The organism is Nonomuraea sp. NPDC049152 (genome assembly GCF_040648355.1).
Lineage (GTDB): Bacteria > Actinomycetota > Actinomycetes > Streptosporangiales > Streptosporangiaceae > Nonomuraea.
The window spans coordinates 1-57,333 of sequence record NZ_JBEZDO010000034.1 but is presented as its reverse complement, the minus strand read 5'-3'; the positions used below and the strand labels follow the sequence as shown (position 1 = coordinate 57,333).

The window sequence follows — 57,333 nt, the reverse complement described above, 5'->3', positions numbered from 1 at the left end:
GCCCCCTCCACGCCGGTAGCTGACCGACACGGGAGCGAGCGCGGCGTGCGGCTTGAGCCCCTGCACCGCCCTGGCCAGCGGCACCCGCCGGTGCCGGTAGATCTCGCGCAGCTCGGCTCTCAGCGATCCGGCGAACTCCGCGAACGGCGCGCCAGGCGTCGGCTCGGAGAACACCGGCAGCTCGTTGACGAACGGGCCGATGTGACCCTCCTCGCCGGGGGTGCGGGTGGACAGATCGATCGCGGTGACGACGGCGGCGTTGCCGTACGAGCCGAGGACGGCGTGCAGCGCCGCCATCAGCACCTCGAACCTGGTGAGCCCCGCCACGCCGGGCACCTCGAGCGGGAACTTCAGCACGCGCCCCTCGCCCGCCCGCCGTGAGCGCAGCACCCCACCCGGCACGACCACCTCGGCGGGGGCGCGCCACCTGGGCGCCCAGAACGCGCGCGCCTCGTCGGCGGGGGCCTCCTCCTGAGGGGTGGAGGGCGGCAGCGGGGGCAGGACCTCGCCCCGGTAGGCGGCCAGCAGGTCGGCGACGAGCACCTCCTTGGACCGGCCGTCGAAGACCGCGTGATGCGCCACCACCCGCAGCGAGTCACCGGACAGCGTGAACCTGACGAGCGGGCCGCGGGCCAGGTCGAAGGCTCCCGTCCGCTCCTCGCGCGAGAGGAGCGGCGGCTCCTGCGCGGGCACCAGCCGCGGCACGCCGTCGCTCTCGGCGAAGGCCATGCCGAGCAACGGATGCCGTTCGACGAGGGCGGCGCACGCCTTGGCCAGCGCCCCCTCGTCGACGGGCGCTTCAAGCCTGATCACGAGCGGCATGTGGTACGCCGATCCCGCCCCGGCCAGCTCGTTGATCCAGATCCCGTGCTGGACGGGCGACACCTCAGTCATGCCTCAACCTCCGCTTGTCGACCTTGCCGCCGTGGTTGCGCGGCAGGGCGTCGAGGGTGACGAGCCGGGCGGGCAGCTCGTGCGGGGCCAGCCGCCCCTTCAGGAACATCCGCAGCTCGTCGTGGGCGACGGAGCCGACGACCGCCACGGCGACGGCCTTGCCGAGCGTGGGGTGCGGCACGCCGTACGCGGCCGCCTCGACCACGCCGGGGTGCTGGTGGACGACCTCCTCGACGTGGATCGTGGAGACCTTGTAGGCACCCGACTTGATGACGTCGCTCTCCCTGTCGACCAGGTAGAGGTAACCGTCGTCGTCCAGGTAGCCGAGGTCGCCCATGCGGACCCAGCCGGAACGGAACACCTCACCGCTGGCCTGCGGGTCCCCGTAGTAGGTGCGGGTGGCGGCGGGCGAGCGCATCCACACCTCGCCCGTGACGTTCGGCGGCAGCGGGTCTCCCTTGACCGTCGCGATCTTCACCGCGCCGCCGGAGGCGGGCCTGCCGACGCTCGCGGGCCGCTCGGGGTCGAAGATCATCACCGTCTGCGCGGGCGCGGCCTCGGTCGAGGTGTAGTAGTTGGTGATCGTCGAGTTGGGGAACGCGGCGCCGAGGTCGGTCGCGACCTGGGAGGGAAGCGGCGCGGCCGCCGAGCCGAGCAGCAGCACGCTCGACAGGTCGTGCGAGGTGTGGGCGCGGGCGGCGAGCAACTCGATCGCCATGGCGGGGACGAGGAAGACGGTCCCCGCGCGGTAGTGCTCGATCAGCGCGGCGAACCTGCCGGGGGTGAATCTGGGGAGCGTCACGACCCGCGGGTGGGCGTCGACGGCGTTGACGAGCATCCACTGTCCCGCGTTCGTGCCGATCGGGAAGGCGTGCGCCAGGTGCTCGCTGTGCATGAACGGCCTGCGCCTGCCGCCGCAGCCGTAGGCCAGGTTGGCGTGTGTGGCGGCGACGCCCTTCGGCCTGCCGGTGGTGCCCGAGGTGTAGAGGATCTGGGCCAGGTCGTGCGGTCGCGGAGGGTCGGGCGCGCCCTCCGCGGAGGGTAACGCGCCTGGACGCAGCACCGTGGTGGCACCGCAGTGCGCCAGCATCGCCTCGACGTCGGCGGCGGCCAGCCGCTCGGAGAGCGGCACCGCCACGGCCCCCGCCTTGACGACGCCGAAGAACGCCACCGCGTACTCCAGCCAGTCGCCGTTGCCGAACACCAGCCCCACGCGATCGCCTGGCCGCACTCCGAGCCCCGCGCCCACAGCGTTGGAACGGTGTTCCCACTCGCCGAAGGTCAGTGAGCCGACGCCGTGGACGGTCATCGCCACCCGGTCCGGATCGGCCGCGGCGCGCGCTCTCAGCAGGTCAGGAAGGGTCACGCTCACGACAGACCCCCGAAAATACTGAAAGGAAACTTTCCTTATCCTATGGACGGCGCCAGTCTGGCACGGTCACGAGAGGGTGACAAGCCCGCAAACCCCGTGTTTATCGGCACTTGCGACCACATCAAGATCCATGGTTGACTCCCAACAGTTAAGAACCTTTCCAGATTCGGGGGAAGGGATTACGTGAGGCTTTCGTACGCCCAGGAACGGCTCTGGTTCCTCCATCAGCTCGACCCCGGCGATCCCTCGTACAACACCGCGTACGCCTACCGGCTGCGCGGCGATCTCGACCTGGCCAGGCTCGAGGCGGCCTTCACCGCCGTCGCCGCCAGGCACGACGCGCTGCGCACCCGCTTCCCCGAGGTGGACGGGCGTCCCGTGGCGGTCGTCGAGCCGCCGGGCCGCGTCGCCTTCGAGGTCGTCGAGGGCGATCCGGAGAAGCTGGTGGCCGAGCGCACCAACGCGCCCTTCGACCTGGCCGCCAGGCCGCCCTTCACCGTGGCGGTCGTCCCTGTCGGTCCAGGCGATCACGTGCTGTGCGTGGTGCTGCACCACATCAACGGCGACGGCTGGTCGTTCAACGTGCTGCGCGCGGAGGTCGCGGCCCACTACGCGGGCCTGCCGCTGCCCGACGATCCTCCGCAGTTCGGCCCACACCTGCGCGACAGCGGCGACGGCGAGGACCTCGACTGGTGGGTGGAGCGGCTGGCGGGAGCGCCGGTGCTCGAGCTGCCGGCCGACAGGCCACGCCCTCGGCAGCGCGGGACGGCGGGCGGTGAGGTGCTCTTCCACCTGTCCCCCGAGCTCGTGGCGCGGGTGGGCGAGCTGGCCAGGGCCGCGCGGTGCACGCCGTACATGGTGCTGCTGACGGCCTACCAGGTGCTGCTCGCGCGGCACAGCGGGCAGGACGACTTCTGCGTGGGCACTCCCTCCGCCGGGCGGACCAGCACCGACCTGGAGGGGGTGATCGGCTATCTGTCCACGATGATGGTGCTCAGGTGCGACCTGTCGGGCGGGCCGAGCTTCTCCGAGCTGCTGCGCCGTACCAGGAAGTCGGTCCTGCAGGGGCTGGCCAGGCAGGAGGTGCCGTTCGAGCGGCTGGTGGGCGCGCTCGGACTCGAGCGCGACCTGAGCAGGACGCCGCTGTTCCAGACCATGTTCGCGCTGCACACGCAGGGCGAGATCGACGACCCGGTTCCCGGGCTGTCCGCCGAGCCGTTCCCCATGGGCTGGCGTCCCGCGCGATTCGACCTGTCCCTCGACCTGTACGACCTGCCGGACGGGCGCCTGCTCGGCGTGGCGATCCACAGCGAGGAACTGTTCGACCGCGCCACCGTCGAGCGCCTGATGGAGCGCTTCGCCGTGCTGCTCTCCTCGATCGTCGCCGACCCCGGCCTGCCGATCGCCGAGCTCGACCTGCTTCCCCAGGGCGAGCGCGACCTGCTCGCCGCGTGGAACGACACCGCCGAGGACCTGCCCCCCGTCACGCTGGTGGACCTGGTCACGGCACAGGCCGAACGGACGCCCCGCGCGGTCGCCGTCGTCTGCGGCGACACCTCGCTGACGTACGGCGAGCTGGTGGAGAAGGCGGGCCGCATGGCCGCGGCGCTGCGCGAGCGCGGCATCGGCAGGGGCTCGCTGGTCGCGGTACGGCTCTCGCGCGGCGCCGACATGCTGGTCGCGGTGCTCGGCGTGGCCATGTCGGGCGCCGCCTACCTGCCCGTCGACCCCGACTACCCGCAGGCCAGGGTCTCCTACGTGCTGGAGGACTCGGGCGCGGTCCTCGTGCTCACCGACCACGGCCTCCCCTTCGCCGCGTCGCCCGACATGTCGCGCCCCCGGCCAGGCGACACCGCCTACGTGCTCTACACCTCGGGCTCCACCGGCCGCCCCAAGGGCGTGGTCGTCCCGCACGGAGCGCTGACGAACTTCCTGCTCGCCATGCGCTCGATCGTCGGCTCCTCCCCCGCCGACGTCTGGCTCGCGCTCACCTCGCTGTCCTTCGACATCTCCGCGCTGGAGCTCTACCTGCCGCTGGTCACCGGCGGCACGGTGGTCGTCGCCGACTCCGAGACCGCCCGCGACGGCGCCGCCCTGTCCACGCTGATCACCGGCAGCGGCGTCACCCACGTCCAGGCCACGCCCTCGGGCTGGCGGGTGCTGCTCACCGGGGACCTGCCGCCGCTGACCGCACTGGCGGGCGGCGAGCCGCTGCCGCTCAGACTGGCGGCGGAGCTGCGGGCCCGGGTGGACAGGCTGATCAACATGTACGGCCCGACCGAGACGACGATCTGGTCCACCGCGTGGGAGGTGCCGCAGGACCCCGAGCGCGTGACGATCGGCCGGCCCATCGCCAACACCACCGTCCACGTGAACGCCCCGATCGGCGTCCCCGGCGAGCTGCTGATCGGCGGCGCCGGCCTGGCGACCGGCTACCTGGGCCGCCCCGACCTGACCGAGGAGCGGTTCGTACGGCACGCGGGCGAGCGCGTCTACCGCACGGGCGATCTGGTCCGCCGGCTCCCCGACGGCACGCTGGAGTTCCTCGGCAGGACCGATGACCAGGTGAAGCTGCGCGGCCACCGGATCGAGCTCGGCGAGATCGAGGCCGTGCTCGAAGCCCACCACGGCGTGACCCAGGCGGTCGCGGCCGTCCAGGACGACCTGCTCGTCGCCTTCGTCGTCGGCGACCCGGCGGGCGTCAGGGAACACGCCGCCGAGCAGCTGCCCGGCTACATGGTCCCCTCGTCGGTCCTCGCACTCGACGCCCTTCCGCTCACGCCCAACGGCAAGGTGGATCGCAAGGCGCTGCCGTCGGCGGGCGCCGTCGCGCCGCGGGTCTTCACCCCTCCACGCACGCCGAACGAGCACCTGGTCGCGGCCGTCTTCGCCGACGTGCTCGGCGTGCGGGGCGTCGGCGCCGACGACGACTTCTTCGCCCTCGGCGGCCACTCGCTGCTGGCGACCGTGGTCACCTCCCGCCTGCCGGGCAGGGTCCCGGTGCGCGAGCTGTTCCTGCGCCCGACCGTCGCCGCTCTGGCGGCGCTCCTCGACGCGCCCTCCGGCGACGAGGGCCCGCTGCCCAGGCCGCCCGGCGCGCCCGTGCCGCTGTCCCGCAACCAGGAACGGCTCTGGTTCCTGCACCGGCTCGACCCCGGCGACGCCGCCTACAACATGTGGATCGTGCGGCGGCTGCGCGGCCCGCTCGACGTCGCGGCGCTGGGCAGGGCGGTGGACGCGCTGGCGGCCAGGCACGAGAGCCTGCGCACGCGCTTCCCCGAGGAGGACGGCGTGCCGTACGCGCTCGTCCAGCCGCCAGGTCACGTCCCTGTGGAGATCGTCACGGGTGACGCCGAGCAGCTGGTGGCCGAGCGCACCAACGCGCCCTTCGACCTGGCCGGCGCGCCGCCGTTCAGGGTGACGCTCATCAGGGTCGGGGCCGAGGACCACGTGCTGTGCGTCGTCCTGCACCACATGCTCGGCGACGGCTGGTCGCTCAACGTCCTGCTCGACGACCTCGCCGCGCTCTACTCGGGCAGGACGCTGCCCGAACTGCCGCTGCAGTTCGGCGACGTGGCGCGCTGGCAGCTCACCCAGGACTCGATGGCCGCCTACTGGGACGACAGGCTCGACGGCAGCCAGCCGCTCGCGGTGCCCGCCGACCGTCCTCCGGCGGACGGGCCGCGAAAGGCGGCCTTCCACACGCTGACGATCCCCGTCGCGGACGTTCCCCGGGTGCGCGGCGCGACGATGTTCATGACGCTGATGGCCGCATACCAGGCCGTGCTCGCCGCCCACAGCGGGCAGCGAGACGTCTCCGTCGCGACCGTCACCTCCGGGCGCGACCGCGCCTCGCTCGACGGCGTCGTCGGCTACTTCGCCGACACCCTGGTGATCCGCGGCGACCTGACGGGCACGCCCACCTTCGGGGAGCTCGTCGAACGTATCCGCGACACGGTCATGGACGCCTTCGCCCACCAGGGGGCGCCGCTGGAGCGCGCGCCCTCGTTCGAGACCATGGCGATCCTGCACACCCAGGACGCGGGGCGGGTCCCCGCCGCCTTCGCGGGGCTGGAGGCGGAGCCGTTCCCGCACGGGTTCGCGCAGGTCAAGTTCGACCTCATGCTGGAGGCGTGGCAGGACCCCGACGAGCTGACGCTCGTCCTGTCCTACGACGCCGGGCTCTTCGGCGCCGCCACGATCGCGGCGATGGCGGCCAGGCTGGAACGCGTCCTCCTCCAGGACCCGGCGCTGCCTCCCCGGCTCCTCACCGCTGACGACCTGGCGCTCCTGCGGTCGTGGGGAACGGGTCCCGCTCTGGCCGGGGGGCCGTCCACGCCAGAGCTGCTGGCGCTCGCCGTACGCGACCATGCCGACCGTCCCGCGGTCGGCGACCTCACCTACGCCGAGCTCGACCTGCGGGTCACCGAGCTGGCCGGTCTCCTGCAGGCCAAGGGGGTACGGCCGGGCGACCTCGTGGGCGTCTGCCTCGGCCGCTCCACCGACGCCGTCGCCGCGTTGCTCGCGGTGTGGCGAGCGGGCGCCGCCTACCTGCCGCTCGATCCCGCTCATCCGGCGGCGCGCCTAGGCCACCTGCTCGCCGACAGCGGCGCGAGCCTCGTGCTCACCTCGATCGACCTGGCCGGCCGGCTCCCCGAGGGGACGCCGCTCGCCCACACCTGCGAGCCCGCCGCGCCCCTGACGCCCGTCGCGCCGTTCGAGACCGCCTACGTCCTCTACACCTCGGGCTCCACCGGCACGCCCAAGGGCGTCGTCGTCACTCACCGGAACCTGGCCGCCCGCGTCGCGTGGATGAGCCGCGAGTACGGCCTCGGCCCCGGCGACCGGATCCCGCAGTTCGCCTCGCTCGGGTTCGACACCCACGCGGAGGAGATCTATCCCGCGCTCGTCTCGGGCGCCCAGGTCGTCGCGCTGCCCGACGGCGCCGTCACCCTGCCCGACCACCTGGAGGGCGTGACCGTCCTCGACCTGCCCACGGCGTACTGGCACCACCTCGTCGACCAGATCGAGGCGATCTCCTGGCCCTCGACGCTGCGGCTGGTCATCCTCGGCGGGGAGCAGGCGCCCGCCCCGGCGGTCGCGCGCTGGCGGGCCCGCTTCGGCGACGGCGTGCGGCTGGTCAACACCTACGGCCCGACCGAGACGACGATCATCGCCACCGCGGCCGTGCTCGACGACACGCCGGGCCGGCCGCCCATCGGCCGCCCGATCGCGGGCACCACCGCCTACGTCGTGGACGCCGAGGGGCGGCTGGCGCCTCCCGGCGCGCCGGGAGAGCTGTGCGTCGGCGGTGCGGGCGTCGCCGACGGCTACCTCGGCCTGCCCGACCTGACCGCCGCCCGCTTCGTCACCTTCACCGGCGACCGCCTCGCCGGACCCGCGGACCCGGGTGAGCGCGTCTACCGGACGGGCGACAGGGTGCGGTGGCGCGGCGACGGCCTGCTGGAGTTCCTCGGCCGCCTCGACGACCAGGTGAAGATCAGGGGCCACCGGATCGAGCCAGGCGAGGTCGAGGCCCGCATCATGACGCACCCCGGCGTCGGCGCCGCCACGGTCGCGGCCGTGGGCGACACGCTCGCCGGGTATGTCACGGGCGAGGTCGACCCGCGCGAGCTGCACGACCATCTGGCGGCCACGCTGCCGCCGTACCTGATCCCCACCCGCTGGGTGCGCATGGACCGCCTGCCGCTCACGTCCAACGGCAAGGTCGACAGGGCCGCGCTGCCCGAGCCCGAGGCCGTCCACGCGGAGTACCGGCCGCCCTCCACCGACGCCGAGCACCTGGTCGCCGAGGTCTTCGCCGAGGTGCTCGGTGTGGAGAAGGCGGGAGTGCACGACGAGTTCTTCGCGCTCGGCGGCCACAGCCTGCTCGCCGTCCGCGTGGTGGCCAGGATCCGCGCCGCGATCGACCTCGACGTCCCGATCCGCACGCTCTTCGCGCGGCCGACGGTCGGAGCGCTGGCCCAGGCGGTCGAGGAGCTGCTGGTGGCCGAGCTCGACCAGATGTCCGACGAGGAGGCCGAACGCCTCGCCAGGGAGCTGACATGATCAAGGAAAGACTCGCCGAGCTGGTCGAGGAGGCCTCCGACGGCGCGCTCACCGCGCCGGAGGCGCTCTCGGCGACGGTGCCGCTGTCCGCGCTCGGACTGACGTCCGTGGGGCAGATGCGCCTCATCGACGCGATCGAGACGGAGTACGGCGTCGAGGTCGACCTGACCGATCAGGGTCTGGAGTTACTCGACGACCTGGACAGGCTGGCCACACACCTCTCGGCCCGATGAACGTCGCGTTCTCGGCGCCCGACGAGGGCGTCGCCCCGCTGACCTGGGGCCAGCGGGCCATCTGGGACGCGATACTCGCCACCGAGCCCGACGACCACTACTTCAACTTCGACAGGGTGGTGAAGGTCCCCGGCACCAGGACCGTGCCCGAGGTCCTGGCCGCCGTCAAGGCGCTCGTCGAGCGGCACGGGGCGTTCCGCACCAGGCTGGGCGAGCGGCGGGAGCCGTACCAGAGGCTGGAGCGGGAAGGGCGGCTGGACGTCACGTTCGGCGATCCACCGGCCGCCAGGTTCGACTACGAGCGGGAGTGGCCGCTGCGGGTCGGGCTCGTCACAGAAGGCGACAGGGTCACGCACGTCAAGCTGGTCTTCTGCCACCTGGCCGCCGACGGGGCGGGGGCCGAGGCGGCGGTGCGCGACCTGCGGATGCTACTGCTGGGTAGACCGCCGTCCGCGCCTGCCCCGCGCCCGCTCGACCTGGCGACGTGGCAGCGGAGCGAGGACGGCAGGCGCGTCGCCGCGACGGCGGCGGCGCACTGGGAGCGCGAGCACCGGCGCATCGCCGCCTCCATGTTCCCGACGCGGGTCCCCTCGGCCGAGCAGGACGCCGGGCCGCCCATCTGGCGCGCCCTGCTGCGCTCGCCCGCGCTCGACCTCGCGGCACGGTCCATCGCCGCCGCCCACGGCGCCTCCACCTCCACCGTGCTGCTCGCCGCCGTGGCCGAGCTGGCGGGCCGCCACACCGGGGAGGAGATCAGCTCGGTGCTGACGATCGTGAGCAACAGGTTCAGGCGCGACACGATGAACATGGTCAGCACGCTGTCCATGGAGGGTCTGTTCACGTTCGACACGGGCCGCCCGTTCGCGGACGCGCTGCGCGCCGCCGGTCCCACCGCGCTGCGGGCCTACCGCAGCGCCTACCACGACCCCGCCGACAGGGACAGGATCGTGGCGGCGGAGAGCGCCAGGCGCGGCGAGCCCGTCCACCCGCACTGCTGCTTCAACGACATGCGGTTCGCCGACCCCGGACCCGCCGCATGCGATCCCGACGAGATCGACAAGGCGCGCGCGGAGACCACGCTGACCTGGCCGCTGAGCCAGGACGAGCTCGACTGCCGCTTCTGCGTTCACGTCACCACCGAGGGCCTCTCCCTCACCGCCGACACCCGCTACCTGCCCAGGCCGATGATGGAGCGCTACCTGTTCGACCTCGAGGATCTACTCGTGGGAACGGCGACCGGATGACGGTCCGCGCCTACGCCCTCGCCACCTCGCTCGCCCAGGGCGAGACCCTTCGCTTCGTGCTCGACCGCCCCTCTCCCGTGGTCGTGACCGACGCCACGGACGACCGCGTCGTCCACACCGGCCACGCGGGCACGGACTGGTCGCTGGAGATCCCGCCCGCGTGGCCGAGCTCCCTCTACGTGGCCCGTTTCGGGCCCGCGCAGCCGTGGCCGCGCTCGCTTCCCGGCGGCGCGCCCTGCCCCGACAACGAGGTCCACTTCGTCGTACGGCAGGCAGAGCCCACCGCCTCGATCCTGGTCAGCGTGCCGTTCACCACCTGGCAGGCCTACAACAGGGCGGGCGAGCCCGACCAGAGCGTCTACTGGACCGAGTCGCCCACCCGCGCGGCCAAGGTGAGCTTCGACCGCCCCGGCGGCGGCCCGCCTCCCGAGCGGTGGGAGGAGGGCCTGATGCGCTGGCTGCGGCCATCGGGCTACGAGGTGGGCTACTGCTCCAACCTCGACCTGCACGACGGGCTCGACCTGCTGTCCAGGCACCGCCTGCTCGTGGTCAACGGCCACGACGAGTACTGGTCGGCCGAGATGCGCGACGCCGTCGAGGAGTTCGTCAGGCGCGGCGGCAACGTCGCCTTCTTCTCCGGCAACACCGCCTGGTGGCAGATGCGGCTGGAGGACGGCGGCCGCACGATGGTGTGCCATCGCGACCCCGTCTCCGACCCGGCGGCCGACCCGCTCCTGGCGACGGTCGAGTGGTCGGCGGCCTATCGCCCCGAGAACACGCTGACCGGCGTCAGCTTCCGCGCGGGCGCGGGGGCGTGGGGCGAGCACATGCCCCGCATGCTCGAGGAGTCGTACACCGCCCGGTTCGCCGGACACTGGGCCTTCGAGGGGACCGGGCTGACCGACGGCGACAAGTTCGGTCAGGGCTGCCTGGGCTACGAGACCGACGCGGCCGAGTTCGAGGAGGTCGGCGGCGTGCCGAGGGTGACGTGTCGCGACGGCACGCCGTCCTCCTTCGTCGTGCTGGCCACCGCGGACCTGAGGCACTGGAGCGCGTACGGCCAGGGCGGCGCCGCCACGATGGGCGCGTTCACCAGCGGCTGCGGCACCGTCTTCACCGTAGGCACCGTGAACTGGGGCAACACGCTGCACGACCCGGTGGTCGCGCGCATCACCCGCAACGTCCTCGACCGCCTGTCGCGGCCGCTGTCCCCGTCGTGGGAGGTGATCGGCCCTTCCGCCGACGTGCGGGCGCTCGCGGTCGTGGGCCGCACGCTGCACGCGGTGGACGGGGAAGGGGTGCTGCTGTCCCGGGAGCTGTGCGGGCAGAACCTGCCGTGGCGGCCGCTGCCAGGGCGGTCGGCGGTCGTCGGGCTCGCCGTCCCCCGGGAGGCGGCGGGCGGCGTGGGCGTCGGCCTGTACGGCGTGACGGCGTCGGGCGAGCTGCTGTACAGGGAGAGGGAGGCGTGGCGGACGGTTTGCCCGGCGCCGCGTGAGGCGGTGGGGCTGGCGGTCGCCGACTGCGCGTTCTACGTGGCGACGGTCGCCGGGGTGCTGTGGCGGCTGCCGTTCGGGTCGGCCACGTGGGAGGACGACGGATCGTCGGCGGGGGCGGTGTCGCTGGCGGGGATGAACGGCCGGCTGTACTCCCTGGACGCGTCGGGCGTCCTGCGCACGCGGATCCCCGGGGCCGCGTGGGAGGAGCACGCCGTCGCGGTGCCCGGCATGGCCCTCACGGCCCACGCGGGACTGCTGGTCACCGGCGGACCCGACGACCCCCTCCGCCGGCACCCCGCCCGCAACCCCGCCACCCGCTGACCACCGCCCTCACCCGCACCCCGGAGAGAACCCCGGAACCTCACGCCTGGAAAGAACCCCGGCCCCCGCGACTCCTAGCACACCCGAGAGAACCCCAGCCCCGTGGTCGCGTGGGCCGGGGTTCTCGAAGCGATCAGGTGAGGTCGGTCGGGCCGTACAAGGCGTGCGGGGCCCCCGTCGACATCGCCCAGTACCGGTCGCCGTACGACCAGTGCCACCACTCGGTCGGGTAGTTCACCAGCCCGACCTCCTCCAGCGCGGCCCCCAGGATCTCCCTGTGCCCGCGAGCCTCCGCCGAGATGTTGGAAGCCGCCGTGTAGCAGGTCCCCTCGCTCTGCTCGGGGTTGTCGTTGACCGCCGTCCCCATGTCGTACTCCTCCCCTTCGGGCGAGCACAACGTCAGGTCCACCGCCGCCCCCGCCGTGTGCGGGGCGACGGACACCGGCGACACGTACCGGCTGGCCGCGACATAGGCCTCATCGGCGGACATGTCAGGGAAGTCGAGGAGGAGTTGGTCCCGATACTCCTCGAAGTACGTCCGCTGCGTCGCGATCGGCCGGTACCCCTCGACGATCAGCAGCTCGAACCCCGAAGGCAAGGACGCCTTCTCCAGCCTGGCGAGCAGTCCTGCACGCAGATGCGCGTAGGCACCCTCCGCGTCCGCCAGGCGCGAGTCGATCCGCAACCTCCCCCGCACGTCCTCGAGCGGCTCGCCGCACTCCCGCACGGGAATGGTCGCCACCCGAGGGTCGGAGATCAACACGATGTCACGCATAGTCGAAAATTCTCACACAGTGTCAGAGAAGACCTGCTCCCGGGCCTGCTCCAGCGCGGCGACCAGCGCCCCGCGCAACACCGGGTTGCCGGCCACCGCCGTCGCCGCGATGCGCGGCTGGCTCGGGCACACCTTGGCCACGGCCTGCTCCACCCGTTCGGCCAGCGCCTCGCCGCCCGCCCTGCCGAGGTCGCCGCTCAGGACGATGAGCCCGGGGTCGAGGACCACGGCGACGGCGGCGACCCCGACGGCCAGCCGTCCCGCGACCTCCTTCAGGTAGGCGTCGTTGCCCTGCGCGGTCGCCGTCCGCACCTGGTCGGCGACGCTGACGCCGGCGATGCCGTACGTCTCCGCGATGGCTTCCAGCGCCTCCTTGCCGACCAGGCGCTGGAAGGAGCCGGACTGCGGATGGGAGACGTCGACGGGCAGCGGCTCGCCCGGCACGGGCAGCCAGCCGATCTCGCCCGCGCCGCCTGTGATGCCCCTGTGCAGCCGCCCGCCGAGCATGATGCCGAGCCCCTGCCCGATGCCCGCCCAGATCACCGCGAAGTCGTCGTGCCCGGCCGCGACGCCGTACCTGTGCTCGGCGAGCGCGACGAGGTTGACGTCGTTCTCGATGGTGACGGACGCGCCGAGCCTTTCGCGCAGGCTGGCCAGCACACCGACATGCCAGGACGGCAGGTCGTAGGAGAAGCGCACGTCACCGGTGCGCGGGTCGACGACGCCTCTGGTGCCGATGACGAAGGAGCGCAGCTGGGACAGGCCGATCATGGCCGAGTCGCAGGCCCGCTGGACGGCGTCGCGGACGGCTGTGACCGGGTCCCGGCCGTCGCAGGGGTCGACCCTGACCTCCACCACGATTTTACCTGTGATGTCGGCCACACCCACCGTGATGCTCTCGGGCAGCACTTCGAGACCGGCGACGTACGCGCTGGAGGGAACGACGGTGTAGAGGGCGGCGTGCGGTCCCCTACCTCCTGGGCGCTGTCCCGCGACCTCGACCAGCCCTCTCTCCTCCAGTCGGGACAACAGCTGACCTGCGGTTACCTTGGAGAGCCCGGTGCGTTCCCCCAGCTCAGCACGGGTAAGCGGCCCCTCGGACAGAAGGAGCTCCAGCGCCGTGCGGTCGTTCAATCTGCGCAACAACTGCGGGGTTCCCGGGTTCCGCGCCATGGACGGCCCCTCCTCTCGTCACGATCCGCTAACGCCCGTTTTTTTTAAGAAAGTTTCTTGTTAGTTTAGCAGCAGTCAACCGAGGCCAGCGATCAAGGCTTCGGTGATCTCTACGGCATCAAATGAGCGCAACCCCCGACGCGTTAGCCGGGAAGGGAGAACCCTAGTGAAGATCGCGAAGATCACGGCCGCCACGGCGACCACCGCCGCACTCGCGCTGGGCCTGGCAGCCTGTGGCTCGAGCGAGCCCGCACAGACCGCCGCGCCCGCCGCTTCCGGCTCCGCCGCCGCCTCCGAGGCCGGGCCCAAGTACGCGGGCAAGACCCTCAGCGTCTGGCGCCTTGGCGACAGCAACCCCGCGGCCGCCAAGTACATGGAAGAGCTGAACGCCGAGTTCAAGAAGCAGACCGGCGCCGATGTGAAGCTCGAGTGGATCCCGTGGCCGACGGTGAACGACAAGTTCGCCGCCGCCGCCACCGGCACGGGCGGCCCGGACGTCACCGAGATCGGCAACGACCAGGTGCCGCTGTGGCAGAGCCAGGATGCCCTGACCCCGGTGACCGACATCGCGCAGGCGGGCGACCAGTCGGCGATCCCGAAGAACCTGTTCGGCCTCGAGACCATCGACAACGAGGTCTACGGCGTGCCGTGGGGCGCGGGCGCGCGTGCGGTCCTCTACCGCGCCGACTGGTTCAAGGAGCTCAAGATCGAGGTTCCCAAGTCCTGGGACGAGCTCGTGACCGCGGCCAAGAAGATCCAGAAGGAGAAGGGCGCGGACGTCGACGGCTTCGCCTTCAACGGCGGCTCCGACGCCAACCACCTGCTCGGCGCGTTCGCCTGGTCCGAGGGCGGCGAGTACGCCGTCAAGGAGGGCGACAAGTGGGTCGGCAAGCTGACCGACCCGGCCTTCGCCAAGGGCTTCGAGACCTACACCGGCCTGGTGAAGGACGGCCTGTCAGGCAAGGCCCGCCTCACCCAGAACACGGTGGACATCCGCAAGCGGTTCGCCAACGACAAGGTCGGCATGTACCTGACCGCCGGTTGGGACCTGCCCGGCATCGAAGAGGACAGCAAGGGCAAGCTGAAGGGCGACAAGCTCGCCTTCTTCCCGCTGCCGGCCAAGACCGGCGGTGAGGCCCCCTCGTTCTTCGGCGGCAACGATATCGCGCTCTGGGGCAGCACGCAGCAGGCTGACCTGGGCAAGGAGTACATCAAGCTGGCCACGAGCAAGACCTGGGCGGACCGTTACGCCAAGGAGGGCGGCCTGCTGCCGATCTACCCCGACTCGCTGGCCGCACTGAACGAGGACCCGGCCCAGGGTCCGTTCGCCCGCGCGTTCGCCAAGGCCAAGGCCTTCCCCGCCGACCCGAACTGGACCGAGGCCAACGAGACCAAGGCCGTGCTCCAGAACGCGGCCAGGGCGGTCATCGAGGGCAAGAAGGACGCCGCGACGGCCCTCGGTGACGCCAACAAGGAACTCGAAGAGATCCTGAACCAGTAGTAATGACGAACACGTCTACGATCGCCCGGGGCGGGGGGAACTCCCCCGCCCCGGGGCGGCGCCGCAAGAGCTCCGCCCGCCCCGACCGGGCCAGCGGGCTCCCCACATGGGCGGTCCCGTACGTCCTGCTCGTGCCCGGACTGCTGGTGATCGCTGGACTCCTGCTCTACCCCATGGTCCAGCTGACCGTCATGGCCTTCCAGAAGGTCGGCCTGGCCCAGGTCAGGGGCACCAGGCCGGCGGAGTGGGTCGGCTGGGACAACTTCCAGAGAGTCCTCGACAACGAGATCTTCTGGTCGGCGCTCCGCAACACGGTCATCTTCGCGGTCGTGGCGGTGAGCCTCACCCTGATCGTGGGCACCGCCGTCGGGGTGCTGCTGAACAAGCTCGGCAAGAAGATGTCGCTGTTCGTCGTCATCGGCTGCATGTTCGCGTGGGCCGTGCCGCCCGTCGCGCAAGGCGTCATCTGGCGCTGGCTGTTCGACGCCGACGCGGGCATCATCAACTGGGCGCTGAACCTGCTTCCCGACGGCCTGTCCAGCCTTCTGCTCGGCAGGGCCGACTGGACGGGCGAGCCGTGGCTGAACGACGCGTTCACCCTCTACGTGGTCCTGGTCTTCTGCTTGGTGTGGGCGGGCTTCCCGTTCATCGCGGTCTCGGTGCTGGCGGGCCTGAAGGGCATTCCCGCCGAGCTCTACGAGGCGGCCAGGGTGGACGGCTCGGGCGCGTGGCGAACCTTCAGGAAGATCACCCTGCCGCTGCTGAGGCCGGTCTTCGCCGTCCTGACGGTCCTGTCGATCATCTGGGACTTCAAGGTCTTCAGCCAGCTCTACGTGCTGATGAACGGCCCGACCAACCGTGAGGCGTTCAACCTGTCGATGTACGCGGTGGCGGAGGCCTTCAAGCCGCCGCAGAAGCTCGGCAGTGGCGCCGCCATCTCCGTGATTCTGACGATCATCCTGCTGATCATCACGGTGGTGTACGTCCGGCAAATCGTGAAGCAGGAGGAAATGTCATGACTCCGATCGCCCGCAAGAGGCTCGGCAAGATCCTCCTCAACGGGGCAGGGGTCCTGGTCTTCCTCTACGCGACCTTCCCCGTGTACTGGATGGTCTCGACCGGCTTCAAGGCCAACGACCAGATCTTCACCACCGACTTCATCCCTTTCCCCACGCACTTCACCTTCGACCACTTCGCGCGGGTGCTCACCGAGGGCGTGGCCAACAACTCGATCTGGCTCTACATGCGCAACAGCGCGATCGTCGCGCTCGGCACGGTGCTGATCGGTTCGACGTTCGCGCTGCTGTCGGCCACGGCCATCGCCAGGTTCAGGTTCAAGGGCCGCGCGCCCTTCCTCATCGTGCTGCTGATCGTGCAGATGCTCCCCTCCGAGGGGCTGCTGATCCCGCTGTACATGATGGTCAAGCGCGTCGGCCTCGGCGACCAGCTGCTCGGCCTGATCGTCACGCAGGTGGCCCTCACCCTGCCCTTCGGCATCTGGATGCTGCGGACCTTCGTCGCCGCGGTGCCCAAGACCCTCGAAGAGGCGGCGTGGATCGACGGAGCCAGCCGGTTCACGACCTTCTGGAAGGTCCTGTTCCCGCTGGTCGCGCCCGGCCTGGTGGCGACGAGCATCTTCTCGTTCATCACCGCGTGGAACGATCTCGTCTTCGCGCTCTACCTCATGTCAGGCTCCGAGGGCTACACCATGCCCGTCGCCCTGCAGTTCTTCTTCGGACAGAAGGGCGTCGACTGGGGCGCGATCATGGCCGGGTCGACGCTGATGACGATCCCTGTCGTCATCTTCTTCCTTCTGGTGCAGCGCCGCATGGTCTCCGGCCTGGTGGCCGGCGCCGTGAAGGGCTGACCACCACCCCAGGTGCTCGTACGGCTGCCGCACACCCACGCGGCCGCCGTGCCTGACCCTGCCCACCAGCAGGGGGTACGGCTCGCGTCCCGGACAGCGGGCGCGCGGGCCGTACCGACTCTCCTGCCCACAGACCACACACACTCGCCCCCACCGGCTCGATCCACTCCACAACGAGAGGCATCGGACGACGAGGGGGTTCAACCGCCGAAAAGGGGAGTAAACCGATGAGTCAGAGTGATCGGGGGCTGCGCCGTCTAGCGGCCGGCACGCTGCTCGTCGCCTTCCAGGGCACCACCGCCCCGGACTGGGTCCTTCGCGAGCTGGAGGCCGGCCTCGGCGGCGTCACGCTCTTCGGCTTCAACGTCGCCGACCCCGCCCAGCTGAGCGATCTCACCACGGCGCTCAAGGCCGCGGGTGAGCCGGTCATCTCGCTGGACGAGGAGGGCGGCGACGTCACCCGCCTGGCCTATCACGTCGGCAGCCCCTATCCGGGCAACGCCGCCCTCGGCGCCGTGGACGACGTGGAGCTGACTCACCGCGTCTACCAGGCGATCGGCTCGGAGCTGGCCGCCTGCGGCGTGAACCTCGACATGGCGCCGGACGCCGACGTCAACACCGCCGACGACAACCCGGTGATCGGCACCCGCTCGTTCGGCAACGACACCGCGCTGGTCGCCAGGCACACCGTCGCCGCCGTCCGCGGCCTGCAGTCGGTGAACGTCGCCGCCTGCGTCAAGCACTTCCCGGGCCACGGCGCCACCAGGGTCGACTCCCACCTGGCCGTCCCGGTGGTCGACGTCTCCCTGGACGTGCTCCGCGAGCGGGAGCTGGTGCCCTTCCAGGCGGCGATCAAGGCGGGCGCGAAGTCCGTCATGACCGCGCACGTCGCGGTCCCGGTGATCACCGGGGACCAGCCCGCGACGCTGTCGGCCGCCGCGCTGACCGAGCTCCTCAGAGGTGAGCTCGGCTACCGGGGCGTCGTGATCACCGACGCGCTCGACATGCACGCGATCACCAAGAGCGTGGGCCTCGCCGGAGGCGCGGTCCGCACGCTGGCCGCCGGCTCCGACCTGCTGTGCCTCGGCCCGGTGCCGTCCTACGACGACGTCCGGCAGATCATCGCGGAGATCGTCGCCGCGGTGGGCGACGGGCGGCTCCCGCTGTCCCGGCTGGAGGAGGCCGCCGCCCACGTGGCCGAGCTGCGTGCCTGGTTCGGCTCGGGCACGGCCGCCGACGTCGAGGAGGGCATCGGCCTGGACGCGGCCCGCAGGGCGGTCAGCGTCACCGGCGCCACCAACCCGCTGCGCGACCCGCTGGTGATCGAGATCGACACCCCGCCCACCATCGCGGTCGGCGACGTGCCGTGGGGTCTCGACCTGCCCACGGCGGAGACCGTACGGCTCAAGCCCGCCGACGCCGACCCCGACACGCTGCTGCGCAGGGCCGACGGCCGCTCGCTCGTCGTGGTGGTGAAGGACGCGCACCGCTACACCGACAGCAGGGACCTGGTGACCGCGCTGGTGAGCGCCCGCCCCGACGCCACCGTCATCGAGATGGGCCTGCCGATCTGGCGGCCCGACAGCGCCGCCTACATCGCGACGTACGGCGCGGCGAGGGCGAACGCGCAGGCGGCCGTCGAGCTGCTGACCGCCTGATCAGGACGCGAAGACCTCCTCTCGGGCCTGGTCGAGGGCCGCGAGGACGGCGCCGCGCAGCACGGGGTTGTCCTCCACGGAGCTGGTGACGACCTCGGGCCTGATCGGGCAGATCCTGGCCACGGCCTCCTCCACCCGCGTGGTGAGCGCCGAGCCGCCCGCCTTGCCGACGTCGCCGCCGAGCACGACGAGCCCGGGGTCGAGCACCACGCACACCGAGGCCACGCCGAGCGCGAGCCGGTGGGCGATCTCGTCGAGCAGCGGCGCGCCCCGCTCTCCGGCGGCGACCGCCTCGGCGATGCCGCCGAAGCCGTAACTCTGGGCGAGCTCCTGCACCGCCACCGCGCTGACCAGCGACTGCAGGCCGCCGGCCAGGGACGGCAGCCGTCCCGGCACCGCCCTGACGTCCTCGGCGAGCGGCACGCCGGGCACGGGCAGGTAGCCGATCTCGCCCGCGCTGCCCGACCGGCCCCTGTGGAGCCTGCCGCCGAGCATCACCGCGAGGCCGAGGCCGCGCCCGGCCCACAGCAGCACGAAGTCGTCTACGCCCTTGGCCGCGCCCGACGCGCGCTCGGCCAGGGCGGCCAGGTTGACGTCGTTCTCGATCGTGACCTCGCGCTTGAGGTCTCCCGCCAGCGCCTCGTGGATGCCTTCGTGCCAGCCCGGCAGGTCGAAGGAGAAGCGCACGTCGCCGCTGCGCGGGTCGACGACGCCCGGCGTGCCGATCACCACGCCACGCAGTTTGGCCAGGCTGACCTTGCCGCTGCGGCAGGCCTTGACGACGGCGCTGTGGACGACGGAGACGGGGTCGTCGCTCCCGTTGGGCGCGACCGTCACCTCGGCGATCGTGCGGCCGTGGATGTCGGCGATAGCGGTGGAGACGAACTCGGGCCCGACGTCGAGGCCCGCGACGTAGGCGCTGGAGGCGACCACGGAGTAGAGGGCCGCGTTGGGACCGCGTCCTCCCGCCTGCTCACCGACCACCTCGACCAGACCGCGCTCCTCCAGCCTCGAGAGAGTCTGGGAGGCGGTCACCTTCGAAAGGCCGGTGTGATCGCCGATCTGGCCGCGGGTCATCGGTCCTGTCGCGAGCAGCAACTCCAGTGCGGCCCGGTCGTTGATCTCCCTCAGCAACCTGGGCACACCAGGACGTCGCTCCACGTTCAAAGCTTAGCCCTCTTGCCTGACGGCTCGCATGACGTGCGGATGGCTCATGCTCCTGCTCGCCTTAGGTCTCGCCCTCCTGTGCGACGTGCTGCGCGTCTTCCTTCCCTCGCTGATCACGCTGTTCGGCCGCGCGGGCGAGACGCCCGCCGAGCTCATGGGCCTCTACGCCGCCGCCTGGTTCGTCCTGCCGTGCCTGGCCCCGCTGCTGCGGCCCCGATGGTCTCTGCTCGGCGGCGCGGCCGTCCTGGTCGTGGCGCGGCTGGGCCTTCAGGCCTTCGACGGCGGCACACCGCAGCTCGCGCTCGCCTCGGCGGGCGTCAGCGCGGGCCTGTTCTTCCTGTACGGCTGCGCCCGCACGCTGCCCCGCGCCGCCGTCCCCACCGGCATCGCCGGCGGCCTGGCGTTCGCGGTCACCGTCCACCTGCTGCTCGACGGCGTGGACCTGGTCTGGCGCGACGGCCCCCTCCCCTGGCTCGCCGTCCTCACGCTGTGCGCCGCCTTCCTCGCCCTCGTACGGCAGGCGCCCCCGCCCTCCGGCGACCTCGCGCCCGGCACCGCCTGGTTCCTGCTCGGCCCCTCCCTGCTACTCGTCGGCATGAGCGCGGGCCTGTCCACGGCCGCGTGGCACGACCGGCCGCTGTGGCTGGCCGCCTTCGCGCTCGGCCTGGCGCTCATGGTGTGGCCGCCCGCCTTCCCCTGGTCGGCGTTCGTGTACGCGGCCCTCCTGTGCGGCGGCACCGCCGTGATGCTCAACACGGGCCAGGGCGCGCTGGTCCCGGTGGGCGTCGGTGGCCTGCTCGCGGCGGCGGGCCGCCATGGACACGTGGTCAGGCGGCCGGGCGCGGGCCTGCTCGGCGGCGGGCTGGTGTTCCTGGTGGGCGTGTTCGGCTACTACGCGGCCTACGACCTGGACCTGGGCTTCCCCAACGCCCTGGTGGTGGTCGCCGTCGCGCTGACCGCGGCCGTCACCGCCGGGGCGGGTGCGCAGGCGAAGGCGCCCACGAGCTTCTCGTGGCGGCCGCTCGTGGCGGCGATCGTGATCGCGGGGCTCGCGCTCGTGCCGGGGTGGCGGGCTTCGCCCGCCGTACAGGAGAAGCAGGGCGCCTCGTTCACGCTCGTCGCCTACAACATCAGGATGGGCTTCGGACTCGACGGGCGGCTGTCGCTGGACGAGATCGCCGCGTGGGCGGCGGGCGAGCGGCCCGACGTGGTGCTGCTCAGCGAGGTCGACAGGGGCTGGCTGCTCAACGGCGGGCACGACGACCTCGACAGGATCGCCCGCGGCCTGGGCATGCGGGCCTACTTCGCCCCGGCGGCCGACCAGGTGTGGGGCGACGCCCTGCTGACGAACCTGCCGGTGAAGCAGCTGGCCTCGCACCCGCTCGGCAAGCACGGCTACCCGACGCTCGCCCAGGCGCAGGCCGCCGTGATCGAGGTGGGCGGCAGGGAGGTCGGCATCGTCAACACCCACCTGCAGTCGCCCGCCGGGCAGGCGCCCGAGGTGGCCGCGCTGGTGCGCAACCTGGCCTCGGGCCTGAGCGCCGCCGAGGCGGGAGGCGGTGCCGCCGGACCCATGAGCGCGGGAGGGGACGCCGCGGCCGGAGCGCGGCGGCCCGTCGTCCTGGCCGGTGATCTCAACACGAGGCCTGGCGACCCCGAGATGCGCGTCATGGAGTCCGCGGGCCTGTCCGATCCGCTGACGGCATTGGGCGATCCGGCCACCTCGCCGGCTGACGCGCCCCTCGACAGGATCGACCACGTGCTGATCACCAGCGGATTGGCGGCCGAATCGGCCGAGGTACCGCGCCTGCCGTACTCGGATCATCTGCCGGTGAAGGCGACCATGCGCATAACCAGTGTTGACCAGGAGGGATAATCGACAACATGCGCCTTTCCGCTCGTGTCGACTACGCCCTCCGTGCCGCCGCCGAACTCGCCGCAGCCGGGGCAGGCCCGACCACCGTGGGCGAACTCGCCAAAGAGCAGGACATGCCGCCCAAATACCTGGAAAACATCCTGCTCCAGATGCGCCGCGCCGGGCTCGTCCGCGGCCAGCGCGGTCCCGAGGGCGGTTACGTGCTGGCCAGGCCCGCGGCGGAGATCTCCCTGGCCGACGTGATCCGCGCGGTCGACGGCCCGCTGGCCAACGTGCGCGGCGAGCGCCCCGAGCACGTCGGCTACCGCGGGCCCGCCGAGTCGCTCCAGCAGGTGTGGATCGCCCTGCGCGCGACCGAGCGGTCCATCCTCGAGGAGGTCACGCTGGATCACGTGGCCACCGGCGCGTTGCCGGAGAGCGTGCGGTCGCTGGCCGCCGACCCCGCCGCCTGGGACTGACCTCTCGCCCACCGAAACAGCGCGAGCGCGGGCCTGATGAACGACTGCCTCACCACCGGCGACCGTCCCAGGGTCGAAGCGGCCCTGGACGAGCCGACCGGCCTCGTCGACGAATGGGTGAGCGCCCATGCCGGAGGGTGACGCCGTCTACCGGACCGCGAAGCGCCTGCGCCAGGCGCTCGACGGCCGCGTGCTGACCAGATCCGACTTCAGGGTGCCGCGCCACGCCACCGCCGACCTGACAGGCCGCGCGGTCACGCGGACCGTGTCGTACGGCAAGCACCTGCTCACCAGGGTCGAGGGCGGCCTGACCGTGCACACGCACCTGCGCATGGACGGAAGCTGGGTCGTCATGCCCGAGGGACGCCGGTTCCCGCAGGACGACAGGGTGCGGCTCGTGCTGGCCAACGCCGAATGGCAGGCGGTCGGCGTCCGGCTGGGGATGGTGGACCTGCTCAGAACCGAGCACGAGGACAGCGTGGTCGGCCACCTCGGGCCCGACCTGCTCGGCCCGGACTGGAATCAGGACGAAGCGGTCGCCAGGCTGCGGAGGAATCCGGACACGACGATCGGGGAGGCGCTGCTCGACCAGCGCAACCTCGCGGGGATCGGCACGATCTACCGTGCGGAGACACTTTTCCTCAGAGGAGTGTCACCCTGGCGCCCCGTCGGCGCCATAGCCGATCTCGACGGCCTGGTCTCGCTCGCCCAGCGGCTGCTGGAGGCGAACAAGGATCACGCGGGCACCATTACCACGGGTGATCGCCGTCGCGGCTTCGAGACCTGGGTTTATGGCAGGGCTGGGAGACCCTGCCGCCGATGCGGATCTCGCATCAGGCGCGGGGAGATGGGGGCACGGCCACAGGAGCGGCTGATCCTGTGGTGTGACCGCTGCCAACCGGGCTGAGCCCAGCCGTCAGGCGGCCACCATGTCCTTGACTTCGGGGAACACCGAGTCGGAGATCGACCCGGGGACCGTCTCGGACAGTGGCAGGCGCTCTCGCTCCGGCACATCCGCCATCACAGGAGCAGCTTGGAGCTCCGCCAGCGCGAACTGGTCGGAAACCTCACGCAACACTTGCGAAAGCGGCACGCCGAGTGCGCCACAGATCGAGGCGAGCAGCTCGGACGAGGCCTCTTTCTGACCACGCTCGACCTCGGACAGGTAGCCCAGAGACACGCGCGCCAGCGTCGACACCTCACGCAGGGTGCGTCCCTGTCGCACCCTCAGCCGCCTCAGAACGTCTCCAAGAAGCTGACGCAGCAGAATCATCTGTCGCTCCCTCCCCGGCACGGTGGTCTTCTTCACCGTGCCATGCGCGATCGGATCGTGCCGCCCGTTCTTCCTCTTCGCTTCGTACATACTCCTCGCCGTCATCATCGGGCGCCTGCGCGGATCGTTGGGCCCGCCAGCGCTTGCGGGGCTTGCAGATGGCTCACGGACCTCACTCACAGCTCCACCGTACCCGTATCCACCGACACCGCGTCAGACCGTGGTTCGCATGTTCGCTCGGGACGTAACACGGTAATCACCCGGAATGTTCCCCCATGTTCGCCTTAAGCACACCTGCGAGGAGATCTACGGCCTCGTCCACGGTTCTTTGCCTGATGCGCCCGCGCGAGCCACCCCGCACCAGATCGCGGTGCCAGATTCTGCCCTCAGGGCCGCTCAGCGCCACGTGGACGGTGCCGACCGCCTTTCCGTCCTGCGGGTCAGGCCCGGCCACTCCGGTGACCGCCAGGCCGTACGTGGCGCCGCAGAGCCGCGCGACCCCCCGCGCCATGGCCGCGGCCACCTCGGGGTGCACCGCGCCCTCCCGTTCGAGCAGCTCCCCCGGTACGGCCAGCAGCTCCCGTTTCAGGTCGGTGGCGTAGCTGATGACGCCTCCCCTGAAGGCCGCGGAGGCCCCGCCCATCGCGGTGAAGGTCGCGCCAAGCAGCCCTCCGGTGAGCGACTCCGCCACGGCGAGCGTCGCCTCCTGCCGGATCAGCAGCTCGATCACGCCCGCGGCGCCCAGCACGTCGGTCCGCATCAACTCACTCCGCCCTGGCCCGCTTGGCCACCTGCCTCAGCCTGATCGCGCGGATGACGTAGTCGACGCCCGTGACGACGGTCACGACCAGCGCGGCCCCCATGGCCACCCAGCGGATCACGTCCGGCATGTCGGGAAGAAGGTAGAGGACGATCGCCGCGATCTGCAGCACGGTCTTGACCTTGCCGCCGTAGCTGGCCGGTATGACACCGTGCCTGATCACGATGAAGCGCAGCAGGGTGATGCCGAGCTCACGGCCGAGGATCACGACCGTGACCCACCACGGCAGCTCGTTCAGGATCGACAGGCTCACCAGCGCCGCTCCGGTGAGCGCCTTGTCGGCGATCGGATCGGCGATCTTCCCGAAGTCGGTGATCAGGTGGTAGCGCCTGGCCAGCTCGCCGTCGAGGTGGTCGGTGATCGAGGCCACCCCGAACACCCCCAGGGCCGCGTACCTCCAGCCGGTGCCCGGCAGGAACAGGCAGACGACGAAGAAGGGGACGAGCGCCAACCTGAGCACCGTGAGGACGTTGGCGATGTTCCACGGGCTCACCACCCGACGCTCGTCTCGGGTCATGGACCCGCGGCCTTGATCCGGGCGATCAGATCGACCCCCTCGGCATCGACCACGATCGCCCTGACGATCTGCCCAGGGACCAGGCCAATGCCCTGAACGGTGACGGAACCGTCGACCTCGGGACCCTGATGGGCCGCCCTGCCCTCGTAGCCGCCGTCGCCGAGGTCCTCGTCGATCAGCACGTCGACCTCTGTGCCGATGCGCTCCTCCGCGCGCTGCGAGGTCAGCTCCTCGGCCAGCTCGGTGAGGATGCGCACCCGCTCGTCAACGATCTCCTGCTCGACCTTCGACTCGAACGTGGCGGCCTCGGTGCCGTCCTCGTCGGAGTAGCCGAAGACGCCGATGACGTCGAGTCTGGCCTCCTCGAGGAAACCGACCAGCTCGCCGAACTCCTCGTCGGTCTCGCCGGGGAAGCCGACGATGAAGTTGGAGCGCACGCCCGCCTCGGGGGCCTTGGCCCTGACCTGCTCCAGCAGGCCGAGGAAACGCTCGGGGTCGCCGAAACGGCGCATCCTGCGCAGGACGGTGCCGCTGGCGTGCTGGAAGGACAGGTCGAAGTAGGGCGCGATGCCCTCGGTCGCGGCGATGACGTCGAGCAGCCCAGGGCGCAGCTCGGCGGGCTGTAGGTAGCTGACCCGCACCCGCTCGATCCCCTCGACCGCGGTCAGCTGCGGCAGCAGCTTCTCCAGCGCGCGCAGGTCGCCCAGGTCCTTGCCGTAGGAGGTGGAGTTCTCGCTCACCAGGACCAGTTCGCGTACCCCGCGGTGGGCCAGCCAGTCGGCCTCGGCCAGCAGCTCCTCAGGAGCGCGCGAGACGTAGGCGCCACGGAAGGCGGGGATCGCGCAGAACGAACAGCGGCGGTCGCAGCCGGAGGCCAGCTTCAGCGAGGCGACGGGGCTCTCGTCGAGGCGCTTGCGCAGCACGCGGGGGCCGCTGGCGGGCGCGAGACCCGCCGGAAGGTCGCCGTGGCCAGGGATGCTCGCCTTGGCGGCGGAGCGCTCCACCGGCGAGATCGGCAGCAGCGTACGGCGGTCGCGCGGCGTGTGCGGCTTGAGCGCCCTGCCGGCCAGCACGTCGTCGAGGCGCTCCCCGATCTCGGCGTAGTCGTCGAAGGAGATCACCGCACTGGCCTCTGGCAGCGCCTCGGCCAGCTCGTTGCCGTAGCGCTCGGCCATGCAGCCCGCGGCGACCACCTTGGCACCGGAGTCGGCGGCGGCCAGCAGCGTGTCGATGGAGTCTTTCTTCGCCGAGTCGATGAAGCCGCAGGTGTTGACGACGACGACCTCGGCGTCGTCGTCGCCCAGCTGCCAACCGGCAGCATCAAGTCGCGCGGCGAGCTCCTCGGAGTCGACCTCGTTGCGCGCACAGCCCAGAGTGATCAGCGATACGGTTCGGCGGGATGACATGGTGGACACTACGGTATCGGCACTTGGCCACTACCGACGCACCTCCCCCGCACTAGTCATCGCGGACGGGGCACAGACGGCCCGAAGGTCCTCCTGACCAGTTCGCCCTTCGCGCCGGGTGTTCCCAGGTCCTTACCGTTGACCTGGAGCGACACCGCCCCGGCGTCGTGCATGGTCATGTCGACCGTCTTCTTGGCCGTCCACGTGGAGGTCTTGCCCGCCTTCAGCGTGCCCGCGAAGAGCTTGCGCCCCTCCGCGTCGCGCACGTTGAGGTAGGACGACCGCTTGGCCTTCACCTTGACGACCACCATGTCGGTCTTCTTCTGCGTGGACAGCGCCGCCGCGCGGCGGGCCGGGCCCCCGCTCGGCGCCAGGCTCGCGTTCGGTGGCACGCTCGGCACCGAGGAGGCGGGCTGGACGTCCGCCGTGGGCACCTCGCCCGCCCCGCCCATCACCCTGACGACGCCGAAGACCACCACGATGGCCAGCGCGACGCCCAGCGCCATCGTCCAGTTGGGTCCCCTGCGCTCGCGCAGCTTCAGCCCCTTGAAGTTCTGGAAGACGGCCGCCGCCCTCAAGGGCTGCGACACGCCGCCGTGCTGCACGTCGTAGAGATGCGCCATGGCCTCGGGGTCGGCGCCCACCTCCTTGGCGATGGCCCTGACGTGGCCCCTGGCGTAGAAATCACCCCCGCACATGGAGAAGTCGTCCCGCTCGATGGCGTACAGGAGCGCCTCGCGGATCCGGGTGATCGCGCTCAGTTGGCCGACTGTCAGCCCTGCCACGTGCCTGGCCTCGGCCAATATGGCACCAATGCTCTGTTCGTTCACGACGAACGCCTCCCCGCCCCGACGTTGCGTAGTTACTCCTATTCAATCAGTAATCGTCGGCAACGGTGCGCAGGGGTCACTCTCCCCGCAAGTCGGCCAGCAATCCGGGCAGGTCGTCGGGCTTCAACAGCACCTCGCGGGCCTTGGAACCCTCGCTGGGGCCGACGACGCCGCGCGACTCCAGCAGGTCCATCAGGCGGCCCGCCTTGGCGAACCCGACCCTGAGCTTGCGCTGGAGCATCGAGGTCGAGCCGAACTGGGTGGTGACGATCAACTCGGCGGCCTGGATCAGCACGTCGAGGTCGTCGCCGATCTCCTCGTCGATCTCCTTCTTGACCGCGACGGCGGCCACGTCGTCGCGGTACTCGGCCTGCATCTGCTGCTTGCAGTGCCCGACGATCCCGGCGATCTCCTTCTCGGAGACGAACGCGTTCTGGATGCGGATCGGCTTGCTCGCGCCCATCGGCAGGAAGAGCGCGTCACCCTGGCCGACCAGCTTGTCCGCGCCGGGCTGGTCGAGGATGACCCGGGAGTCGGTGAGCGAGGACACCGCGAAGGCCAGGCGGGAGGGGACATTGGCCTTGATGAGTCCGGTGACGACGTCGACGGAGGGCCGCTGCGTGGCGATCACCAGGTGGATGCCCGCCGCGCGGGCGAGCTGGGTGATGCGGACGATGGAGTCCTCGACGTCGCGGGGGGCGACCATCATGAGGTCGGCGAGCTCGTCGACGATCACCAGCAGGTACGGGTAGGGCTGGTAGACGCGCTCGCTGCCGGGCGGCGGCACCAGCTTGCCCGCCTTGACGGCCTTGTTGAACTCGTCGACGTGCCTGAAGCCGCTGGCGGCCAGGTCGTCGTAGCGGCGGTCCATCTCGCCCACCACCCATTCGAGGGCCTCGGCGGCCTTCTTGGGGTTGGTGATGATCGGCGTGATCAGGTGGGGGATGCCCTCGTAGACCGACAGCTCCACGCGCTTGGGGTCGACGAGCACCATGCGCACCTCGTCGGGGGTGGCGCGCATCAGGATGCTGGTGATGAGGCCGTTGACGCAGACGGACTTGCCCGCGCCGGTGGCGCCCGCGATGAGCAGGTGCGGCATCTTGGCCAGGTTGGCCACGATCGTACGGCCCTCGACGTCCTTGCCGAGGCCGACGATCATCGGGTGGTGGTCGGCCTGGGCGACCTGCGCGCGCAGGACGTCGCCAAGCGCGACCAGGTCCTTGTCGGCGTTGGGGATCTCGACGCCGATCGCCGACTTGCCGGGGATGGGGGACAGGATCCTGACATCAGCCGACTTGACGGCGTAGGCGATGTTCTTGGCGAGCGCGGTGACCTTCTCCACCTTCACGGCCGGGCCGAGCTCGATCTCGTAGCGCGTGACGGTCGGGCCGCGAGTGAAGCCGATCACCTGCGCGTCGATGGCGAACTGCTCGAGAACGCTGGTCAGCGCGTTGACGACCGTGGTGTTGGCCTTGGTCTGCGGCTTGGGCGCCGTGCCAGGGCTGAGCGACTGCAGGTCGGGCAGGACATAGGGGCCCGCCTGGGGCGACAGCACCAGCTGCTCGACCTTGCGCGGCGCGGGGGTCGGCTCAGGCGGCGCGGTGGGCTGCCGCGGCGGCTCCGGCGCCTCCTGCGGCTCGTCGTCGACCAGGCCGGGGACGATCTCGGGAGAGTGCTTGTCCTTCTCCGCGATCACGGGGCTGTCGTACGGCTTGACGCTGTCGGGCAGGTCCTGCTTCTTCGTCCTGACCCGCTTCTTGCCCGTCTCGCCCTGCCTGGGCGGCGCGCTCTTGTCGAACAGCATGTGGCGCAGCTCTGCCAGCCGTTCGGGGATCCTGTGCACGGGCGTGGCGGTGATCACCAGCACGCCGAAGCCCGACAGGAGCAGCAGCAGGGGGATGGTCACCCACGCGGGCAGAATGCTGGCGGGCGGCGCGGAGATGATGAACCCGACCATGCCGCCGGCCGCCGACACCTTGTCCATGCCGTCGGTGGCGTCACCTGCCGGGTACGGCACGTCGTTGACCACGTGGATGACGCCGAGCACACCGGTCAGCAGCGCGCTCCAGCCGATCACCATGCGCCCCGTGTCGGCGTTCTGGTCGGGGTGGCGCAGGAAGCGCCAGGCCAGCAGGCCGAGCAGCAGCGGGATCGCCCACGCGAGCGAGCCGAAGACGCCGTGCACGACGACGCTGACGACTTCGGAGACCGTTCCCTTCGACTGCCGCCACGTCATGGCTGCCAGCACGATCGCGCCCGCCAGCACCGCCAGGCCCGCCCCGTCGCGCCGGTGGACGGGGTCGAGCTCGCGCGCCTGGTTGCCCAGGGCTCTGGCGGCGCTGCCTATGCCGTTGGCCACCAGCATCCACAGGCCGACGATCAGCTTGCCGATCATGGTGAAGACCCAGCTGATCGGGTCCTGGTGGGTGGCGGGGGGTCTGCGGGCCGAGGCCGTCGTCTTCGCCTTGGGTCGCGCGGACGACTGGGCTGTCGTCCGCTTGGCCGGAGTCGAGCGTGACGAGGTCGGTCGCTTCGCCGGCCCCTTCGATGCGCCTTTCGGCGTACGGGTGGCCATGATGCCAAAGGTACGTCGGAGACCACGGCGATGGCGCGGAGGCTCGCCGATGTCCCTGATGTCTAGTTCGGCATCAGCAGCCGGCGGGGAAGCGGTAGACCGTCGTCGAGGTGAAGGTCTCGCCGGGCCGCAGCACCGTCGAGGGGAAGTGCTCCTGGTTGGGCGAGTCGGGGAAGTGCTGCGTCTCCAGGCAGAACCCGGCGTGCCTGCCGTACGGCGTGGCGACCCCGTCGAGCATCCCGCCCGAGTAGAACTGGACGCCCGGCTCGGTGGTGGAGACCTCCATGACGCGCCCGCTGACCGGCTCGACGACCCTGATCCCGCCGTCGAGGACGAAGCAGTGGTCCTCCCAGCCGCCGATCGGGCGCGGCTCGGTGAAGTCGAACTCGGTGCCCTTCACGGGGGCAAGCTCGCCCGTCGGGATCTTCCCCTCGTCCACCGGGAGGTAGTGCTCGGCCTCCATCTGCAGCACATGCCCCAGCACGTCGCCGCCTCCCGCGAGGTTGAAGTAGGAGTGGTTGGTCAGGTTGAGCACGGTGGGAGCGTCGGTGGTGGCGGTGTAGTCGAGGCGCAGCGCGCGGTCGGCGAGGGTGTAGGTGATCGAGGCGGTCAGCGTGCCCGGGTAGCCCTGGTCGCCGTCGGGGCTGACCAGTTCGAGCGTGACGGCCGAGTCCGAGGCCGAGGTCACGTGCCAGATCCGCTTGTCGAAGCCGTCGGGGCCGCCGTGGAGACTGTTGTCGCCGTTGTTGACCGGCAGCCGGTGGGCGATGCCGTCGAGGGTGAAGCGGCCGCCCGCGATGCGGTTGCCGTACCTGCCGACGACGGCGCCGAAGTAGCGGCTGCGGGTGCGGTAGTCCTCGGGGTCCTCCAGGCCGAGGACCACGTTCACGCCGTCCACCTCCAGCGACTGCAGGGCCGCGCCGTAGGTCAGTACGGCCGCGCGCAGCCCCTCGCTGGACAGTTCGTGACGCTCGATGCTCACCTGCGTGCCTCTCCTGTCGATTCGCGGACGACCAGGCTGGTCTCCAGCGTCGTCACTCCCGGAGCGCCTTCGGCGTCGACGGAGTGCAGCAGCATGTCGACGGCCATACGTCCGGCGGCGGCCGTCGGCATCGCGATCGTCGTCAGCTTGGGGCTGCCGAGCCTGCCGGGCACGATGTCGTCCACCCCGATCACGCTCATGTCGCGCGGCACCACGGTGCCGCGTTCGGCCAGCCCCTCCATCAGCCCGAGGGCCACCAGGTCGTTGTAGGCGAGCACGCCCGTCGCCCCTGAGGCGAGCACGTCGGTCACCGCCGACATGCCGCCGAGCTCCGTCGGCGGGTTGGGGCCGAGGAAGACCACGTCGGCCTCGCCTGTCGCGGCGGCCGCCTGCATCTCCTTGCTCGTCCACGACCCGCTCGGCCCCGTGACCAGGGCGATCCTGCGGTGTCCGAGCCCGACCAGGTGCTCGATCGCCAGCCTGGCGCCCCTGCCGACGTCCATCAGCACGGTCGGCATGCCCTTCACCCTGCGGTTGACGACCACGAGCGGCACGTCCTCGCCGAGCCGCTCGATCGTCTTGTTCGTCAGGCGGGGGCTGCACAGCAGCACGCCGTCGACCTGCTTGGCGAAGGCCTGGATCAGCTCCTCCTCCACCTGCGGGTCCTCGTCGGTGTCGGCGACGAACACGTGGTAGTCGCGCAGCCTCGCCTGGGCCTGCGCCGCCTTGATCAACGACGAGAAGAAGGGGTTGGCGATGTCGGCCACGATCAGCCCGACATTGTGGGTCCTGCCCGTGGTCAGCGCCCTCGCCGCCCTGTTCGGCCGATAGCCGAGGTCGTCGGCCACCGCGAGCACTCTCGTACGCGTCGCGGCGTTCACCAGATGGGGCGCGGAGAAGGTGCGCGACACCGTCGACACGTGCACCCCCGACGCCCGCGCGACGTCCCGGATCGTCACCGTCACACCCGGCCTCCTCCGACCACTCGCCCGCACTCTACTGCAATCGGTTGTATCTCTGTCAACCAGCCCGATCCTGACTTACTCGCTGTCATCTCAGCCTGTTATCGCTGCTCGGCCGGGTGGTCGCGACCGCTTGACGGGTCCCGGCCCTACGCCAATACTCCAATGCAACCGGTTGCTAGACTCGACCCCAGGAGTGGTGAAGAGCCGATGACACGAACTCTGGTGACGGGCAGCGCGGGACGGCTCGGCCGCAGCGTCGTCACCGCGCTGGCGCAGGCGGGTCACGAGGTGATCGGGATCGACACCGTGCCGGGCACCCCCCCGCAGGCCGCCGCGACCCTGCCCGCCGACCTGACCGACCTGGGCGAGGCCTTTGAGGTGATGGCGCGGTTCAGGCCGGACAACGTGGTGCACCTGGCCGCCATCGCCACCCCCTTCAGCAGGACGGAGGGGGTGACCTTCCGCACCAACACCCAGCTCGCCTTCAACGTGTGCGAGGCGGCCGCGGCCACCGGCGTCGGCGGCGTCGTGGTGGCCAGCAGCCCCACCGTGATCGGGTACGGCACGCCCGCGTGGACGCCGCGCTACCTGCCGATCGACGAGGAGCACCCCACCGAGCCGTGGAACGCCTACGGCCTGTCCAAGCAGGTGGCCGAGCAGGTGATGGCCACCTTCGCGCGCGCGTCCTCCACCAGGTTCGCGGCCGTCAGACCGTGCTACGTCGTCGCGCCCGAGGAGTGGGCGGGAGCTCCCACGCAGCAGGGCCACACGATGGCCGAGCGGCTGGACAGGCCCGAGCTGGCGGGGGTCTCGCTGTTCAACTACATCGACGCCAGGGACGCCTCCGACCTCGTCGCCGCCCTCCTCGACCGGCTGCCAGGCATCCCGAGCGGCGAGGTGTTCTTCGCCGGGGCGGCCGACGCCCTGGCCCGCGCGCCGCTGGCCGAGCTGCTGCCCGAGATCGTCCCCACCACGGCGGCCGCCGCCCGCACGCTGACCAGCGCCGTACCCGCCTTCACCTCCGCCAAGGCCGAGCGGCTGCTCGGCTGGACGGCCAAGCGAAGCTGGCGCACCGAGCTGGTCGAGGCCTGATCACCGACCGACCGGCGCGTTAACCTCCGTTTGTGGCGGCCGCCTGGGATATGCAAGCGATTGCACCATCGGCCGGCACTTGGGCCTTGACGTTCCCGGCGGACGGTACCAATGTTTCATGCAATCGGTTGCAATCGAGTCCAGGTCCCCCGAGATCGCTGGAGGCGATCATGTTACGTGGCCTGTTCGTTCTCGTCCTGCTGACCCTCGGGCTCACCGCCTTGCCCGCCGAAGCCGCCGCCGAGTTCGACGTGCGCGACTACGGCGCGACGGGCAACGGCTCGACCAACGACGACGACGCCATCGACAGGGCGATCAACGCCGCCGCCGCGGCCCCTGGCGGCGTGGTGGTCTTCCCCTCCGGCACCTACAGGTCGCGCACCATCCACCTCAAGAGCGGCATCACCCTGCGCCTGGACGCGGGAGCCACGATCAAGGCCGCGGCGGGCGGCATGGACGCCCCCGAGGCCAACCCCTTCGACGACTACCAGGACTTCGGCCACAGCCACTTCCACAACTCGCTGATGTGGGGAAGCGGCATCACCGACTTCCACATCACCGGCTCCGGCGTCATCGACGGCGACGGCAAGCTGTCCACCAGCAACTCGCCGCCGTCGGGGGCGGGCAACAAGGCGATCGCCCTCACCGAGTGCGCCCGCGTGAGCCTGACCGGCATCACGATCAGGCGGGGCGGCCACTTCATGGCGCTGCTCAACGGCTGCCATGACGTCACGATCGACAACCTGAAGACCGTCAACGCCGACCAGGGCGTCCGCGACGGCATCAACCTGATCAACAGCTGGAACGTCACCGTCACCAACAGCCGCATCGAGGCCAGCGACGACGCGATCGCCCTCAAGAGCGACTACGCGCTCGGCCACACCTACACCAGCCAGAACATCCGCGTGCGTGACACGGTCGTCTACTCCCACGAGAACAACGCGCTCCAGTTCGGCTCCGAGACCTGCGGCGACTTCCGCGACGTCAGGTTCGAGAACGTCACCGTCCTGGGCGCGGGCAAGGCCGGGATCGGCATGGTCTCCATGGACGGCGCGACCATCGAGGACGTCCACTACACCAACGTCACGCTGAACAAGACGACCACGCCCGTCTTCATGAAGATCGGTGAGCGCAGGCGCTGCCCGGGCTCGCCGCCCGCGGGCCGGATCAGGAACATCCACCTCACCAACGTGACGGGCAGCAACCTGACCGCGCCCGAGCCGTCAGGCACGACCGGCGGATCCGAGTTGACCAGCACCATCACCGGCACGCCCGCCGTCGACATCGGCCCCGACCTCACCTTCACCGGCGTCAAGCTCGACGTGCCAGGCGGCCACCCCGCCTCGGACGCGAACCGCGTGCCGGGCGAGTTCCCGACCACCTACCCGCCCCGCGACTACGGCACCCGCCCCGCCTACGGGTTCTGGGCCAGGCACGTCACCGGCCTCACGTTCGACGGCGGCTCCCGGGCCACCTTCGAGGACAACGACGGCAGGCCCGGCTTCATCGTCGACGACGGCTCGAACGTCAAGCTGGAAGGCGTGGTGGCCGAGCGCGGCTCGTCCAGCGCCTACGACGTGGGCGTCAGCGGCGTCTCCGGCTACACCGTCACGGGCACCAACACCTCGGGGGGCGCCCTGCGCGTGCGCGCCACCAACTCCACCCCCATCCCGGGCAACCCCGTCACCCTGTACGGCGAGCCCGAGTCGGGCACGGTCACCGCGCCCATGCGGACCGAGTCCGACCCCGCGGCCTCAGGCCGCTCCTACGTGACGGTCGCCCCCGGCAACAACAGCAAGACGAGTGCCCCCTCCACCGGACACGCCACGCTCACCTTCGCCGTCCCCGAGCAGGGCGCCTACAAGGTCTACGCCAGGGTGATCGCCGCGAACGACGGCGACGACTCCTTCTGGGTCCGGTTGGACGGCGGCGCGTGGACGCAGTGGAACGGGATCCCGCTCGGCACCTCCTGGCACTGGGCCGAGGTCCCCGTCACCGCCGGCCTGTCCCCCGGCCCCCACACGGTCGCCTTCGCCTACCGCGAGGACGGCGCCAAGCTCGACAGGGTGGCCCTGACCAGCGACCCCGCCTTCACCCCCGAGAACTGACATCGCGGGCGGGTCACCAGCGCCCGCCCAGCTCCCGCAGGGTGAACACGCCGCCGGCCCTGTCGTGCAGGGGTTCGGTCAGGTCGGGTTCACCCTGCTCGGCGATGATCGGGGCGGCGTGCCCCTCCGAGTCGTCGCGCGACTCGTAGCCGATCGCCTTCGCCTCCTCCAGTGACCACCATCTGCGGGCGTTGTCGGACACGCCCCACACCACGTGGTACCCGTCGGCCTCCATCGCCGCCTCCAGCAGCCGCGCGCAGTCGCCCGGCGAGATCCAGGTGGCCAGCCCTCTGGTGTCGGAGGAGCCGTCGTTGCAGGTGCCGAGCCTGACGACCGTCACGTTCATGCCGAACCTGTCGTGGTACAGGCTGCCCAGCGCCTCCATCACGACCTTGCTCACGCCGTACAGGGTGTCGGGGCGGGGGAAGGCGTAGTCGGGCAGGTCGGCGCCGTCGACGGGGCGGGTGTGGAAGCCGGCCGCGTGGTGGCTGCCCATGAGCACGACGTGCCGTACCCCTTCCTGACGGGCGGCCTCCATCAGGACGTAGGTGCCGTTCATGTTGGCCTCGACGATGTCGGCCCACGGGTGCTCGCGACTCTGGCCGCCGAGGTGGATGACGGCGTCGACGCCCTTCATGGCGGCGGCCATGGCGGCGGCGTCGGTCAGGTCGGCGACGACGACCTCCTCGCCTGGACCGGCCTCCAGCGGGACCACGTCGGACAGGCGGAGGATCCGTCCATCGCGGGCGAGCAGCGGGCGGAGCAAGGTGCCGACCTTCCCGGCCGCGCCGGTGACAAGGATACGCATGGTGACTGTTGTACACGGGTATGGCCGTAATTCACATACATGGAATATTGACGTGATCTAGGCCACTGGTTACGGTCGCATGAACGCAGTACACATCTGCGATACACATCCATGTATGTGAACAAGGAGGCGGTCTGATGCCACGTCATCTGCTCGGGGCCGCGATTGTCACGGCGCTCGCCGTCACCCTGTCCGGCTGCGGCTCCGGCGGGGGTTCCGGCGACGACGCCCTGGAGATCTGGATCCGGCAGGCGCCGGACTCCGACTCCGCCAAGACAGCCGTGAAGCTGGCCGACGCGTTCACCAAGGCCAGCGGGGTCAAGACGAAGGTCGTCGCCCTCTTCGACGACTTCGAGACCAAGCTGCAGCAGCAGGCGGCGCAGAAGAACCTGCCCGACATCGTCATCAACGACACCGCCCAGCTCGGCAACATGCAGACGCAGGGCTGGCTGCGCGAGGTCGACAAGGCCAAGCTCAAGGGCGGCGACCAGCTCGCCGACCGGGCGTGGCAGGCCGCCCAGGCGGGCAACGGCAAGTACTACGCGGCGCCGTTCTCAGCCCAGGCGTTCGCGTTGATCATCAGGAAGGACTGGAGGGAGAAGGTCGGTCTGCAACCGCCGCAGACCTGGGACGATCTGGCGAAGCTCGCCAAGGCCTTCACCGAGCAGGACCCCGACGGCAACGGCCAGAAGGACACCTACGGCTTCGTCGCCCCCGCGGGCACCAAGCGCGGCTACGCCTCGTGGTATGCCTCCTCGATGATCTACGCCAACGGCGGCACCTTCCTCACCGACAGCGGCGGCGGCAAGTTCACCCCCGCGGTGGCCGACCCCAAGACCGTCGAGGCGGTCAAGTGGCTGCAGGACCAGTTCTGCGTCGCCAAGACGGTCAACCCCGGCGCGGTCAGCAACGACACGACCGTCACCCACGAGGTGTTCGAGAAGGGCCAGGGCGGCATCTACCTCGTCGGGCCCTACGTGCTGGCCAGGTTCGTCAAGAGCATCGGCACCGACAAGCTCGAGGTCGTCAAGGTGCCCAAGGGTCCCTCCGGCGGCCCCGGCACCCTCGGCGAGGGCGAGAACGTCTACCTCATGGCCGGCTCCGCCAACGAGGAGGGCCAGCAGAAGTTCGCCGAGTTCGCCGTCTCCCCCGATGGCCAGAAGATCGGCATGAACAAGGACGCCAACGGCGCGATCGTCAGGCTCCCCGTCAACAAGGGCGTGGACATGGCCGCCGAGCGGACCGACCCCCGGTGGCAGGTGTTCCAGGAGGCCTACGCCGACGCCGTCTACAGCTCCCCCGTGCCCAACTGGGCCCCCATCAGGCAGACCTCGGCCGACGCCATCAACGCGGTGTGGGCCGACTGCACCGCCGACGTGAAGGCGGGCATGGACGGCCTGGCGACCAAGCTGACCTCGGAACTGCAGGCCCAGAAGGCATCGTGACCACGACGCTCACGCGGCCCGAGCAGCGTACGGCACCGCGCCGCCGCCCCCGGCAGGGGCGGTGGCGCGGCACCGCCGTCGCGTGGCTGTTCCTCGCCCCCGCGTTGATCCTGTTCCTGTACTTCAAGTTCATCCCCATGTTCGAGGGCCTGAGGATGAGCTTCTTCAAGGTCCAGCCCTTCCTCGGCGACGAGTGGACCGGGCTCGACAACTACCGGACGATCATGTCGGACGACGCGTTCGTCGGCGCGGTCTGGCACAGCCTCGTCCTGGCCGTGGGCACGACGATCGGGTCGCTGCTCCTCGGCCTCGTGCTCGCCCTGCTCATCGAGGGTCCCGCCCGCTACCTGTGGTTCGTCAGGACCGCGGCCTTCCTGCCCGTGGTCACCACGATGGCGGCGGTGGCCGAGGTGTGGCGGATCATGTACCACCCCGGGGACACCGGCATGCTCAACAGCATCCTGGGCTGGATCGCCCTCGACCCCCAGCCGTTCCTGGCCAGCGAGCACTCCTCGCTCTGGTCGATCATGGGGATGAGCATCTGGCGCGGCACGCCGTACGACATGATGATCTTCCTGGCGGGGCTGGTCGGGATCGACAGGACCCTGTACGAAGCGGCGGCGGTGGACGGGGCGAACACCTGGTCCAGGCTGCGCCACATCACGCTGCCCGCGCTGCGGCCCGTCTTCTGGATCCTCTTCACGCTGGCGGCCATCCGGGGGCTGCGGGTGTTCGTCGAGGTGTACGTGCTCACCAACGGCGGGCCCAACGGCTCCTCCGAGGTGCTCATGACCCTCATCTACAAGCTCGGGTTCCAGCGCAGCGAGCTGGGCATCGCGGCAGCGGGAGGCATCGTGCTGTTCGCCGCCACACTGGTGCTCACCGTGCTGGTCCAGCTGATGCGCAGGAGGCAGGCGGCATGAGATTCGACAGCGCGCTCGGCCTGGAGTCCCGCAAGGGGCCGCTGGCGACGACGGGCAAGATCCTCGTCTACTCGATGATGGTGCTGGTCTTCACCGGGCCGCTGGTCGGCCTGCTTGTCAGCGCGTTCAGCAAGACGCTCGACCCGACCAGCTTCACGCTGTGGCCCGACGAGTTCACGCTGGAGAACTTCACCCAGGCGGCGGACAAGAACGTCTACCTCTACCTGTTCAACTCCTTCGTGGTCGTGGGGTTCGGGCTCGCGCTGCAGATGGTGGTGAGCGTCTTCGCCGCCTACTCGCTGGCGCGCAAGCGGTTCAGGGGCATGTCGTTCGTGATGCTGATCATGCTGGCCACGATGATGCTGCCCGAGGAGATCATCGCGATCCCGCTCTCGCTGGTGCTGGCCGACATGCCCGTCATCCACGCCAACCTGATCAACTCCTACGCGGGCATGATCCTGCCGGTCGGCGCGTGGGGCTTCTCGATCCTGGTCATGACCGAGTTCATGAAGGAGGTGCCGGTCGAGCTGGAGGAGGCAGCGAAGATCGACGGTGCGGGCGAGCTGCGCACGTTCTTCACGATCATCCTGCCGCTGTGCAAGCCGGCGCTCGGCGTGATCGGCGTCTTCGGGTTCACCATGATCTGGGACCAGTACCTGCTGCCGCTGATCGTGGCCAACGAGTCGGAACACTGGACGCTGCCGATCGCGCTGCGCTCGCTCCGCTCGGACGAGGAGGTCGGCATCGGCGTCCTGCTGGCCGCGTCACTGCTGGCGCTGCTGCCGTCCGTGATCGCCTTCCTGGCCTTCCAGCGGCAGTTCATGCGCGGTCTTACCAGCGGCGCTATCAAGGGTTAGATGTCCATGTACATGGATGGCATCCATTATTCTGGCACCCATGGAGCCCTCGATGGTCAAGTCAGCCGAGCGAACGGTCCGGATCCTCGAAACGCTGGCGGCCTCGCCGGAGCGCCTGACGCTGTCCGAGCTCCAGCAGCGCACCGGCTTCCCCCGCAGCAGCCTGCACGCCCTCATGCGCACGCTCGTCGAGCTGAAGTGGATCGAGACGGAGGCGGGCGCCTCCTCCTTCGGGATCGGTCCACACGCGCTGCTGACCGGCACCGCCTACCTGGACAAGGATCCCGCCCTGCCCCTGGCGCACGACGCGCTGGAGGACCTGAGGGAGGAGATCGGGCACACGGTCCACTTCGCCCGCCGCGACGACGGGCACGTGCTCTACCTGGCCACCAGGGAGTCGCGCGACCGGCACGCGATCTCCAGGGTGGGCCGCAGGCTGCCCGCGAGTGTCACCGCGCTCGGCCAGGCGCTGCTGGCGCAGCTGACCGACGACGAGGTGGCCGCGCTGCTGCCCGACCCGCTGCCCGCGCTCACCGAGCATTCGATCACCGACCTGGCCAAGCTCACCGACGAACTCGACCAGGTCCGTGCCCGCGGCTACGCGCTCGAACGCGAGCAGGGCACGCCTGGCGTGGCCTGCGTGGCCGTGGCCGTGGACTACCGCATCCCCGCCACCGACGCCATCAGCTGCTCGATGCCCGCGGTGCTGCCCCGGGAGGAGATCGAGCGGATCGCCGAAGCGGTCATCAGGCACACCCGCAGGTTCGCTGCCACTCTGCGCCGGGAGGGCATCCGATAACACATCATCCGGCGCGTTCTCTGGAGGAAAGAAATGCGTCTTGATGGTGTTCTCTTCTTCCCTGTGACGCCCTTCGGTGAGGACGGCTCCGTGAACGGCCACGCGCTGGCCGCCCACGTGGCCAAGGGGGTCGCGGCGGGAGCGGGAGGCGTGTTCACCGCCTGCGGCACGGGCGAGTTCAACGCCTTGGCGCTGGACGAGTACTCCGCCGTGGTGTCCACCTCCGTGTCGGCCGCCTCGGGCCAGGTGCCGGTGCTCTCCGGTGCGGGCGGGTCGCTGCCGTTCGCCCAGGAGTGCGCGCGGGCCGCCGCGGAGGCGGGCGCCGACGGGCTGCTGCTCATGCCGCCCTACCTCGTGAACGCCCCCGCCACGGGCCTGGTCTCCTACGTGCGGCAGGTCGCGGCCGTCACCGACCTGCCGATCATCGTCTACCAGCGCGGTACGGCCCGCTTCACCCCCTCGGCGGTGGTCGAGCTGACCTCGCTGCCCGGCGTCATCGGGTTCAAGGACGGGTTGGGCGACTTCGACCTGCTCCAGCGGATCATCCTCCGCGTACGGCAGGCCACGGACCGCCCGTTCACCTTCTTCAACGGGCTGCCGACGGCCGAGCTGACCGTGCCCGCGTACCGGGGGCTCGGAGTGCCGCTGTACTCCAGCGCGGTGTTCGCGTTCGCGCCGGAGATCGCGCTGGCCTTCTACAAGGCGGTGACGGGCGGGGACGAGGTGATGGTGCAGCGGCTCCTCACGAGCTTCTACCTGCCGCTGGTGGAGCTCAGGGACCTGGTGCCCGGGTACGCGGTGTCGCTGGTGAAGGCGGGGGTGCGGCTGCGGGGGCTGGAGGTGGGAAGCGTGCGCGCACCGCTGGTCGACGCCGCCCCCGAACATGTCGCCGAGTTGGAGCGCATCATCGCGGCGGGGCTGGAGCTGGCGGGGTGACCCTCGGGCGTGGCGCCGCGCCACGCCCGAAGGCCGGGGCCGAGCTCCTTTCGAGGGCGACACCGCGCCCTCGAAGGACCGGCCCCGGCCGCCGGGGTCAGCCGTCGATGCGCTGAGGGATGCCCGTGGGATTGTCGTCCCGCAGCTCCGCCGGCAGCAGGTCCTGCGGCCACCCCTGGTACGCCGTCGGACGCAGCCACCTGCGGATCGCCATCGCGCCCACCGATGTGTGCTGGGGCGCCGTGCTGGCCGGCCATGGGCCGCTGTGGTGCATCGCCCAGCACACCGCCACGCCGGTGGGCCACCCGTTCCAGATGAGCCGCCCCGCCTTCAGCGCCAGCGCCTCGGCGACCGGCTGCGCCTCCCGGGTGTCGGTGGCGTGCACGGTGGCGGTGAGGGAGCCGTCGAGCCGTACCAGCACCTCGATCAGCTCGGCGACGTCGTTGTAGGTGACCACGATCGACGAGGGCCCGAAGCACTCCTCGGCGACCGACGGCAGCTGGGCGGCGAAGGCGGCGAGGTCGATGGTGAAGACCTTGGGCGCGACCGCCCACTCCCCCTCGCCCTGCGTCCCCTCGGCCAGCAGCGTGAGCTTGGACAGGCGCTCGACGCCCTGGAGGTAGCCCTCCCTGATGCGCGAGCTCAGCATCGCCGAGCCGTTGCTGCCCGCCACCGCCGTACCGAGTGAGGCGACCAGGTCCGGGTCGTCGGGCGCGAACACCAGGCCGGGGTTGGTGCAGAACTGTCCCGCGCCGAGCGTGAGCGAGGCGGCGAAGCCGCCGGCGAGCCCCTCGCGCGCGGCCGAGGGCAGGACGACGACCGGGTTCACGCTGCCGAGCTCGCCGTAGAACGGGATCGGCTCCTCGCGCTCGCCGATGAGCGCCTGGATGGCCTTGCCGCCGGGAATCGACCCGGTGAAGCCGACCGCGGCCACCTCGGGATGCTGGACGAGCCGCTTGCCCGCCGACAGGCCGTGGACCAGACCGAGGAGCGCGGGATCGGGCAGCGCCGACCTGATGACCTCCGCCGACAGCTCGGACGTCAGCGGGTGCGCGGGGTGCGCCTTGACGACGACGGGGCATCCGGCCGCGAGCGCCGAGGCCGTGTCGCCGCCCGCCACGGAGAAGGCGAACGGGAAGTTCGACGCCGAGAAGACGCCGACGACGCCGGGCAGCGGACGGTTCATCCGGCGCACGTCCGCCTGCACCGAGATGATCGCCTCCAGGTACCCTCCGTCGCGCAGCACGTCGGCGAAGAGCCTGAACTGACTGGCCGCGCGGGCCACCTCGCCGCGCAACCTGGTCTCGCCGAGCGCGGTCTCCCTGTCGGCGACCGCCCAGAGCTCCTCGACGTTCGCCTCCAGCGCGGCGGCGACGGCCTCGAGCACCTCGGGCCTGCTCGCCGTCCGCCAGGCGGCCCCTGCCGCGAGGGCGGCCTCGACGGCGGCGTCCACCCCGAGGTCGGTGGTCTCGGGGACCCCGTCGCCGAAGACCTCGCCGGTGCGCGGATCGTATGCGTGGATCATCGCTTCACCCCTATGCAATATCACACTTCACTCTAGCGTGCCCTTGACACTCGCTCGGCCCGATTCTTACAGTACCGACAGTCGTCCACAATTCTGGCGGTTGTTCACATATATGAACATTACAGAGATCACTGTCACCCCGGTCGCCTTCCGCGACCCGCCCCTGCTCAACGCCGCCGGAGTCCACGAACCGTGGGCACTGCGCACGATCGTCGAGGTCGTCACCGACGAGGGCCTGTCAGGGCTTGGCGAGACCTACGGCGACCTGGCCCATCTGGAAAAGGTGCGCTCCGCGGCTTCTGCCCTCGTCGGCCTGGACGTACACGCCCAGAACGAGATCTACTCCCGCGTCTCCGCTCTCGTCGGCGACGTCGTCAGCGACCTGCACGGGCTGACCGGCGCGGCCACCAAGGAGAAGAGCGTCGACAGGGTCTACTCGCCGTTCGAGGTCGCCTGCCTGGACATCCGCGGCAAGGCGACGGGCCGTCCGGTGAGCGACCTGCTCGGCGGCGCCGTACGGCAGGCCGTGCCGTACAGCGCCTATCTCTTCTACAAGTGGGCGGGCCACCCCGGAGAGCCCGACGACAGGTTCGGCGCGGCGCTCGATCCCGAAGGGGTCGTGGCGCAGGCGCGGCTGCTGATCGAGGAGTACGGCTTCCGCTCCATCAAGCTCAAGGGCGGCGTGTACGAGCCCATGAGGGAGGTCGAGGCGATCCGCGCGCTGCGCGAGGCCTTCCCCGACCACCCGCTCCGCCTCGACCCGAACGCGGTCTGGTCGGTCGAGACCTCCGTCGAGGTCGCCCACGCGCTGGACGGCACGCTGGAGTACCTGGAAGACCCCACCCCCGGCATCGCCGGCATGGCGGCCGTCGCGGAGCGGGCCCCGATGCCGCTGGCGACCAACATGTGCGTGGTGACGTTCGAGCACCTGCCGCCCGCCATCAGGGAGGGGGCGATCGGAGTGCTGCTCTCCGACCACCACTACTGGGGCGGCCTGGAGCGCTCCGTGCAGCTCGCGCGGCTCTGCGAGACGTTCGGGATCTCGCTGTCGATGCATTCCAACAGCCACCTCGGGATCAGCCTGGCCGCGATGACGCACCTGGCCGCCGCGGTCCCCAACGTCGCCACCGCCTGCGACACGCACACGCCATGGCAGGACGGCCAGGACGTGGTGGCGCCGGGCGCGCTCAGGTTCGTGGACGGGGCGGTGCCCGTGCCGACGGGACCCGGCCTCGGGGTCGAGCTGGACAGGGACGCGCTCGCGGTGATGCACGAGCAGTACCTCAAGTGCGGGCTCACCTCCCGCGACGACACCGGCTACATGCGCAGGTTCGACCCCTCCTTCGTCAACAGCCGTCCCCGGTGGTGACGCCGGTGAACATCGCCTACGTCTACCCCTGGGACATCGTCGGCGACCCGGCCGCGCCCGCCAGGATCGCCGCGCTGGGCGTCGACGAGGTCGCGCTGGCCGCCTCCTACCACTCCACCCGCGCCGCCACCCCCTTCCACCCCGCGCACCGGGTGCTCGACGTGCCCTACTCCGCCTTCTACCTCCCGGTACGGCAGGCGGCGTGGGGCCGGCTCGTCCCGCCGAACCCGACATGGGCCCCGCCCGACTCCTTCCTTCAGGCCCGCGACGCGCTCAGAGCGGTCGGCCTGCCCGTGCACGCGTGGACCGTCCTGACCCACAGCAGCCACCTCGGCGCCACGCACCCCGACCTGGTCGTGCGCAACGCCTTCGGCGACCCGTACCCCTACGCCCTGTGTCCCTCTCACGAGGACGTCGGCGAGTACTGCGAGCGGCTGGTACGGGAGATCGTCTCGGTGGGAGCGCCCGACGGGATCATCCTGGAGGCGTGCGGGCCGATGGGGTTCGGCCACCAGAGCGTCCACGAGAAGACCGGCGGCGCCGACTGGACGTCCGTGCACGCGGCGCTGCTCTCGCTCTGCTTCTGTACGGCATGCGTTCCCGGCCACGCCGACGCCGACCAGCTGAGAGCGCTGGTCCGGACGGCGATCGACGGCCGGCCCGAGTCGGTGGAGGAGGCGCTCCCTGAGTTCGCCGAGGGCGTGCGGGAGCGGCGGACGGGACTGGCGGCCTCGCTGCGTGCCAGGCTCGTCGACGCGGTGCGGGAGCTGTCCCCCGATCTGCCGATCAGGACCCACGCCAATCCCGACCCGTGGGCGGCGGGCCCGTTCGCCACCCTCCACGCCGGCGACCCCTCGTTCGACGGACTGGTGGCGATGTGCTGGGGCACCCAGGAGGAGGCCACCGCCAACCTCGAACGGCTGTCCGCCGACCTCGCGGAGGGGCAGCGGCTCGGCGCTTACGCGCTGTTCCTGCCGCCCAAGCCCACCGACGCAGGGGAGCTGGCCGCGTCGTTCTCCGCGTACGCGAAGGCAGGGGCGGACGAGCTGCACCTGTACCACGTGGGGCTCGCCTCGGCCGCGCGGCTGGCCGCCCTCACCGAGGCCATTCGGCTCTTCGCGCCCTGACCGCCCGTCCTTCACGCCACTCCAGCCGGACTCCGGCCCCGCCCGTAACGTCGCGCCGGACAGACCGGCGCCCGAGCCGTGGAGACAGACGGTGGAGGAACCGGGCGGCCGCGATGACGGACCGCCCGAGACCCGGACGCGACAGTAGACGGACCCCAAGGGAACCGGACGGGCAGGAGGGGGTCGGGGGGTGGTCAGCGGACCTGGGAGAGGTAGGGCAGGTGGGTGGCACCGTCGAACGGGGCGAGGCGATCCGTGACGGCCTTCGTGAGCGCCGCCGCCGCGCTCTCCGCCCGCGCGATCACCTCAGGCGGGTAGCCCAGCAGCACCTGGTGGTCGGCGAACTCGTCCTCGTCGTCCACGAACACCCGCCCCTCCCGCGTGCGCACCACGTCGAGGTCCAGGTCGACCATCGTCACCTCACCGTCGCTCCACTCGGGCACCGTGGTGATGTCGACGTAGACGTCCAGTTTGTGGCCCTCGTCGTTGAACAGCGCGACCCACCACTCGTTCCTCGGGAACAGCATCACGAACGCGCGCTCCCACACCACCTGCGGACCGTCGCCCTTGGCCCCCGTCGTGCCTGCCTCGCATCCCACCCACACACCGTGTACGTCCTCGCCGAGTAGCCTGGCCGGGTGGTGCCAGTGGAGGGAGCCGCCGTACTTGCGGAAAACGACCTTCATGTCCCCGACCGTACAACGAGCCCGCTTTCGTACGCCGCGATGACCAACTGGGCCCTGTCGCGGGCGCCGAGCTTGGTCAGCAGGCGGCCGATGTGCGTCTTGACGGTGGCCATGCTGAGGTGCAGGCGTTCGGTGATCTCGGTGTTGGACAGGCCGCGGGCGATCAGCGTCAGCACCTCGCGCTCCCTGTCGGTGATCCCTTCGAGCCCGCGCACCGAGGGGCGGGCGTACTCCTCGATGAGCCTGCGCGTGACCGTGGGCGCGAGCAGCGCCTCCCCCGCCGCGACGACCCTGATCGCCGCCAGCAGGTCGGCGGGAGGGGTGTCCTTGAGCAGGAATCCCGACGCCCCCGCCCGCAGCGCCGCGTAGACGTAGGCGTCGAGGTCGAACATGGTCACGATCAGCACCTTGGCCGTGTCGCCGATCCTGCGGGTGGCCTCGATGCCGTCCATCTCCGGCATCCTGACGTCCATCAGCACCACGTCGGGTCGCGTGGCGATGGCGAGCTCGACCGCCCGCGCGCCGGTTCCCGCCTCGCCGACCACGCTGAGGTCGGGCTCGTTGTCCACCAGCACCCTGAAGCTGCCGCGCAGCAGGACCTGGTCGTCGGCGATGAGGACGCGGATCATACGTAGGGAATGGTCGCGGCCACGCGGAAGCCGCCCTCGGGACGCGGCCCCGCCGAGAACGCTCCGCCGTACATCGTGACCCTCTCCCTCATTCCGACCAGGCCGTGTCCCTGGCCCTTCTGCGACAGCACCCCATGGCCTGGGCCGTCGTCCGTCACCTCGACGTGCGCCCGCCCGCCGTCCGCCGCCACCGTCACCGTCACCGTGCAGCGGGCGGGGGCGGCGTGCTTGACGACGTTCGTGAGCGCCTCCTGAACGATACGGTGGACGGCGAGCCGTACACCGTCCGGAAGCCCTTCCAGCCCTGACGCCGCCAGCTCGACCTTCACGCCCGCGAGTCCGGCGCGCTCGGCCAGTTCTCCGAGCTCGGGCACGGGACGCAGGTCCGGCGGCTCGGTGCGCAGCACCCCCAGCAGGTGGCGCATCTCCGTGAGCGCGTCGCGGCTGGCGGTCTCGATCACCTTCAAAGCGTCGTGCGCCTCTTCGGGCCTGGTGCGCATCACGTGGTTGGCGACGCCCGCCTTGACCGCGATGAGGCCCATGCTGTGCGCGACGACGTCGTGCAACTCGCGGGCGATGCGCAGCCGCTCCTCCGTCACCAGCCGCTCGGCCGCGCGCGCCGCGTAGATCCGCCGCTCGCGTACGGCCCGCCCGACGGTCCACGACCCGCCCAGCGCGGCGATCCCCATGACGACGTCTCCCGCCCCGCGCGCCCAGCCCACCGGCGCGCCGGCCACGGCCAGTGAGAGGACCGCCACCACGGTGACGACCGCGATCGCGGTGGTGGGCGCCCTGCCCGAGCGGGACAGCGCCACCGTGTAGAGCGCGTAGGCGGGCGCGACGTAGGCGCCGCTCACCACGCCCGAGAAGCCGGCCGCCAGCCCCACCGCGAAGACCACGACGAAGACCCCGACCGGCCACAGCCTGCGCACCGCCAGCGGAACCCCCAGGCCGAGCGCGAGGGCCGCCTTTCCCCACAGCGGCACCGGCGCGGCGGCCGCGGACGTCATGGCGACCGACGCGACGATCCATCCGGCCACGCAGTCGAGCGCGATGAGCTGGCCGCGGGTCAGCCGCCTGGTGAAGTCCACGCCCCGCACGCTATCCGGCGGCCGGCTCGTGCCGCGTCATACCCAGGTCCGATGTGCGGGGCGCGGGCCGTACCCGACCGTGAGGGGGTGATCGAAGTGAGAGAACTGACCAAGAAGTACGGCGCGACGCGCGCCGTCGACCGCCTGTCGTTCACCGTCGAACCAGGACACGTCACCGGCTTCCTCGGCCCGAACGGCGCGGGCAAGTCCACCACGATGCGGGTGGTCCTCGGCCTCGACGCGCCCACCTCCGGCGAGGCCCTGGTCAACGGCCGCCGCTACACGAGCCTGCGCAGGCCGTTGCACGAGGTGGGCGCGCTGCTCGACGCCAACGCCCTGCACCCGGGAAGAAGCGCCTACAACCACCTGCTCAGCCTGGCCCTCACCAACGGGATCGGGCCCATGCGCGTCGCCGAGGTCCTCGAACGCGTCGGGCTCTCGGGCGTGGCCCGCAAGAAGGCCGGCGGGTTCTCGCTCGGCATGAAGCAGCGGCTCGGCATCGCCGCCGCTCTGCTCGGCGACCCGGGCGTGCTGATGTTCGACGAGCCGGTCAACGGGCTCGACCCCGACGGGGTGCGCTGGATCCGCGACCTGATGCGCTCGCTGGCGGCCGAGGGCAGGACCGTCCTGCTGTCCAGCCACCTCATGAGCGAGATGGCGCTGACGGCCGACAGGATCGTCATCGTCGGCAGGGGCCGCCTGATCGTCGAGTCCGCCATGAAGGACCTCACCGACGGCTACGACTCCCTGGAGTCGGCCTACCTCGCCCTCACCGCCGGCTGCGTCGAGTACGGAGCCACCCTGTGATCGCCTCGGAGTGGCTGAAGCTCCGCTCGGTCGCCTCCACCCACTACGCCGTCGGCGCCGCCGCGCTCATGGTCGTCCTCGGCACCGCATGGAGCCTCTACGTCGGGACGCTCGCCGATCAGCGCGGCTCGATCAGGGCCGCGGCTCCCGAGGAGGGGTTCCTCCCGCTGGTCCAGATCAGCCTGGCCGTGATCGGCGTGCTGGCCATCACCGCCGAGTACGGCACGGGCACCATCCGCCCCTCGCTCACCGCCGTGCCCCGCCGACGGACACTGCTGCTGGCCAAGACGGCCGTGGTGGCGGCCACGACGTCGGTCACGGCGATCGTCGTGATCTTCACGACCTACGCCGTCAGCCACCTCGTCGCGGGCGACCGCGCGGTCGGCTACAACGCGGGCTCGCTCGGGGACGACCTGCCGCTGCTGCTCGGGTCGGTGCTGTCGGTGACGGTGCCGGCGCTGGTCGGGCTCGGACTCGGCGTGATCACCCGATCGACGGCCGCGGCGATCGGATCCGTCGTCGGGCTGCTGTTCGTGCTGCCCGGGATCGCGCCCTACCTGCCGCCGCCGTGGAACGTCAGGGTCGGCGCGTGGATGCTGCCGAACCTGGTGCCGCAGATCGCGGGCGACCGGATCTCCACGCGACTCGACGGGTTGCTGCCTCCTGCGGTGGCGGTGGCCGTACTCGTCGGATACGCGGCGATCGCGCTGGCCGCCGCGTTCGTGGCCTTCGATCGGAAAGACGCCTGATGACGCCCGCCCCTCCCGGCAGGAGGGACTCGTGAAGACGCCCGCCCCACCCCGCCGGAGCAACCCATGAAGGTGCTCGCCCCACCCCACCGGAGGGACTCGTGAAGGTGCTCGCCTCGGAGTGGGTGAAGATCCGCTCGATCCGGTCCAGCCACCTACTCGTGGGGCTCAGCCTCGGGGCGATCCTGCTCGCGGTCGCGGTGGCGTTCTCGGCGATCGGCATGTACGACAGCGCTCCCGCTTCGATGCGGCGCAGCGCGCGGATCGCGGAGCTCGAGGAGGTGGTGCTGATCGTCCCCCAGCTGTGCATGGGGATCATGGGCGTGCTGACGATCACCTCCGAGTACGCCACAGGGCTGATCAGGACCAGTCTCGCCCTCGTGCCGCGACGCTGGCCCGTGCTGATGGCCAAGTCCGCGGTCGTGGGCGGGCTCGGGCTCGTCGTCGGCCCCATCGTGGTGTTCGTGACGTATGCGATGGCCAAGGCGATGCTGGAGAGCCGGTATCCCGTGGCGTCGTTCGGCGAGCGGTTCCCGACGCTGGTGACCTCGTCGGTGACGGTGGCGGTGTTCGCGCTGATCGGCCTGGGGCTCGGCGCGGCATTCCGCTCCGCGGCGGGGGCGATCGCGGTGCTCGTGGGATTGGTGTACGTGATCCCGATCGTGGTGGGGAACCTGCCTGAGCCCTGGAGCGAGCGGCTCGGGTCCGTGATGATCGGCGCGCTTCCCCGGGAGATCTCGGGCGCGGACCTGACATCGTCGGTGTACGGGGCGCTGCTGCCTCCGGTGGTGGCGGGGGTGGTGCTGGCGCTGTACGCGGTTGTGCCGCTCCTGGCGGGCGCGCTGCTCCTCCGCCGCCGCGACGCCTGACCGCTCGCCGACCGCTGCGGTTCTCCGGAGCCCATGCGCGTGGGACAGGGGCTGACGTTCTGCGGGAAGACGGGAACGGCGGGCAGCCACCGCGTCTCGACCGCTCCGCCGTACGATGCCCGAAACCCCAGCTCGCGAACGCCCCGAGATTAGATTCTTCGGGTGGGCAGCCCCTGGAACCGCGGGCGGCGTCGAAATGGACCCCCGGGAACCCCGGGCCGCGTCCCACCGGCCGGCGGGCGTGGGGGACGGGCCTGGGGTTCTGCGAGGAGACGGGGTCAGACCTCGACGACCACCGGGATGATCATCGGGCGGCGGCGGTAGGTGTCGCTCACCCAGCGTCCGACCGTCCTGCGGACTATGCGGCGGATCTGCTGGATGTCCACCACGCCATCGGCGGCGTTCTGCTCGATCGCCTTCTCGATCACCGGGATGATCTCCTCGAACCGCTCCGGGTCGATGCCCGACCCGCGCGCGTGGATCTCTGGCCCCGCGGTGAGCTTGCCGGTGTTGGAGTCGACCACCACCACGACCGACACGAACCCCTCGTCACCGAGAATGCGCCGGTCCTTCAGCGACGTGTCGGTGATCTCGCCGACCGAGGTGCCGTCCACGTAGACGTACCCGGCCTGCACGGCGCCGGTGATCTTGGCTCGGCCGTCGACCAGGTCGACCACGACGCCGTCCTCGGCGATCACGATGTGATCGTCCGGCACGCCGGTCAGCGCGGCCAGCTTGGCGTGCGCCCGCAGGTGCCGCCACTCGCCGTGCACGGGCATGAAGTTCGAGGGACGCGTCAGGTTGAGCACATACAGCAGCTCACCGGCCGCCGCGTGCCCCGACACGTGCACCTTCGCGTTGCCCTTGTGGACCACGCGGGCGCCCCACCTGGTCAGTCCGTTGATGACCTTGTTGACCGCGGTCTCGTTGCCCGGCACCAGCGAGGACGCCAGCAGCACGGTGTCGCCGGCCGCGATGCGGATCGCGTGGTCGCGGTCGGCCATGCGCGACAGCGCCGCCATCGGCTCGCCCTGCGAGCCCGTGCAGATCAGCACGACGTCCTCCGGCGGCCACAGCTCGAGGTCGCGCGGGTCGACGATCAGACCCGGCGGAACGCGCAAGTAGCCGAGGTCGCGGGCCACGCCCATGTTGCGCACCATCGAGCGGCCGACGAGCGCGACCTTGCGGCCGTGCTTCTCGGCGGCGTCGATCACCTGCTGGACGCGGTGAACGTGAGAGGCGAAGCTCGCCACGATCACGCGCTTGGTCGAGGTGCGGATCACCTCGTCGATGACGGGGGCGATCTCCTGCTCGGAGGTGACGAACCCCGACACCTCGGCGTTGGTCGAGTCGGACATCAGCAGGTCGACGCCCTCGCTGCCGAGCCTGGCGAACCCGCCCAGGTCGGTCAGCCGCCCGTCGCTGGGCAGCTGGTCCATCTTGAAGTCGCCGGTGTGCAGGACGATGCCCGCGGGCGTGCGCACGGCGACGGCGAGCGCGTCGGGGATGGAGTGGTTGACCGCGAGGAACTCGCACTCGAACGGCCCGAACTGGTGCCGTTCCCCCTCCACGACCTGCACCTTCTCCGGCTGGATGCGGTGCTCGGTCAGCTTGGCCTCGATGAAGGCCAGCGTCAGCTTCGACCCGACGAGCGGGATGTCGCGCCGCTCACGCAGGAGGTAGGGCACGGCGCCGATGTGGTCCTCGTGGCCGTGCGTCAGGATCAGCGCCTCGATGTCGTCGAGGCGGTCCCTGATGTATTCGAAGTCGGGCAGGATCAGGTCGACGCCCGGCTGCTCGGGATCGGGGAACAGGACCCCGCAGTCGATGATCAGCAGGCGGCCGCCATACTCGAAGACCGCCATGTTCCGGCCGATCTCACCGAGACCGCCGAGTGCCACGATGCGCAACCCACCATCGGGTAGCCGCAGCGGGGGACCGAGTTCCGGATGCGGGTGGCTCATACGCTGCCCCCAGGTCGGTTAAATCGTGAGCTCAATATCTCCGTTCCTCCCCGTTTCCATTAGTCAACCAACTTCACTCCGCCGGCCACGAGACATGCTCGCAGCTCGGCGATCTGCTCTTGGGTGGCCTCCACCAGTGGAGGCCGCATCGGGCCGACAGAGCGGCCCGTCAGGTTGAGCGCCGCCTTGACCATGATCGCGCCGCCGGCGCGGTTCATGATGCCGTCGATCACGGGCAACAACTGCCGGTGAACGGCCGTCGCCTGCGCGACCTCGCCCGCCCTGTGAAGCTCGATCATCCTGGCCAGCTCGGCGCCCACCACGTGGCCGACCACGCTCACGAACCCGGCCGCGCCCACCGACAGCCACGGCAGGTTCAGCGCGTCGTCACCCGAGTAGAAGACCAGGTCGGTGGCGGTCATCACCATGGAACCCGCGAAGAAGTCGCCCTTGGCGTCCTTCACGGCCACGATCCGCTCGTGCTGCGACAACCTGATCAGCGTATCGGTGTGGATGGGGACGCCGGTGCGGCCGGGAATGTCATAGAGCATCACGGGCAGCGGCGTCACGTCCGCGACGGCCGCGAAGTGCCGGTAGATACCCTCTTGCGGCGGCTTGTTGTAGTACGGCGTCACGACGAGCAGGCCGTGGGCGCCGGCCCTCGCGGCCTGCCTGGCCAACTCGATGCTGTGGTGGGTGTCGTTCGTGCCGACACCCGCGACGACGGTCGCCCTGTCTCCGACGGCCTCCAGCACGACCCGCAGCAGACGCTCCTTCTCCGCGTCACTGGTGGTCGGCGACTCCCCCGTGGTGCCACTGACGATCAGACCGTCGTTGCGCTGCTCGTCGACCAGGTAGGTCGCCAGTTTGCGTGCGTTGTCGTAGTCGACGGCGCCGTCGGCGGTGAACGGCGTGACCATGGCGGTCAGCATGCGGCCGAAGGGGGCTTCGGAGGTGCGTGAGGGCGATGCCATAGTGCGAACGGTACCCGGATTCCCTCATGTCCCGAACCCCGCCACCCCCATAACGCCATTTCCGAGCCGTTGCCCCACTCCGCCCGGACCCGCCCGTTCTTCCGCCAAGGGAGCCACCGCTCCGGCCTGCCCCCGCGCCGCTGCCTCGGTCCGCCCCCCGTGCGCGGGGCCATCGCCTTGACCCACGCCCCTGTGCGCGGGGCCATCGCTCTTCGCCCGCACCCCCGTGCGCGGGGCCACCGCTCTTCGCCCGCACCGCCGTGGGTGGGGCCGTCGACGGCTCCCACATCCGCGCGCTGAAAGGGGGGACCACGTCGGCCCCTCACCCGTCGACCGAGGCCCTCCCGGCTCCAAGCACCACCTGATCGTCGACACCCACAACAAGCCGGTTGTCAGTGGTTAAGGATTTTGCCGAAGGCGGTCTGCGGGGAGCTGATGCCGAACTGGCTGGGATGGAACACCTGGGTGCCACTGTCGGAGATGCGGGGGAGGGTGAGCACGGTGGTCAGGGCGAGAACGGCCATCGGCCACGTCATCTTGTTCACGCGCATGATCACAGGATCGAGAACGTGACTTGCAGCTCGGTTGGGCCCCAATGAGAGGCAGGACATTGGGACTACTGCCGCCCTCCGGACTGACTACCCGGAAGCATGAAGCGGGCAAGGCCCGGAACTCGCGACACCGGCGTTGGCGTCCCGCTCAGGTGCGGCTGACGGGCGACGATCGGATAGGGCGTGGTGACCACGAGCCGCCGGGCTCCGCTCTCGGTCATGGCCTGGATGACGGTGCGGGTGGCCTGGGCCGCGTGGTGCGGGTCGCGGCTGTCGCCGCCGTTGATGATGGAGATCACGGCGTCGGCGCCCGCCACGGCCGCGCATCTTCTCCAGGTCGCGGCCGTCGCCCACGACGGCGTACGGCTGCACTTCCAGGGCGGCGGCGTTGCGGGTGACGGCGGTGACCTGGTGGCCGCGGCGCAGCGCCTCGGCCAGGACGTGGCGGCCGGTGCGGCCGGTGGAGCCGATGAGGGTGACGTTCACGGGTTGGCGGTCCTGGTGATCGAGTCGACGCGGCGGACCCGCCCGTCGGGGGCGAGCTGGGCGAACAGGTAGACCTCGATCTGCAGGGTCTTGTCCTTCCTGGTCCGGACGGTCATGGTGTAGCGGGCGGCGGCCCGGTCGCCGTCGAGCAGTGTCTCGTGGACCTGGATGTTCAGCTCACGGGAATTCTTGCGGGCCGGGCCGGCGTGGTCGATCAGCCGCTGGCGGTCGAGGGTGATGCCGTCGTTGCGGTATTCGAGGTCGGGGGTGTAGTAGCGGTCCACGATCGTGGCCGGGTCCTCCTGGCTGAAGGCCAGCTCGTACGGCAGCCGCGTCAGGAAGGCGTGGAAGTCGGGCATCAGACCACCTCGAACGTGCTCATCATGGCCATGTCCTCGTGTTCGAGGTTGTGGCAGTGCAGGACGTAGCGGCCCCGGTAGCCGGTGAACCGGGTGATGATCTCCACGGTCTGCGCCTCCCGCAGCTCGACGGTGTCCTTCCATTCGGGCGGCCCGATCGGTCTTTCGCCGCCGGCCGACAGCACCTGGAAGGGCGCCAGGTGCAGGTGGACGGGGTGGGCGACGTCGCTGGTGAGCCGCCAGATCTCCACCTGGCCGAGCTTGGGCCTGGCATCGGCGCGACGGGCGTCGAAGGGCTTGCCGTTGATCAGCCAGCCGGTGTGGCCGTGCAGGTCGCCGCTGGTGAACTCGAAGTCGCGGGTCACCGCGGCCGTGGCCGGGTCGAGAGGCTCGATGTGCGAGAGCGTTTCCGGGATCGCCGAGTCGTCGTGGGCGTCGCGCTCGACGGTGAAGCGCATCACCCTGGCCTGCGGCCCTTCCCCCAGGAGGTTGCGCAGCTCGATGTGGTCACCGACCCGGTAGGCGGCGAAGTCGACGATCACGTCCGCGCGCTCGCCCGGCGCCAGCCGTACTCGCTCCAAAGAACGGGGCGCCGCAAGCAGCCCGCCGTCGCTGCCGATCTGGGTCAGGGTGCCGCCGGGGGAGAGTGCCAGCTCGTAGGTGCGGGCGTTGGAGCCGTTGAGCAGCCGCAGCCGGTAGCGGGCCCGATCGACCCCGAACTGTGGCCAGGGCGCGCCGTTGACCAGGATGACGTCGCCCAGCACGCCGCCCATGAACGCCTCGCGGGCGCCGGGGCCGTCGTGCCTGCCCGGGTAGGGCATGGCGCCGTCGGCGTCGAAGGACCGGTCACAGATCAGCAGCGGCACGTCCCGCTCTCCCGACGGGAGCGGCAGCTTGTCTTGCTCGTCGTCGCCGACGAGGAAGAACCCGGCCAGGCCGCGCCAGACCTGCGGCCCGGTGAAGTCCATGCGGTGGTCGTGGTACCAGAGCGTGGCCGCCCGCTGCTCCAGAGGGAAGACGTAGTCGCGGTGGGCACCCGGCTGGACCAGGTCGGTGGGATAGCCGTCGGACTCCGGCGGGGTGTGACCGCCGTGCAGGTGGGTGACCGTTGGCGCGGCCAGGCGGTTGGTGACGCGCACGACGGTCCGCCGGCCGGTGCGCGCCCGGATGGTGGGGCCGGGGAACTGCCCGCCGTACCCCCAGATCGGGGTGCGCAGGCCCGGCAGGATCTCCACCTCGGCGGAGCGCTGGACGAGTTCGTAGTAGTCGGTGCTCGCGTCGGCCCGATACGGCTTGGCCACCGCGGGAAACGGCAGCGGCACCATGTATGGCTTGGGCAGCGGCGCGCCGCTCGTCAGGAGTTGGGGAAGCGGGGTACGGCCCAGCAGCGAGCAGCCCGAGACGCTCAGCGCCGCGCCCACGCCGAACAGCCGCAGCGCCTGCCGTCTGGTCATCGTCATGCCGACGCCGTCTGAGTGCGGCTGACGGACCAGAGCCGTGCCAGCTGCGCCATGCTCACGCCGAACATCAGCACGCCGAGCGGCACATGCAGGCTCTTCACGTGCGCCATGCCCAGCGCCACCTGGGCCAGCGTCATCACCAGCATGCCGGCGGCGGGCAGGATGGCGCCCACCCGCCGCGACACCAGCGCGGCGACCAGGTGCAGCAGCACGGTGACCACGACACCGACGGCCGTGGCGCTGTGCGCCATCCGGCCGCCGGGCGAGGTTAGCAGCAGCCCGGCGGTGACCGCCTGGAGCAGCAGGGCGACGGTCTGCGCGGTGATCGCGATACGCAAGAACATGATCTTTCCTTAGCGGGTAGAGGGCCGGGCAACGACGGCGACAGTGACGATCAGGACGAAAGCGGCCAGCGCGGTCAGGGTGCGCAGGGTGTGGAACAGCTCCCACCGCTGGAAGATCTCGGTGTAGCCGTCCGGGACCGGGCCGGCGGCCGTACATCCAGCGGGACAGCCCCGAACGTGGGGATCACGTTGGCCGCGCCGTACCCGAACGCGCCCGCGAGCAGCCCGGTGGCCAGCAGCGCCGCACCGTGGATGTACCTGACTGGGGTTCTCATGACCGGCAATCGTCGTCGAGCCGGGGCTCCACGGCGTCCCACACGCGGGGTATCCGCCGCTACCCCACCGGGATCAGCGACCCGCCGGACTACGACGCCGGGAGTAGTCCCGCAATACTGCACCGCAGGGATGAGCGGATTCCGGTTCGCCCGTACAGTGCCGGGGGCGCGGTTCGACCTGAGAGGGCACACAAGCGTGCCCGGGCACTCGCGTCGGCGCGGGTCCTCGCCCGGTCCGGGCGTTACGGCAAGCACCCCGAGAGGCCACCGTGGTCACCGCTGAACCGCCCGTCCATCACGCCACTGCGGCAGGACTCCGGCGGGCCGCCGTCACGTCGCCCGTCGCTCAGCGTGACCGTTTTCCCATGGGGAGAACCATTCGTCGGGATGGGCTCCCGTTGGGAGGACCTTCCGTTGGGGTGCCCGGCCACGCGCGCTCGGTGACGCGTATCCCTGGACAGACGCCGGCCACGTGCCAGGGGTGACGGTGGGGGCGGCTTGCCGTACGGGATAGGCGGTTTGGAGGGAAAGCTCCGCGCATGGAAGAGGTCGCCGATATGTGCTCGGGGGTACACACATCGACGACCTCTACCGGAGAATCGCCGCACCTTACGCCCGCGTTACAGAGATCTCAGAATTATTTTCCGACCAATCCAAAGTTGGAACTCCAAGTCCATTCGATGACGGTGGGTTACCTGCCGAATACGGCAACATGGGGCAACGCCTCACAGCAACCTCAGGGATGGACTAGTGGCAAGTTCCGATCCGGTCTACCTGCGCGTCGTCGAAGACATTCGGCGGCAGATCAACGACGGCACCCTTCCCCCCGGCGCGCCCATCCCCTCACGGGCGCAGCTGACCCGCAAGTACCAGGTCGGCGAGACCGCCGCCCGCCACGCGCTCCGCGTACTGGCCGGCGAAGGGCTCATCTTCGGTCGGGTGGGTTCGGGACACTACGTCAGGGAGCGCCCGGACCTCGCTCCCCTGCATCGTTGGCGCTTCCACGATCATCAGGCCCCGTTCGCGGCCGACCTGCAGAGCCAGGGCAGGCGCGTCACATGGGACTGGCACAGCGAACCCGTGGAAGCCACCCCCGAGATCGCCCAACGTCTCCGCGTCGAGGAGTCGACCACCCTCACCAGAACCCACTACGTGTTCCGCGGCGACGGCAAACCCCTCCAGCTCGCCACCTCCTACGAACCGCTCGAGTTCGCCCCCCACTCGGACGAGGAACGGCGCAGCTTGATCGGCAGGCTCTCCTCCTACGGGATCAAGGTGACCGAGATCATCGAGAGCGTGCACACCCGGGTCCCCCGGCCCGCCGAGATCGACGCCCTCGACCTGTCGGCGGGAGTCCACGTCCTGCACCTCAAACGCACCCACTGGGCGGGCGAACGTCCCGTGGAAACGAGCGACATCGTGCTTCCCGGCGACCGCTTCGAAATCGTCTACAGCATGGCCGTTCACCTGTAGTCCCATCCCCGAGCGACACCCGGGCGGCGCCTCCCTCGCGCCGCCCCGGCGCCCCCCCCCCCCCCCCCCCCCCCCCCCCCCCCCCCGCCCCCCCCCCCCCCCCCCCCCCCCCCCCCCCCCGCGGCCCCCCCCCCCGCCCCCCCCCCCCCCCCCCC

48 protein-coding genes and 3 pseudogenes (1 of these 51 only partly in view) are annotated in these 57,333 nt (G+C 70.8%); 25 read left to right on the top strand and 26 right to left on the bottom strand.

Annotated elements, in window-relative coordinates; translation table 11 throughout:
- On the bottom strand, positions 1–894 hold the 5' portion of the coding sequence (locus AB0B45_RS41905) for a condensation domain-containing protein (RefSeq protein WP_358142998.1). 528 nt of this gene lie to the left of the window's left edge; the window shows 894 of its 1,422 coding nt (coding positions 1–894); its start codon is at positions 892–894; the stop codon falls past the left edge of the window.
- The gene (locus AB0B45_RS41900) at positions 887–2,266 is read right to left on the bottom strand and encodes an AMP-binding protein (RefSeq protein WP_358142996.1); all 1,380 of its coding nucleotides are present in this window, start codon (positions 2,264–2,266) and stop codon (positions 887–889) included. The genes AB0B45_RS41905 and AB0B45_RS41900 overlap by 8 nt, the downstream gene beginning before the upstream one ends.
- Before the next feature lie 183 nt (positions 2,267–2,449).
- Between AB0B45_RS41900 and AB0B45_RS41895 the strand changes: the two genes are divergently transcribed.
- From AB0B45_RS41895 to AB0B45_RS41880, 4 genes are read left to right on the top strand one after another with little or no spacing between them, the layout of a single operon-like run.
- Entirely contained in the window at positions 2,450–8,335 is a 5,886-nt protein-coding gene (locus AB0B45_RS41895; protein WP_358142994.1) for an amino acid adenylation domain-containing protein, read from the top strand.
- On the top strand, positions 8,332–8,568 hold the full coding sequence (locus AB0B45_RS41890) for an acyl carrier protein (protein WP_358142992.1): 237 nt from the start codon (positions 8,332–8,334) through the stop codon (positions 8,566–8,568). The genes AB0B45_RS41895 and AB0B45_RS41890 overlap by 4 nt, the downstream gene beginning before the upstream one ends.
- Positions 8,565–9,812, top strand: coding sequence for a condensation domain-containing protein (locus tag AB0B45_RS41885; protein WP_358142990.1), 1,248 nt, complete (start codon positions 8,565–8,567; stop codon positions 9,810–9,812). Before AB0B45_RS41890 ends, AB0B45_RS41885 begins: the two co-directional genes overlap by 4 nt.
- Entirely contained in the window at positions 9,809–11,629 is a 1,821-nt protein-coding gene (locus tag AB0B45_RS41880; RefSeq protein ID WP_358142988.1) for a N,N-dimethylformamidase beta subunit family domain-containing protein, read from the top strand. The genes AB0B45_RS41885 and AB0B45_RS41880 overlap by 4 nt, the downstream gene beginning before the upstream one ends.
- A gap of 133 nt (positions 11,630–11,762) precedes the next feature.
- Here the strand turns inward: AB0B45_RS41880 and AB0B45_RS41875 are convergent, their stop codons facing one another.
- Together AB0B45_RS41875 and AB0B45_RS41870 are read right to left on the bottom strand one after the other, a co-directional pair.
- Entirely contained in the window at positions 11,763–12,404 is a 642-nt protein-coding gene (locus tag AB0B45_RS41875) for a M15 family metallopeptidase (protein ID WP_358142986.1), read from the bottom strand.
- Positions 12,405–12,416: 12 nt separating this feature from the next.
- The gene (locus AB0B45_RS41870) at positions 12,417–13,577 is read right to left on the bottom strand and encodes an ROK family protein (protein WP_358142984.1); all 1,161 of its coding nucleotides are present in this window, start codon (positions 13,575–13,577) and stop codon (positions 12,417–12,419) included.
- Between the two features lie 166 nt (positions 13,578–13,743).
- Between AB0B45_RS41870 and AB0B45_RS41865 the strand changes: the two genes are divergently transcribed.
- The 4 genes from AB0B45_RS41865 (at position 13,744) to AB0B45_RS41850 (ending at position 18,603) form a co-directional block, all read left to right on the top strand.
- Positions 13,744–15,078 carry an extracellular solute-binding protein gene (locus tag AB0B45_RS41865; RefSeq protein ID WP_358142982.1) on the top strand — a complete coding sequence of 445 codons (1,335 nt, stop codon included), beginning with the start codon at positions 13,744–13,746 and terminating at the stop codon, positions 15,076–15,078.
- Positions 15,079–15,080: 2 nt separating this feature from the next.
- Complete coding sequence (locus AB0B45_RS41860; RefSeq protein WP_358142981.1) at positions 15,081–16,097, top strand: sugar ABC transporter permease; 1,017 nt, start codon at positions 15,081–15,083, stop codon at positions 16,095–16,097.
- A complete protein-coding gene (locus tag AB0B45_RS41855; RefSeq protein WP_358142979.1) occupies positions 16,094–16,945 on the top strand; it encodes a carbohydrate ABC transporter permease in 852 nt (283 codons plus the stop codon). The genes AB0B45_RS41860 and AB0B45_RS41855 overlap by 4 nt, the downstream gene beginning before the upstream one ends.
- A 227-nt stretch (positions 16,946–17,172) precedes the next feature.
- On the top strand, positions 17,173–18,603 hold the full coding sequence (locus AB0B45_RS41850) for a glycoside hydrolase family 3 protein (RefSeq protein WP_358142978.1): 1,431 nt from the start codon (positions 17,173–17,175) through the stop codon (positions 18,601–18,603).
- Here the strand turns inward: AB0B45_RS41850 and AB0B45_RS41845 are convergent, their stop codons facing one another.
- Complete coding sequence (locus AB0B45_RS41845; protein WP_358142976.1) at positions 18,604–19,764, bottom strand: ROK family transcriptional regulator; 1,161 nt, start codon at positions 19,762–19,764, stop codon at positions 18,604–18,606.
- Between the two features lie 52 nt (positions 19,765–19,816).
- On the opposite strand from AB0B45_RS41845, the gene AB0B45_RS41840 reads away from it, so the two are divergent.
- The 3 genes from AB0B45_RS41840 to AB0B45_RS41830 all read left to right on the top strand — a co-directional run bounded on the left by AB0B45_RS41840 (position 19,817) and on the right by AB0B45_RS41830 (position 23,011).
- Positions 19,817–21,646 (top strand): endonuclease/exonuclease/phosphatase family protein, encoded by a 1,830-nt coding sequence (locus tag AB0B45_RS41840; RefSeq protein ID WP_358142974.1) that lies wholly within the window; start codon positions 19,817–19,819, stop codon positions 21,644–21,646.
- Positions 21,647–21,654: 8 nt separating this feature from the next.
- Entirely contained in the window at positions 21,655–22,104 is a 450-nt protein-coding gene (locus AB0B45_RS41835; RefSeq protein ID WP_358142973.1) for an Rrf2 family transcriptional regulator, read from the top strand.
- A 127-nt stretch (positions 22,105–22,231) separates the two neighbouring features.
- Entirely contained in the window at positions 22,232–23,011 is a 780-nt protein-coding gene (locus AB0B45_RS41830) for a DNA-formamidopyrimidine glycosylase family protein (RefSeq protein ID WP_358142971.1), read from the top strand.
- A gap of 9 nt (positions 23,012–23,020) precedes the next feature.
- Here AB0B45_RS41830 and AB0B45_RS41825 read toward each other — a convergent pair whose 3' ends face one another.
- From AB0B45_RS41825 to AB0B45_RS41790, 8 genes are all read right to left on the bottom strand, one after another.
- Positions 23,021–23,377 carry a helix-turn-helix transcriptional regulator gene (locus AB0B45_RS41825; protein ID WP_358143086.1) on the bottom strand — a complete coding sequence of 119 codons (357 nt, stop codon included), beginning with the start codon at positions 23,375–23,377 and terminating at the stop codon, positions 23,021–23,023.
- 256 nt (positions 23,378–23,633) lie between these two features.
- A complete protein-coding gene (locus tag AB0B45_RS41820; RefSeq protein WP_358142970.1) occupies positions 23,634–24,137 on the bottom strand; it encodes a nicotinamide-nucleotide amidohydrolase family protein in 504 nt (167 codons plus the stop codon).
- A 4-nt stretch (positions 24,138–24,141) separates the two neighbouring features.
- Positions 24,142–24,714 (bottom strand): CDP-diacylglycerol--glycerol-3-phosphate 3-phosphatidyltransferase, encoded by a 573-nt coding sequence (gene pgsA / locus AB0B45_RS41815; protein WP_358142968.1) that lies wholly within the window; start codon positions 24,712–24,714, stop codon positions 24,142–24,144.
- Positions 24,711–26,120, bottom strand: coding sequence for a 30S ribosomal protein S12 methylthiotransferase RimO (gene rimO, locus AB0B45_RS41810; protein ID WP_358142966.1), 1,410 nt, complete (start codon positions 26,118–26,120; stop codon positions 24,711–24,713). The genes pgsA and rimO overlap by 4 nt, the downstream gene beginning before the upstream one ends.
- 56 nt (positions 26,121–26,176) lie before the next feature.
- Entirely contained in the window at positions 26,177–26,950 is a 774-nt protein-coding gene (locus AB0B45_RS41805) for a RodZ domain-containing protein (protein ID WP_358142964.1), read from the bottom strand.
- Positions 26,951–27,026: 76 nt separating this feature from the next.
- The gene (locus AB0B45_RS41800; RefSeq protein ID WP_358142962.1) at positions 27,027–29,525 is read right to left on the bottom strand and encodes a DNA translocase FtsK; all 2,499 of its coding nucleotides are present in this window, start codon (positions 29,523–29,525) and stop codon (positions 27,027–27,029) included.
- 73 nt (positions 29,526–29,598) lie between these two features.
- The gene (locus AB0B45_RS41795) at positions 29,599–30,507 is read right to left on the bottom strand and encodes an aldose epimerase family protein (protein ID WP_358142960.1); all 909 of its coding nucleotides are present in this window, start codon (positions 30,505–30,507) and stop codon (positions 29,599–29,601) included.
- Positions 30,504–31,472: a LacI family DNA-binding transcriptional regulator gene (locus AB0B45_RS41790; protein WP_358142958.1), complete on the bottom strand. Its 969-nt coding sequence runs from the start codon at positions 31,470–31,472 to the stop codon at positions 30,504–30,506. Before AB0B45_RS41790 ends, AB0B45_RS41795 begins: the two co-directional genes overlap by 4 nt.
- Before the next feature lie 207 nt (positions 31,473–31,679).
- On the opposite strand from AB0B45_RS41790, the gene AB0B45_RS41785 reads away from it, so the two are divergent.
- Both AB0B45_RS41785 and AB0B45_RS41780 read left to right on the top strand, forming a co-directional pair.
- Positions 31,680–32,564: an NAD(P)-dependent oxidoreductase gene (locus AB0B45_RS41785; protein ID WP_358142956.1), complete on the top strand. Its 885-nt coding sequence runs from the start codon at positions 31,680–31,682 to the stop codon at positions 32,562–32,564.
- Between the two features lie 170 nt (positions 32,565–32,734).
- Complete coding sequence (locus tag AB0B45_RS41780; RefSeq protein ID WP_358142954.1) at positions 32,735–34,672, top strand: glycosyl hydrolase family 28 protein; 1,938 nt, start codon at positions 32,735–32,737, stop codon at positions 34,670–34,672.
- Between the two features lie 13 nt (positions 34,673–34,685).
- Here the strand turns inward: AB0B45_RS41780 and AB0B45_RS41775 are convergent, their stop codons facing one another.
- Positions 34,686–35,480 (bottom strand): NAD(P)-dependent oxidoreductase, encoded by a 795-nt coding sequence (locus tag AB0B45_RS41775; RefSeq protein WP_358142952.1) that lies wholly within the window; start codon positions 35,478–35,480, stop codon positions 34,686–34,688.
- Positions 35,481–35,617: 137 nt separating this feature from the next.
- Between AB0B45_RS41775 and AB0B45_RS41770 the strand changes: the two genes are divergently transcribed.
- The 5 genes from AB0B45_RS41770 to AB0B45_RS41750 are packed head-to-tail and all read left to right on the top strand — an operon-like array spanning position 35,618 to position 40,440.
- Entirely contained in the window at positions 35,618–36,925 is a 1,308-nt protein-coding gene (locus tag AB0B45_RS41770) for a sugar ABC transporter substrate-binding protein (protein WP_358142950.1), read from the top strand.
- On the top strand, positions 36,922–37,848 hold the full coding sequence (locus AB0B45_RS41765) for a sugar ABC transporter permease (protein ID WP_358142948.1): 927 nt from the start codon (positions 36,922–36,924) through the stop codon (positions 37,846–37,848). The genes AB0B45_RS41770 and AB0B45_RS41765 overlap by 4 nt, the downstream gene beginning before the upstream one ends.
- Positions 37,845–38,705, top strand: coding sequence for a carbohydrate ABC transporter permease (locus AB0B45_RS41760; RefSeq protein ID WP_358142946.1), 861 nt, complete (start codon positions 37,845–37,847; stop codon positions 38,703–38,705). The genes AB0B45_RS41765 and AB0B45_RS41760 overlap by 4 nt, the downstream gene beginning before the upstream one ends.
- Positions 38,706–38,757: 52 nt before the next feature.
- Positions 38,758–39,504, top strand: coding sequence for an IclR family transcriptional regulator (locus AB0B45_RS41755; RefSeq protein WP_358142944.1), 747 nt, complete (start codon positions 38,758–38,760; stop codon positions 39,502–39,504).
- Positions 39,505–39,537: 33 nt separating this feature from the next.
- Positions 39,538–40,440, top strand: coding sequence for a 5-dehydro-4-deoxyglucarate dehydratase (locus tag AB0B45_RS41750; protein WP_358142943.1), 903 nt, complete (start codon positions 39,538–39,540; stop codon positions 40,438–40,440).
- A gap of 97 nt (positions 40,441–40,537) precedes the next feature.
- On the opposite strand, the gene AB0B45_RS41745 is transcribed toward AB0B45_RS41750, so the two are convergent.
- Positions 40,538–41,965 (bottom strand): aldehyde dehydrogenase (NADP(+)), encoded by a 1,428-nt coding sequence (locus AB0B45_RS41745; protein ID WP_358142941.1) that lies wholly within the window; start codon positions 41,963–41,965, stop codon positions 40,538–40,540.
- A gap of 112 nt (positions 41,966–42,077) precedes the next feature.
- Between AB0B45_RS41745 and AB0B45_RS41740 the strand changes: the two genes are divergently transcribed.
- Both AB0B45_RS41740 and AB0B45_RS41735 read left to right on the top strand, forming a co-directional pair.
- A complete protein-coding gene (locus AB0B45_RS41740) occupies positions 42,078–43,334 on the top strand; it encodes a glucarate dehydratase family protein (protein WP_358142939.1) in 1,257 nt (418 codons plus the stop codon).
- A 5-nt stretch (positions 43,335–43,339) separates the two neighbouring features.
- Positions 43,340–44,461, top strand: coding sequence for a hypothetical protein (locus AB0B45_RS41735; RefSeq protein ID WP_358142937.1), 1,122 nt, complete (start codon positions 43,340–43,342; stop codon positions 44,459–44,461).
- 194 nt (positions 44,462–44,655) lie between these two features.
- Here AB0B45_RS41735 and AB0B45_RS41730 read toward each other — a convergent pair whose 3' ends face one another.
- From AB0B45_RS41730 to AB0B45_RS41720, 3 genes are read right to left on the bottom strand one after another with little or no spacing between them, the layout of a single operon-like run.
- The gene (locus tag AB0B45_RS41730; RefSeq protein ID WP_358142935.1) at positions 44,656–45,147 is read right to left on the bottom strand and encodes a DUF402 domain-containing protein; all 492 of its coding nucleotides are present in this window, start codon (positions 45,145–45,147) and stop codon (positions 44,656–44,658) included.
- Positions 45,144–45,776 carry a response regulator transcription factor gene (locus tag AB0B45_RS41725; RefSeq protein ID WP_358142933.1) on the bottom strand — a complete coding sequence of 211 codons (633 nt, stop codon included), beginning with the start codon at positions 45,774–45,776 and terminating at the stop codon, positions 45,144–45,146. The genes AB0B45_RS41730 and AB0B45_RS41725 overlap by 4 nt, the downstream gene beginning before the upstream one ends.
- Positions 45,773–46,867 carry a histidine kinase gene (locus AB0B45_RS41720; RefSeq protein WP_358142931.1) on the bottom strand — a complete coding sequence of 365 codons (1,095 nt, stop codon included), beginning with the start codon at positions 46,865–46,867 and terminating at the stop codon, positions 45,773–45,775. Before AB0B45_RS41720 ends, AB0B45_RS41725 begins: the two co-directional genes overlap by 4 nt.
- A gap of 87 nt (positions 46,868–46,954) precedes the next feature.
- Here AB0B45_RS41720 and AB0B45_RS41715 point away from each other — a divergent pair.
- The 3 genes and pseudogenes from AB0B45_RS41715 to AB0B45_RS41705 all read left to right on the top strand — a co-directional run.
- Positions 46,955–47,596, top strand: a pseudogene (locus AB0B45_RS41715) (ATP-binding cassette domain-containing protein); the annotation flags it as partial.
- A 74-nt stretch (positions 47,597–47,670) separates the two neighbouring features.
- Positions 47,671–48,423, top strand: a complete 753-nt coding sequence (locus AB0B45_RS41710) for an ABC transporter permease subunit (protein WP_358142930.1) — start codon at positions 47,671–47,673, stop codon at positions 48,421–48,423.
- Between the two features lie 101 nt (positions 48,424–48,524).
- Positions 48,525–49,292, top strand: coding sequence for an ABC transporter permease (locus AB0B45_RS41705; protein WP_358142928.1), 768 nt, complete (start codon positions 48,525–48,527; stop codon positions 49,290–49,292).
- 278 nt (positions 49,293–49,570) lie between these two features.
- Here the strand turns inward: AB0B45_RS41705 and AB0B45_RS41700 are convergent, their stop codons facing one another.
- Positions 49,571–51,256: a ribonuclease J gene (locus AB0B45_RS41700; RefSeq protein WP_358142926.1), complete on the bottom strand. Its 1,686-nt coding sequence runs from the start codon at positions 51,254–51,256 to the stop codon at positions 49,571–49,573.
- 59 nt (positions 51,257–51,315) lie between these two features.
- Positions 51,316–52,230 (bottom strand): 4-hydroxy-tetrahydrodipicolinate synthase, encoded by a 915-nt coding sequence (gene dapA / locus AB0B45_RS41695; RefSeq protein ID WP_358142924.1) that lies wholly within the window; start codon positions 52,228–52,230, stop codon positions 51,316–51,318.
- Positions 52,231–52,499: 269 nt separating this feature from the next.
- Between dapA and AB0B45_RS41690 the strand changes: the two are divergent.
- Positions 52,500–52,603, top strand: a pseudogene (locus AB0B45_RS41690) (IS5/IS1182 family transposase); the annotation flags it as partial.
- A 19-nt stretch (positions 52,604–52,622) separates the two neighbouring features.
- Here the strand turns inward: AB0B45_RS41690 and AB0B45_RS41685 are convergent.
- The 6 genes and pseudogenes from AB0B45_RS41685 to AB0B45_RS41660 form a co-directional block, all read right to left on the bottom strand.
- Complete coding sequence (locus AB0B45_RS41685) at positions 52,623–52,781, bottom strand: hypothetical protein (RefSeq protein ID WP_358142922.1); 159 nt, start codon at positions 52,779–52,781, stop codon at positions 52,623–52,625.
- A gap of 65 nt (positions 52,782–52,846) precedes the next feature.
- Positions 52,847–53,098 carry an NAD(P)H-binding protein gene (locus tag AB0B45_RS41680; RefSeq protein ID WP_358142920.1) on the bottom strand — a complete coding sequence of 84 codons (252 nt, stop codon included), beginning with the start codon at positions 53,096–53,098 and terminating at the stop codon, positions 52,847–52,849.
- A 34-nt stretch (positions 53,099–53,132) separates the two neighbouring features.
- Positions 53,133–53,267: pseudogene (locus AB0B45_RS41675) on the bottom strand (NAD(P)H-binding protein); the annotation flags it as partial.
- Complete coding sequence (locus AB0B45_RS41670) at positions 53,264–53,626, bottom strand: nuclear transport factor 2 family protein (protein ID WP_358142918.1); 363 nt, start codon at positions 53,624–53,626, stop codon at positions 53,264–53,266. The gene AB0B45_RS41670 and the pseudogene AB0B45_RS41675, both read right to left, overlap by 4 nt.
- Positions 53,626–55,086 carry a multicopper oxidase domain-containing protein gene (locus AB0B45_RS41665; RefSeq protein WP_358142916.1) on the bottom strand — a complete coding sequence of 487 codons (1,461 nt, stop codon included), beginning with the start codon at positions 55,084–55,086 and terminating at the stop codon, positions 53,626–53,628. The genes AB0B45_RS41670 and AB0B45_RS41665 overlap by 1 nt, the downstream gene beginning before the upstream one ends.
- The gene (locus AB0B45_RS41660; RefSeq protein WP_358142914.1) at positions 55,083–55,430 is read right to left on the bottom strand and encodes a hypothetical protein; all 348 of its coding nucleotides are present in this window, start codon (positions 55,428–55,430) and stop codon (positions 55,083–55,085) included. Before AB0B45_RS41660 ends, AB0B45_RS41665 begins: the two co-directional genes overlap by 4 nt.
- Before the next feature lie 1,025 nt (positions 55,431–56,455).
- On the opposite strand from AB0B45_RS41660, the gene AB0B45_RS41655 reads away from it, so the two are divergent.
- Positions 56,456–57,178, top strand: coding sequence for a GntR family transcriptional regulator (locus AB0B45_RS41655; protein ID WP_358142912.1), 723 nt, complete (start codon positions 56,456–56,458; stop codon positions 57,176–57,178).
- Positions 57,179–57,333 lie beyond the last annotated feature (155 nt).

Bases quoted from the DNA above. Each gene is read 5' to 3' on its own strand.
- AB0B45_RS41840 (WP_358142974.1), top strand. From the start codon at position 19,817: ATGCTCCTGCTCGCCTTAGGTCTCGCCCTCCTGTGCGACGTGCTGCGC.
- AB0B45_RS41825 (WP_358143086.1), bottom strand. From the start codon at position 23,377: ATGATTCTGCTGCGTCAGCTTCTTGGAGACGTTCTGAGGCGGCTGAGG.
- AB0B45_RS41885 (WP_358142990.1), top strand. From the start codon at position 8,565: ATGAACGTCGCGTTCTCGGCGCCCGACGAGGGCGTCGCCCCGCTGACC.
- pgsA (WP_358142968.1), bottom strand. From the start codon at position 24,714: ATGACCCGAGACGAGCGTCGGGTGGTGAGCCCGTGGAACATCGCCAAC.
- AB0B45_RS41750 (WP_358142943.1), top strand. From the start codon at position 39,538: ATGCGTCTTGATGGTGTTCTCTTCTTCCCTGTGACGCCCTTCGGTGAG.
- AB0B45_RS41700 (WP_358142926.1), bottom strand. From the start codon at position 51,256: ATGAGCCACCCGCATCCGGAACTCGGTCCCCCGCTGCGGCTACCCGAT.
- AB0B45_RS41780 (WP_358142954.1), top strand. From the start codon at position 32,735: ATGTTACGTGGCCTGTTCGTTCTCGTCCTGCTGACCCTCGGGCTCACC.
- AB0B45_RS41775 (WP_358142952.1), bottom strand. From the start codon at position 35,480: ATGCGTATCCTTGTCACCGGCGCGGCCGGGAAGGTCGGCACCTTGCTC.
- AB0B45_RS41730 (WP_358142935.1), bottom strand. From the start codon at position 45,147: ATGAAGGTCGTTTTCCGCAAGTACGGCGGCTCCCTCCACTGGCACCAC.
- AB0B45_RS41855 (WP_358142979.1), top strand. From the start codon at position 16,094: ATGACTCCGATCGCCCGCAAGAGGCTCGGCAAGATCCTCCTCAACGGG.
- AB0B45_RS41820 (WP_358142970.1), bottom strand. From the start codon at position 24,137: ATGCGGACCGACGTGCTGGGCGCCGCGGGCGTGATCGAGCTGCTGATC.
- AB0B45_RS41785 (WP_358142956.1), top strand. From the start codon at position 31,680: ATGACACGAACTCTGGTGACGGGCAGCGCGGGACGGCTCGGCCGCAGC.
- AB0B45_RS41800 (WP_358142962.1), bottom strand. From the start codon at position 29,525: ATGGCCACCCGTACGCCGAAAGGCGCATCGAAGGGGCCGGCGAAGCGA.
- AB0B45_RS41755 (WP_358142944.1), top strand. From the start codon at position 38,758: ATGGTCAAGTCAGCCGAGCGAACGGTCCGGATCCTCGAAACGCTGGCG.
- AB0B45_RS41660 (WP_358142914.1), bottom strand. From the start codon at position 55,430: ATGTTCTTGCGTATCGCGATCACCGCGCAGACCGTCGCCCTGCTGCTC.
- AB0B45_RS41830 (WP_358142971.1), top strand. From the start codon at position 22,232: ATGCCGGAGGGTGACGCCGTCTACCGGACCGCGAAGCGCCTGCGCCAG.
- AB0B45_RS41870 (WP_358142984.1), bottom strand. From the start codon at position 13,577: ATGGCGCGGAACCCGGGAACCCCGCAGTTGTTGCGCAGATTGAACGAC.
- AB0B45_RS41685 (WP_358142922.1), bottom strand. From the start codon at position 52,781: ATGCGCGTGAACAAGATGACGTGGCCGATGGCCGTTCTCGCCCTGACC.
- AB0B45_RS41665 (WP_358142916.1), bottom strand. From the start codon at position 55,086: ATGACGATGACCAGACGGCAGGCGCTGCGGCTGTTCGGCGTGGGCGCG.
- rimO (WP_358142966.1), bottom strand. From the start codon at position 26,120: ATGTCATCCCGCCGAACCGTATCGCTGATCACTCTGGGCTGTGCGCGC.
- AB0B45_RS41770 (WP_358142950.1), top strand. From the start codon at position 35,618: ATGCCACGTCATCTGCTCGGGGCCGCGATTGTCACGGCGCTCGCCGTC.
- AB0B45_RS41850 (WP_358142978.1), top strand. From the start codon at position 17,173: ATGAGTCAGAGTGATCGGGGGCTGCGCCGTCTAGCGGCCGGCACGCTG.
- AB0B45_RS41760 (WP_358142946.1), top strand. From the start codon at position 37,845: ATGAGATTCGACAGCGCGCTCGGCCTGGAGTCCCGCAAGGGGCCGCTG.
- AB0B45_RS41670 (WP_358142918.1), bottom strand. From the start codon at position 53,626: ATGCCCGACTTCCACGCCTTCCTGACGCGGCTGCCGTACGAGCTGGCC.
- AB0B45_RS41725 (WP_358142933.1), bottom strand. From the start codon at position 45,776: ATGATCCGCGTCCTCATCGCCGACGACCAGGTCCTGCTGCGCGGCAGC.
- AB0B45_RS41740 (WP_358142939.1), top strand. From the start codon at position 42,078: ATGAACATTACAGAGATCACTGTCACCCCGGTCGCCTTCCGCGACCCG.
- AB0B45_RS41875 (WP_358142986.1), bottom strand. From the start codon at position 12,404: ATGCGTGACATCGTGTTGATCTCCGACCCTCGGGTGGCGACCATTCCC.
- AB0B45_RS41835 (WP_358142973.1), top strand. From the start codon at position 21,655: ATGCGCCTTTCCGCTCGTGTCGACTACGCCCTCCGTGCCGCCGCCGAA.
- AB0B45_RS41860 (WP_358142981.1), top strand. From the start codon at position 15,081: ATGACGAACACGTCTACGATCGCCCGGGGCGGGGGGAACTCCCCCGCC.
- AB0B45_RS41745 (WP_358142941.1), bottom strand. From the start codon at position 41,965: ATGATCCACGCATACGATCCGCGCACCGGCGAGGTCTTCGGCGACGGG.
- AB0B45_RS41890 (WP_358142992.1), top strand. From the start codon at position 8,332: ATGATCAAGGAAAGACTCGCCGAGCTGGTCGAGGAGGCCTCCGACGGC.
- AB0B45_RS41880 (WP_358142988.1), top strand. From the start codon at position 9,809: ATGACGGTCCGCGCCTACGCCCTCGCCACCTCGCTCGCCCAGGGCGAG.
- dapA (WP_358142924.1), bottom strand. From the start codon at position 52,230: ATGGCATCGCCCTCACGCACCTCCGAAGCCCCCTTCGGCCGCATGCTG.